Origin of the sequence: Sphingomonas swuensis (assembly GCF_039538045.1) — a bacterium.
GTDB classification, from domain to species: Bacteria; Pseudomonadota; Alphaproteobacteria; order Sphingomonadales; family Sphingomonadaceae; genus Sphingomicrobium; species Sphingomicrobium swuense.
This window is the reverse complement of record NZ_BAABBQ010000001.1, coordinates 661,180-715,833: the sequence shown is the minus strand read 5'-3', so window position 1 is coordinate 715,833 and position 54,654 is coordinate 661,180. Positions and strand designations below refer to the sequence as shown.

Genomic DNA, 54,654 nt, shown 5'->3' with positions numbered 1-54,654 from the left:
CCTTGCGGGTTGCGGCCTCACCCGTGTCCGGGTTCACCGTCGGCACCTCGATCGCCCACTGGTTGGCGATCGCCTTCACCTCGGCCTCGGAATAGCCGAGATCCGACAGCTGGTAGAAGCTGACGTACTTCAGGCTGTGGCAGGCCGCGCAGACCTCCTTGTAGACCTGGAAGCCGCGCTGCAGCTGCGCCCGGTCGAACTTGCCGAGCGGGCCGTCCGACGCGAGCTTCATCGGCTCGGGCTTGAGGTGGAACTGCTCCTCGGCCGTTTCGACCGAGGGGTTCTGAATGGCGTTCTTGGCGTCGGTGAAGAACGCCACCAGCAGCATGGTGACGAAGCCGAGCCCGACGAAGAAACCGATAATCCGGACCATGTCCCTGTGATTCCCTTATTCGGCCGGCTGAGCAGCGACCGTGGTCGGACCGGTGGAGGCAAGACCAAATGGTGCGCTTTCCTGGCGCTCGCCGTGCAGCACGCTTTCCGAGATGGAATTGGGCAGCGGCAGCGGCTTCTCGAACTTCGAGACGAGCGGCAGGATGATGAGGAAGTGCGCGAAGTAATAGGCCGCGGCGAGCTGCCCGAGCGCGATGTTCACCGGAGTGAGGTGCGCCTGGCCGACATAGCCGAGGATGACGATGTCGGCGACCAGGATCCAGAAGAAGATCTTGTAGATCGGCCGGTAGCTGGTCGAGCGGATCGGCGAGCGATCAAGCCAGGTCAGGAAGAACAGCAGCAGGATCGAGCCGAACATCGCCAGCACGCCGAGCAGCTTGGCCGGGGCCAGCACGATCCCGGTGAACGGAATGGCGAGGTCGGCGGTGAAGGCGCGCAGGATCGCGTAGAACGGCCAGAAATACCATTCGGGGACGATGTGCGCCGGAGTCACCAGCGGGTTCGCCTCGATGTAGTTGTCCGGGTGGCCAAGGCTGTACGGCAGGAAGAAGATGAAGATCGAGAAGATCAGCAGGGCGACGCCGATGCCGAAGCCGTCCTTGGCGGTGTAGAAGGGGTGGAAGGGCAAGGTGTCCTTCTCGTCCTTCACGTCGACGCCGGTCGGGTTCGACGAGCCCGGGATGTGGAGCGCCCAGATCTTGAGGATGGTGACGCCCGCGATCACGAACGGCAGCAGATAGTGGAGCGAGAAGAAGCGGGTCAGCGCGGCCTGGTCGGGCGCATAGCCGCCAAGCAGGAAGATCCGCAGCGGCTCGCCGACGACCGGGATGGCCGAGAAGAAGCCGGTGATGACCTGCGCGCCCCAGTAGCTCATCTGGCCCCAGGGGAGGACGTAGCCCATGAAGGCGGTCGCCATCATCAGCAGATAGATGACGAGGCCGAGCATCCAGACCATTTCGCGCGGCGCCTTGTAGGAGCCGTAATAGAGGCCGCGGAAGATGTGGATGTAGACGATCGCGAAGAAGAAGCTGGCGCCGTTCTGGTGGGTGTAACGAAGCACCCAGCCGGCGTTGACGTCGCGCATGATCCGCTCGACGCTGTCGAACGCTCCGCCGGCGTAGCTGTAATAGTGCATCGCCAGCACGATGCCGGTGATGATCTGGATCACCAGCGCAAGGCCGGCGAGAACCCCGAAGTTCCAGAAGTAGTTGAGGTTGCGCGGCACCGGATAACCGCCGCCGATCGCGCCATAGACGAGGCGCGGAAGCGGCAGGCGCTGGTCGACCCACCGCGTGAAGGGCGACTTGGGTTCGTAGGGCTTGGCCCAGGCAAAGCTCATCGTGACAGCTTCCTCAACCGATCCGGACAACGGTGTCCGAGGCGAATTCATACTCGGGAACGTGAAGGTTGAGCGGCGCCGGACCCTTCCGGATGCGCGCCGCCGTGTCGTAGTGCGAGCCGTGGCAGGGGCAGAAATAGCCCTTGTAGTCGCCCTTGTTCTCGCCATCGCCGATGCCCAGCGGCACGCAGCCGAGGTGGGTGCAGACGCCCAGCGTGATCAGCCAGTTGGTCTTGCCGGGCTTGGTCCGGTCGGCGAGCGTCTGGGGATCGCGAAGCTCTGCCAGCGAGACCTTGTTGGCCTCGGCGATTTCCTCGGGACGCAGGTTGCGGATGAACACCGGCTGCTTGCGCCAAACAGTCTTGATCCCCTGCCCGGGCTGGATCTTGGAGATGTCGACCTCGACCGACGACAGCGCCTCGACGTCCTTCGACGGCGCGAACTGCACCACCAGCGGAGCGACCGCGGCGACGGCACCGACGCCGGCGAAGCTCACCGCGGCGATGTTGATGAAGTCACGGCGGCGAACCCCGGGCTCGCCGGCTTCCGCACTGCTCGGCTCTCCGGGCATCGTCGGGGTCTGTTCCAAGGTGGCCATCAGGGTCCTTCGATCGCTTCTCGTGACGCCCCTGCAGGAAAGAGGGACGGGCCTATGACAAAAGCCGCGGCCGATGAGGACCGCGGGAGTTCGCGGGCCTGATAGCGAGCCGTTCATCGCTCCTCAAGGCTGAAACGATTGCGCGCGCGACACGGTTGGACAGAATGTCTCATGGCGCCGCCGCCTCCGAGCCGGTAACGGTCCCGCCCCATGCAAGCACTGGACGAGCAACAGACACGCGCCCGCAGCTGGTTTGAGGCGCTTCGCGACCGGATCTGCGCCGAGTTCGAGGCGATCGAGCGCGAGGCGGGATCGGACGCGCGCTTCGACTTCCTCCCGTGGGACCGCGAGGATCCCAGCGGCGAGCCGGGCGGCGGCGGCGTTCGCGGGCAGATGGCCGGCAAGGTGTTCGAGAAGGTCGGGGTCAACGTCTCGACCGTCGGCGGGACCTTCGCTCCCGAATTCGCCAAGACCATCCCGGGCGCCGAGGAAAGCGGCAACCGCTTCTTCGCCACCGGGATCAGCCTCGTCGCGCACATGGCCAACCCGCACGTCCCCGCCGTGCACATGAACACCCGCTTCCTGTGCACCGCGAAGCGCTGGTTCGGCGGCGGCGCGGACCTAAATCCGGCGCTTCCCGACGAAAAGGACCGCGACTTCTTCCACGCGACCCTGAAGGAGGCGTGCGATGCCCACGGCGCAGACTATTACGAGCGCTTCTCCAAGTGGTGCGACGACTATTTCTACCTGCCCCACCGCGGAGTGCACCGCGGGGTCGGCGGCATCTTCTACGACCGGCTGGATGGCGGCTTCGAGGAGGATTTCGCCTTCACCCGCGCCGTCGGCGAGGCGTTCCTTGCGGCCTTCCCGCCGATCGTCCGGCGGCGGATGGGACTGTCGTGGAGCGAGGCGGAGATGGAGAAGCTGCTCGAGTTTCGCGGGCGATACGTCGAATTCAACCTGCTCTACGACCGGGGCACGTTGTTCGGGCTGAAGACCGGCGGCAACGTCGATGCGATCCTGATGAGCCTTCCGCCGCTCGCGCGATGGAAGTGAGTCGCGCCTAGCGGTGCCCGGCGTCGGGGACGCTGGCGTCCACCGCACCGACTTTCGCGATCTGCACGTAGCAACGCGCCAGCACGATCGCGAGAAGCACGAGGACCACTGCGCTCAGCAGCTGCTGAGACAAAGCGATGATCAGCAGGCTGACGCTCATCGCTTCGGGCTGGCCGAGTAGAAGGATGACGACCGAGGCGATCGCACTTCCGAGCCCGATGACGACGACGAATAGCAGGATGGCGGCGATCACCACGAGGCCGAACAGCTTGAACCAGTGACCGCGGGTGAGTTGCCAGCTGCGCTTGATGATCGCGAGCGGCCCGAGGCGCGTGTCGGCGGCAAGTGCCGAGCCGAAGCTCATCCGCACCGAGACGACAAACAGCACGACGAGCAGGGCCATGACGAACAGCGATATGGCCAGGTTCGGCTCGGGCGTGCTGGCGGCCGGGTTCTGCGGATCGAATCCGGCGCCGACCATCGCCACCCCCATCAGGATGACGATCGGCATCAGCCAGAGAAGTAGCGAGACGAAGAAGGCCGGGAGACGTCCAAAGCCGGTGGCGATTGCCTCGCGCACCGTCAGCGAGGGGCCGACGGCGATGCGGCAGATGGCGATCTGACCGGCAAAGCCGATCAGGCCGGCAATCAGCGAGAGCAATCCGAGGGCCGAGCCAGGCTCGCTTCCGCCGGTCGCCGGTGGTTCGACCAGCGCGGCGAGCACGCCCGGGACGACCATCAGCGCAAGCGCCACGGTCGTGATCAGGCCGCCGTCGCGGGTAAGCACGCCACGGGTCTCGCTGAATGCCTGTCCGATCGAAAGCCGCATGCCTTGCCCACTCCACTTCGCTTGAGGTGACGCTTAGACGCCCCCTTGCCCCTTTGCCAATCGGCAGGCCAAGGAAGAGCGATGAAGACGATCGAAGGCGTCGAGTGGCGGGTGGACGAGGGATTGGTACCCTACGCCCCCGCGCTGGCCGACATGGACACGCGCGCCGCCGCGGTGCAGCAGGGCGAGGCTGCCGAGCGTGTCTGGCTGCTCGAGCATCCGCCGCTCTTCACCGCCGGGACCAGCGCCGACCCGGCCGAACTGTTCAATCCCAATACTTTCCCGGTTTTCGATGCCGGCCGCGGCGGGCGCTACACCTATCATGGCCCGGGACAAAGGGTCGGCTATCTGACGCTCGACCTCGCGAAGCGCGGCAAGGACATCCGCTGCTTCGTCCACGCGCTCGAAGGCTGGGTCATCGCCGCCCTCGGCGAGCTTGGCGTCGAATCGCACCGCGCCGAGGGCCGGATCGGCATCTGGACCGGCGAGGGTGCGGCCGAGGCCAAGATCGGTGCGATCGGGGTACGGGTGAAGCGCTGGGTCACGCTTCACGGCTTCTCGGTCAACGTCGCGCCCGACTTGTCGCACTTCGGTGGAATCGTCCCGTGCGGAATCGCCACCCACGGCGTGACGAGCCTCGAAGCGCTTGGGAAAAGCGCGAACATGGCCGACCTCGACCAGGCGCTCGAGCGCAACTTCCCGTTATTCCTGGAAAAATTGGGCTAAAGGCCGCCCCTCTTGGCGGCGGCCCCCTCTCCCACTATGGTCCGCCTCGATTTGTGACGTGGAGTACCACGCCAGATCGACTTTTCTTTAGGGAGTCCTGAAATGCGTGCTCTGATCCTGGTCGCCGGTGCGGCCCTCGCTCTCACCGCTTGCAGCAGCAACGAAGCGGCGAACAACACTGCCGTCGAAGACAACATGGCCACCGAGAACCTCATGACCAACGAGGCGACCTCGGTTGACGCCGCGTCGAACATGGACGCCAACATGGCGATGGACGCCAATGCGACCATGAACGCCGGCGACATGAACATGTCGAACAGCGACATGAACTCGTCGATGAACGGCTCGATGAACACCACCAACGCGATGTAATTATCGCGTTCGGACAGTTCGTCTGAACCAAGGGAAGGCCGCTCCGGGAGACCGGGGCGGCCTTTCTCGTTTTGGTTTCAGGCGAGCCCGACGATCTTGTGCGCCTGGAGGGTAAGCCGCCAGCGAGGTCGCTCCATCGCCAGCGCGATCGCCGCGGCGACGCTGCCTTCGGGACCGTCCATCGGCTGGACGAGATGGTGTGCGAAGTTCCAGTCCTCGAGCTCGGCGGGGTCGATCCCAGCCTGCGGCCAGACCAGCTTCAGTTCGTCACCCGAGCGCTGGACCACTTGCGTCCCGGCCTTGGGGCTGATGCACAGCCAGTCGATTCCGTCCGGCGCGGGGAGCGTGCCGTTGCTTTCGACCGCGATCCGAAAGCCGCGGGCATGCAGTGCATCGATCAGCGCAGGATCGAGCTGGAGCATCGGCTCGCCGCCGGTGATCACCACCAGCCGCCGTTCCGGGCCGCCATCCCAAACCTGCTCGACCAAGGCCGCGAGTTCGTCGGGACTGCGGAACTTGCCGCCGTTAACCCCGTCGGTGCCGACGAAGTCGGTGTCGCAGAAGCGGCACAGGGCGGTGGCGCGATCCTGCTCCCGGCCGCTCCACAGGTTGCAGCCGGCAAAACGGAGGAACACCGCCCGCGACCCTGCCTGAACCCCTTCGCCCTGGAGTGTCAGGAAGCATTCCTTGACCGCATAGCTCATGCGTAGCGGGTCGGGTCGGACAGGCCCGCATCCTCGAAGCCCTTGGCGCGCAGTCGGCAGGCGTCGCACGCCCCGCAGGCGCCGCCATCGGGGGCGGGATCGTAGCAGCTGTGGCTCTGTCCGGCGTCTAACCCGAGCCGCGCCGCCTCGCGGGCGATGTCGGCCTTGGTCATGTCCTGGAGCGGGGCATGGATGGTGAAGCCCGCGCCTTCGACCCCGGCCTTGGTGGCAAGGTTGGCGAGCGCCTCGAACGCCGCGACAAAGGCCGGTCGGCAATCGGGATAGCCAGAATAGTCGAGCGCGTTGACGCCCACATACAGGTCGCGCGCGCCGCTCGCCTCGGCGAGGCCGAGCGCGAGGCTGAGGAAGATGGTGTTGCGGGCGGGGACGTACGTTACCGGGATGCCCTCCCCCACCCCGTCCTTGGGCACGGCGACGTCGGCGGTCAGGGCCGAGCCGCCGAAGGCGCGCAGGTCGAGCGGAAGGATGACGTGGCGGTCGGCAAGGTCGGCGGCGATGCGCTTGGCGGCCTCGAGTTCGACCCGGTGGCGCTGGCCATAGTCGACCGTCAGTGCGACGACCTCGAAGCCGGCCTCGCGGGCCAGCGCGGCGCAGACCATGGAATCGAGACCGCCCGAGAGCAGGACGACGGCTTGCTTCACAGTTTCACTCCGAGGCGCGCGGCGATCCAGAAGGTCGCGGCATAGAGGCACAGGGTAGCGGCGACGCACAGGGCCAGCGCCGCCCAGAAATTCCAGCCCGTGCGCAGCAGCAGCGCAAGACAGAGGAAAAGCGGAAGGCTGGGTAGGATGAACCAAAGGACACCGGTCGACAGGTCGGCGACCTGCCGGGCGTCACCCGTGTCATGGTAGAGGATGACGAAGGCCATCAACGACGTCAGCGGCAGCGAAGCCAGCAGCCCTCCCCAACCGGGATTGCGGCGGGCGATTTCGGCGATGGCAGCCGCCAGCAATCCGGCGATCCCGGCCTTTGCGAAGAATGCGAGCATGGCGCCTTTTACCGACCTCGAGGCGCAAAAAGAAGGGCCGCCCCGAAGGGCGGCCCAGGTTCGGGCCCGAGCCCGTAGGGAGGAAAGCGTGCTTGGGAGACCCAGGCACAGGATTCTCCTAGGGCATCGTGGTTAAACAAGGCCTTAACACATCCGTCAAAACGGACGGCAAGGTCCGACGCGGCGCGCGTAAAGCGTCATGTCGAACGGCTCCCCGCCGTGAATTCCCTGGCTTTCGAGCTTGAGCGAGCGAGGTGTCGTGACACTGATCCGCGATCTGGCGAACTCCCCGCCGACGCACTGCAGGTCGACCACCAGCTCGCCCGGCCGGTCGCCAAGGATCGTCCGCTGGCAGCGCTCGCGAGGGTGGGCGAAGCTGGCAAGGGAGGCGACGTCGCGAAGGCAGATGCGGCGTGCTCCCTGACCAGTCGCGGAGCGACTGACTTCCCACAGGCCCGGCTGCACCCCGGCAAGCGCGCGCGCGCCCGGCGGCGCCGACGCACCGAGCAGCGGCAAGGCAAGAAGTGCGACAATGATCGGAGCGAGTCGGCGCATTCCCTTACGGTACCACAACGACCCTTAATCGAAGGAGAGCGGGAAGGATGTAGAGCAGAATTCGCAATCCACGCGGATCACGCCGTCATCGCCCTTCATCGCCTCACGCTCGTCCTCGGGGAAGCGGGCGATCACCGACCGGACATAATCGGGATCGCAGCGGCAGCCGCGCGTCAGCGGTGTGCCGGGCAACACGCGCACTTCCTCTTCCTCGTGGAAAAGGCGCCAGATCAGGCTCTCGAGGGCAAGGTCGGGATCGGTCAGTTCGTCGGGACGGACCGAGCCGGCAAGCACCGCCACATGGTCCCAGTCGGGATGGTCGAGCCGCGTGTGGAGCCGCTCGCGACCTTCTTCGCCCTCGGGCAGGTGCTGAAAGAGGATTCCACCGGCGACCCAGCCGCTGTCCTTCTTCTCGACCGCCAAGCGGACGATCGAAGGGATTTGCTCGGACTGGGTGAAGTAGCTCTGGGCGGCGGCGGCAAGGCTCTCGCCCTCGAGGGGGACGATTCCCTGATAGCGCTCGTCGGTCGCGGGCTGGTCGAAGGTGATCGCGAGATAGCCCTCGCCGAACAGCGTCTTGAGGCTGGGCGCATGCGCCGCATCGGCGAGCATGACGGGATCGTGGCGGACGTAGCCGCGCAGTTCGCCGCCCTTGTAGTCGCAGACCAGCAGGTCGACGATCCCGCCCTGCGTCTGTGCCTGCAGGGTGAGCTGGCCGCCGGGATCCTTGAGCAGCGAGCCGAGCAGCGCGGTCAGGACCAGCGCCTCGGCGAGGATGCGCTCGATCGGCGCGGGATAGTTGTGGGCGGAGAGGACCGCGTCGAGCGCGGGCCCGAGCCGGGCAGCGCGGCCACGGGCGTGGCGAGCAGGCACGGTGACGCCAAGCGCGGCGTCGAGGTTCGTGATGTCGGGGGTCATGGAAGGGAGATAGTTATGCTCCCCTCCGACCTCAAGTTCAGCCCTCGCGGGCGGCGCGGCTGGCCTCGTTGGCCTCGCGGTGGGCGTTGGTGCGGACCATGCGCTCAGCCATCGCTTCCCAGGCGCTTGCGGCTTCGAGATTGCGGTTGCGAACGTTGTCGAGGGTCGCCGCCTCGGCGTCCTTGCGGCACTCGGCGGCGCGCTCTGCGTAGAACTGGAGCGTGGACATGGGGGCTGGTCCTTTCCTGATCGGTTGACGAGGGTGGAAGGCCCGAACCGGCAAGCCGGAGCGGGCCTTCCGATCGGTCAGGCCGACTGCAGATTGACCGCGCTGGCGCGGCCATCACGGCCGTTCTGAATCTCGTACGAGACCTTCTGGTCGCGATCGAGCGTCCGCATGCCGGCCGCTTCGACGGCCGAGATGTGGACGAAGGCGTCGGTTCCGCCGCCGTCGGGCGAGATGAAGCCATAGCCCTTGTCGGCGTTGAAAAATTTTACGGTTCCGGTGATCATAATAGTGTCCTTCTCGTGAGCCGGCCGAACGCCGGACGACTCGCTAGGAGAAGCGAGATGAGAAGGAGTAAGGAGCCGCAAAGCACCGAAGACCGTCAAACTTGCGACTGATAGCCCCTCCCATGTGGGCCCGAAGTGCCAAAATAGCAAGGAAGGTCCGGTTCGCACGCCGCCGGCAAGCACCGGACCTAGCCGTGCGCGGCGCCAATCGAAGCGAACGGGGAACCCGGGCCGGCTGGATCGTTGAGGGCTTGCACCCTCCCCGGGACAGAAGGAACGCGGCATGAAATACCGACGGCTTGGTCATAGCGACCTCGAGGTCTCCGAAATCTCGCTCGGATCGTGGCTGACCTATGGTGTCGGCGTTCAAGCCGACGCGTCGCGCCGCTGTCTCGATGCCGCATTCGATGCCGGGATCAACTTCATCGACACCGCCAACGTCTACGGCCGGGGCGCGGCGGAAAGCTTCCTCGGCGAAGCGCTCAGCGGCCGGCCGCGCGACAGCTACATCCTCGGCACCAAGCTGTTCTTCCCGATGTCGGACGAAGACAGCGGCCTGTCGGCTAGCCAGGTCCACAAGCAGATCGACGAATCGCTGCGGCGGCTTCGGACCGACTATGTCGATCTTTACCAGTGCCACCGCTATGACGAAGGCACGCCGCTCGAGGAGACGATGGAGGCGCTGAGCGAGATCGTCCGCTCGGGCAAGGTCCGCTATCTGGGCTTCTCCGAATGGCCAGCCGAGAAGATCCAGACGGCGCTCGACTTTCCCGGGGTCGAGCGGTTCGTGTCGAGCCAGCCGCAATATTCGCTCCTCCACCGCCAACCCGAGGAGCGGGTCATCCCCTTGAGCGCCGCCAACGGCATTTCGCAGATCGTCTGGTCGCCGCTCGCGCAGGGCGTGCTGACCGGCAAGTACCGGCCCGACCAGGCCCCGCCCGAAGGCAGCCGCGCGACCAGCGACGAAATGGGCGGGTTCATCTCGGGCTTCATGCGGCCCGAAGTGCTTACCGCGGTGCAGGAGCTGACACCCCTCGCCGAGCAGGCCGGGCTGACCATGACCCAGTTCGCGCTCGCCTGGGTTCTGCGCGAACCAAATGTCGCATCGGCGATCATCGGCGCATCGCGGCCCGAGCAGGTGCACGAGAATGCCGCCGCGTCGGGACAGAATGTCGACCCGTCGCTGTTCGAAGAAGCGGAGCGAATCCTGGCGGAGGTCGCCCGCTGAGCCGCCGGCCTAGCGGATGAAGTAGGCGTTGACCTTCCAGCGCCCGCCTTCGCTGACGAGCAGCAGGGTCTCGCCGGCACCGGCCTTGGCGGCAAAATCGGTGCGGTACTCGACGACGCGATAGTCGCCCTCGGGCAGGCCCGGTAGCGATTTGGTCGTGGTGACCTTCTCGAGCTTGCGGGAGGAAACCGCGCCGAGCGGGGTGCGGACCGGCTGGATGGCCTTGGTCCACTGGTCGCTGGTTACCTGTCCCTGGAACAGGGCACCGGCCGCTGTCCAGCTATCCGCCCACTTGGCGCCATCGACCAGCGCGACCCACTCGCCGGCCGCGGCTTCGGGTGCGACGGTGGCGGGGGCTTGGACGGCAGCGGCGACGGCGAGAACAGGCGAAAGGAACACGGGCGCAATCTCCTTGTCGCGGCAACGGCCGCAGGGGAGATGGTGCCCGGCCCGGCTTCGCCGCGCAAGCGCCGATCAGGCAGCCTGCGCGGGCACCTCATAGTCCGCCGCCGCGGCGCTGAGGCCATCGACGAACTCGCGGATATTGGCGTCGTCGATCACCAGCGGCGGGAGCACGCGCACGACATTGTCGCCGGCGGCGACGGTCAGGATGCCACGGGTGCGGAGATAGCCGACGAAGGCGCGGCTGTCGGTCTTCATCTTGATCCCGAGCATGAGGCCGAGGCCGCGGACGCTTTCGAACAGATGGTCGTGGTTGGGAAGCATCTGCTCCAGCGCGGCGCGGAGACGCTGGCCGGTCTCGCGAACATGGGCGAGGAACTCCGGGGTCGCGACGACGTCGAGCACGGCATTGCCCGCGGCCATGGCGAGCGGGTTGCCGCCATAGGTCGAGCCATGAGTGCCGATGACCATCCCGCTCGCTGCTTTCTCGGTGGCGAGGCAGGCTCCGAGCGGGAAGCCGCCACCGATACCCTTGGCGCTGGCGACGATGTCGGGCGTGATGCCATACTGCTCGTAGGCGTAGAGGGTACCGGTCCGGGCGACGCCGCACTGGACCTCGTCGAGCACGAGCATCAGGTCATGCTCGTCGCAGGCCTTGCGCAAGCCCTGCATGAACTCGAGGCTGGCCGGGCGAATTCCGCCCTCGCCCTGCACCGGCTCGACGAGGAAGCCGGCGGTATTCTCGTCGATCGCGGCGAGCGCGGCGTCGAGATCGTCGAACGCGACGACCTCGAAGCCCTCGAGCAGCGGCGCGAAGCCGTCGCGAAGTTTCGCCTGATCGGTCGCCGAAATGGTCGCCATGGTGCGGCCGTGGAAGGCGTTCGAGAAGGTGATGAGCTTGTGCTTGTGCGGGTTGCCCGCGGCATGGTGATAGCGACGCGCGGTCTTGATCGCGCACTCGACCGCCTCGGCACCCGAGTTGGTGAAGAAGACGGTGTCGGCGAAGGTCAGTTCGGTCAGGCGGCGGGCAAGCGCCTCGCCCTGGGGGCTGCCGTAGAGATTGGAGACGTGCATCAGCGTCTCGGTCTGCTTCTGGATCGCGCCGATCAGGTGCGGATGGCTATGGCCGAGCAGGTTGACGGCGATTCCGCTGGCGAAATCGAGATAGCGTTCGCCGCCCTCGCCGATCAGGTAGACGCCCTCGCCCTTCACCGGTCGCACCTCGCATCGCGGATAGACGGGCATGAGCGGCGTGATGGCCATGAGTGACGGCTCCTGGAGTGCAGATACGAAAAGGGCGCGGTCCCCGTCCTGGGAACCGCGCCCTCTATAGCCGAGCGGACGGGGATTTTAACCCCTCGTCCGCCCGTTCGCCTTAGCGGCGGTAGGGTCGACCCTCGCGGCGATCGTCGATGCCGTTGCGGTTGGCGTCGACATAGCCGTCGCGGTTGTCGCGGACGCCGTCCCGGTCGCGGTCACGACCGCCGCCGACACCCTGGCCCCAGCCGTTGCCGTAGCGGTTATTGCCGTCACGGACTTCAAGCCGGGCGCGCTGCTGGAGCTGGTAGAAGCGGTTGTCGAGGTCACGACGCTCGCTGCTGCTCAGGCCGTTGCGGGCATAGGCACGAGTCCGGTTCTGGAGATCGACCGCGAGGTTGCGAAGGACGCGGGCCTCACGCTCGCTGATCCGGTCGCGGCCATCCAGGCGCTCGATGCGCTGGCGAAGCTGGTCGGCGCGCATGATGTAGGACTGGACGAGGCCCTGCTGGTTGTAGCCGTTGTAGCCATACTGCTGGTTGTAGCCGTAAGGCGCCGGCTGATTGTAACCGTACGGCGCGGGCTGGTTGTAACCGTAGGGCGCCGGCTGGCTCGGATAATATTGCGCGGCGGCCGGGGCGGCGGCAGCAACGGCCGAGAGACCGGCGGCGGCGATCAGAAACTTCTTCATGACTTTACTCCCTCATCGAGGCTTGATGGGAAGGTTCTAGCCGAGGCTTGAAGTCGGCAGCCTGAACATGGTCGTTATTCGCCGTTCACCAAGCGAAACGACCCAAGTTGCTGAGAAGACTAGTTCTTGATCTTCCAGCCGCTCTTCAGCAGCCCGTAACAGAGGGCAAACAGCCCGAGGTTGAGCGCGAGCAGCAGCATGGCTCCGAACAGGATCGGCGAATCGGCCTCGCGAAGGAAGCCGTAGCGGAAGCCCGAGATGATGTAGAAGAAGGGGTTGGCGTGGCTGATCGCGCGGAACAGCGGTGCCAGCTGCTCGACCGAGTAGAAGGTGCCCGAAAGCAGCGACAGCGGCGCGACGACGAAGTTGGTGACCGCCGCCGCATGGTCGAACTTCTCCGCCCAGATCGAGGTGATCAGGCCAAGGAAGCTCAGCAGCAGCGCGCCCATCAGCCCGAACCAGAAGGCGGCGAGAGGATGCTGGATGCTTGCGTCGACCCCCGGCCATAGCGCCATCGCCAGCCACACCGCACCGCCGACCAGGAAGGCGCGCGTGACCGAGGCGCCGATCAGGCCGGCGATCAGCTCTCCGGTCGAAAGCGGCGGCATCAGATAGTCGACGATCGTTCCCTGGATCTTGCCGACCAGCAGCGAGAAGGAAGAGTTGGCGAAGGCGTTCTGGATCATCGCCATGACGATCAGGCCCGGCGCGATGAATTGCGGGAATGGTACCCCCATCACCCGCCGATCGGCGCCGCCCAGCGCGACGCTGAAGATGACCAGGAACAGGAGGGTGGTGACGGCCGGCGCCCAGATCGTCTGGGTCTGCACCTTGAAGAAGCGCCGCACCTCCTTCACATAGAGGGTCCTGAGCCCAAACCAGTTTACCCCGCTCAGCCGAGGCTGTCCGGGGGCGGTCCGCGCCCATGCGCGATCGGGAGAGGGCTGGCTGTTCACGGCAGGTTCGCCTATCGGGCTCTCGCTGCCGCGGCAACCGTTTCACGAGAAAGACGACGAATGAGCTGGACCGACGAGAGGATCGATCGCCTGAAGGCGATGTGGAGCGAAGGCAAGACTGCTTCGCAGATCGCCGACGAACTGGGCGGCGTGAGCCGCAACGCGGTGATCGGGAAGGCTCATCGCCTTGGTCTCGACTCGCGACCATCGCCGGTCAAGCCGGGTGACGAGAAGGGCGCCGCGCCGGCCCCGGCCGCCGCTCCCCCCGCCGCCGAGCCCCGCCCTGCCCCGTCCAAGGTCAAGGAGCGGCCGGCCATCGCCGCCATCCTCGAGGCCGCCGCACCGATGCCGGAGGACGAGCCGCGCCCGGCCCCCGCAGCGCCCGCGCCCGCTGCCGCGGCCCCCGGCAAGCCCGAGACCAACCTCGTCTATCGCTCGATCGGTCCGGGCGGCTTCATCCGCCAGGGTCCCGGCGAGCAGCAGGCGCCGATCCCGCCCGCGCCGCCGCGTCGCCTGGTTCCGGCCAAGCCGTCGCCCGAGATCGCCGACAAGACCAGCCTGCTCGAGCTGAACGACCGGATCTGCAAGTGGCCGATCGGCCATCCGGGCGAGCCTGACTTCCATTTCTGCGGACAGCAGGCGAACCCCGGCTATCCCTACTGCGTCCAGCATTGCGGGGTCGCCTATCAGGCGCAGCTTCCGCGCCGCGACCGCCGGCCACCCCCGCCGCTGCCTTACGGCGGGCCGCGGGTCCGCTGATCGCAAGAATGACAAGGGGCTCCGGACGATCATCCGGAGCCCCCTTTCTTTTCACACAATCAGGCCGGCTCGGTCTGCCGCTGCTCCCGGGCCTCGATCCGGTCGTGCCGCGGCACGGTGCCGCCGATCTCGATCCGGCGCGGCTTCATCGCTTCGGGGACCTCACGCACCAGGTCGATCGTGAGCAGTCCGTCGTGTAGGTCGGCTCCGGTGACCTGGATATGGTCGGCAAGCGCGAAGCGGCGCTCGAAGCTGCGCAACGCGATTCCGCGGTGGATGTAGTCGCGGCCCGGCTCCTCCGCTTTCCTGCCGCTGATCAGCAGCACGTTCTGGTGACTGGTGACCTCGATCTCGTCCCGGCGAAAACCGGCGACCACAAGCTCCACGCGGTATCGATCGTCTCCGGCCTTGATGAGGTCGAACGGCGGGTAGTTCTCGCCAACACCGGCCGACGCGCTGCTTTCCAGCATGTCGAACAAGCGGTCGAAGCCCACGGCCGAACGCCGGAAGGGCGAGAAATCGAATGACTGACGCATCTCCTGTCCTCCTTTTGCCTGAGCTGAGGCGGATCGCGGGAGCTTTCGGGATGTCCCCGCGACCCGTCACCGGGCCCGAGTGGCGCCCGGCGGACGCGGATGTGGGTAGCCCGTGAACACCGTCAAGAGGGCGTGGCAACCGCTTTCCCCTCCTGCTAGAAGCATCCCCACATGACGGACCTGTTTGGCGCTCCACCCTCCTCCCCGACGTCTGCCAGCGACGCCTATGACGCGTCCGCAATCGAAGTCCTCGAGGGGCTCGAGCCGGTCCGCCGGCGGCCAGGCATGTACATCGGCGGGACCGACGAGCGGGCGCTCCACCACCTCGCCGCCGAGGTCATCGACAATGCGATGGACGAGGCGGTCGCGGGCCATGCCAATCGGATCGAGATCACGCTCGGGGCCGGAAACCGGCTGACCGTCGTCGACAACGGCCGCGGCATCCCGGTCGACCCACACCCCAAATATCCGGGCAAGTCGGCGCTCGAGGTGATCCTCTGCACGCTCCACTCCGGCGGCAAGTTCGAGGGCAAGGCCTATTCGACCAGCGGCGGCCTTCACGGCGTCGGAGTCAGCGTCGTCAACGCGTTGTCGACCGAAACGGTGATCGAGGTCGCTCGCGACAAGAAGCTCTATCGCCAGCGCTTCTCCAGAGGACTTCCGCTCGGACCGCTCGAGGAAGTCGGGGCGGCGCCGAACCGTCGCGGCACCAGCGTCAGCTTCGCGCCCGACGCGGAGATCTTCGGAGCGGGCAACGACTTCATCCCCGAGCGCCTGTTCCGGCTTGCGCGGTCGAAGGCCTATCTGTTCGCCGGGGTCGAGATCCGCTGGCGCTGCGATCCCTCGCTGACTTCGGATCAGGTGCCCGAGGCCGCGACCTTCCAGTTCGAGAACGGCCTTGGCGACGCGCTCGCCGAACAGCTTGGCGAGCGGCCCTGCTTCACCAACGTGCCCTTCGCCGGCGCGCAGGACTTCCCCGACGGCCAGGGCCGGGCCGAATGGGCGGTGGCCTGGCCGACCTGGTCGGAGGGCTTCACCTCTTATTATTGTAATACCATCCCCACGCCCGACGGCGGGACCCACGAGGCGGGGCTGCGCGCCGCGCTGACCAAGGGCATCCGCGCCTTCGGCGAACTCGTCGGTAACAAGCGCGCCAAGGACATCACCGCCGACGACGTGATGAATGGCTGCGAATGCTACCTGTCGGTGTTCATCCGCAATCCGCACTTCCAGAGCCAGACCAAGGACCGGCTCACCAGCCTCGAGGCGGCGCGCTTCGTCGAAGGGGCGATGCGCGACCATGTCGACCATTATCTCGCCGACAACATGGACCGCGGGCGGGCGCTGCTCGGGGCGATCGTCGAGCGGATGGAGGAGCGGCTCAAGCGCCGTGCCGAACGCGAGGTCAAGCGCAAGACCGCGACCTCGGCACGCAAGCTCCGCCTGCCTGGCAAGCTGACCGACTGCGCCTCCGACGCTCCTGAGGGCACCGAGCTGTTCATCGTCGAGGGCGACAGCGCGGGCGGCTCTGCCAAGCAGGCCCGCAACCGCAAGACCCAGGCCATCCTTCCGATCCGCGGCAAGATCCTCAACGTCGCGTCGGCGACCGCCGACAAGATCCGCGCCAATCAGGAGGTCGCCGACCTCCAGCTCGCGCTGGGCTGCGGGATCCGCGACAAGTTCGAGGAAACCTCGCTCCGCTACGAGAAGGTCATCATCATGACGGACGCCGACGTCGACGGCGCCCACATCGCGACCCTCCTGATGACCTTCTTCTTCCAGGAGATGCCCGAACTCGTCCGCCGCGGGCACCTGTTCCTGGCCCAGCCGCCCCTCTACCGGCTGACCGCGGGCGCCAAGACCCTCTACGCTCGCGACGACGCGCATCGTGCCGAGCTCGAGGCCAAGGAATTCAAGGGCAAGAAGGTCGAGGTCAGCCGCTTCAAGGGGCTTGGGGAGATGAACCCCAATCAGCTCAAGGAAACCACGATGGACCCGACCTCGAGGTCGCTGCTCCGGGTGACCTTGCCCAGCCAGTATGAAGACCGCCAGCCGGTCAAGGATCTGGTCGAGCGGCTGATGGGCAAGAATCCCGAGCATCGCTTCGCCTTCATCCAGAGCCGCGCGGCGGCGGTCAGCGAAGACGAACTCGACGCCTGAGGCGCAGCCGATGTTGCTGCGCCTTGCCAGCAAGATTTGGTGGTTAAGCGGTCATTGACCGCGAAGCTTCAACTCGCGCTTACCGCTGTGGTGCGAGAAATGCGGCGGGAATCACTGATGGACCTGCCTCAATCTCGAGCGCGGCTCGGCCGCACCCCGGTCGACCTTGGCGCGACTATGTCGGGATGTGCCTGCGACCCTAAGGCGACGGCATGAGCAGGCTGGGCATGCAGCAGCCCGCGACGACGGACGGCAGGCCCCGCGAGGAGCGCCGGCCGACCCGGCTGTCGGGCTGGTTCGTTCGCCTGAGGGACTCGGCCACCTTCGAGTTCGACCTCGTCAACCTGTCATACGGAGGCTGTCGCATCCGGAGCGAGGCGGCGCTCAGCCGGGGCGAGGCCATCCGCCTGTCGTTCGGAACGCGGGGCAACATCGACGCCACGGTGCGCTGGCGCTCGGGTCAGAATGTCGGCCTCGCCTTTGACGGAGCGGACGAGCGTCCCCACTGGCCGCGCAAGGCGGTCCGCCACGCCGCCGCCATGTCGGTCCTGGTCCGCCGCCAGGGCCGCCGCAGCCAGTGGATCGACGCTACCGACGTCAGCGAGGCAGGCTGCTGCCTGTCCTTCGTCGACGCACCGCGGGTCGGTGATCTCCTGTGGGTTCAGCTGCCCGGGCTCGAGGCGATCGAGACCGAGGTGCGCTGGGTCGAAGGGCATCGCGCGGGCACGGTGTTCCGCCGCGAGATCCACCCTGCGGTCTTCGAGCTTCTGCTCGCCCGCTGGAAGAGCGCGGTCGGCTGACCGCGGTTACGGCCGGCGCAGCGAGTCGCGGATTTCGCGCAGCAGGAGGATCTCCTCGGCTGGCGCGGCTTCCTCCTCGGGGCGGCGTCCCATCGCCCGATTGGCGGCCTTGATCAGCAGGAAGATGATGAAGGCGAGGATGACGAACTTGATCACCGCGGTGACGAACGCGCCGTAGCCGAGCAGCGGCACCCCGGCCTTCTTGAGCGCGGCATAGTCGGTCGGGCTGCCCGTGTAGCCCGCCGGTATCTCGCCCAGGCGGACGAAGTAGCTGGAAAAGTCGAGCCCGCCGAGCAACTGGCCGAGCACCGGCATGATGAGGTCGTCGGTCAACGAGCTGACGATGGCCGCAAAGGCGGTCCCGATGATGACCGCGACCGCAAGGTCGAGGACGTTGCCGCGGACGATGAAGGCTCGGAATTCGCGTAGCATCGACATTTCCCCCAGTCAGAGCTTCTCGGGCAAGTGTGACGTTCATCGCGCCGACAGGCAACCGCCCGCCGCTCAGGCTCGTTACGCCGCCGTGCTCAAGGTGTCCGATCTTCCTCCTCTCACCCGCCGGTCGCAAACGTCGGCGTGGCGCAAGCTCGGCCTTCGGGCCGGGCTGGCCTTGGCGTTGCTTGCCACCGCCTTCGCCTTGCTGTGGTTCGATCGCGCCGGTCTCAAGGACAATCTCGACGGCGCCATCTCCTTTGCCGACACGCTCTACTTCACGATGATCACGGTGACGACGGTCGGTTACGGCGACATTGTCCCGGTGACTGAGCGGGCGCGGCTGATCGACGCCTTCCTGCTGACCCCGATCCGCCTGTTCATCTGGCTGATCTTCCTCGGCACGGCCTTCGAGCTCCTGTTCAAACGCGTTTGGGAAAGGTGGCGCATGACTCAGATCCAGCGCGAACTTGGCGGCCACGTGGTGATCGCCGGCTTCGGCAAGAATGGCAGCAGCACCGCCGAGCACCTGCTCGCCGAGGGACTCGACCCGGCGGCACTGGTCGTGATCGACTGCTCGGCCGAAGCCTGCGAGAAGGCGACCGCGCTCGGCGCTGCGGTCATCCAGGGCGATGCGAGCCGCGACGAACTGCTCGAGGCCGTACGGATCGAGAGCGCATCGCGGCTGATCGTCTCCGCCGGGCGTGACGATACCGGCATCCTGATCGTGCTCTCGGCGCGCAAGCTGTCGCCGCGACTCGATATCGCGATCGCCATCCGCAACCACGACAATGAGGACATCGCCGAAAATGCGGGCGCGAGCCGGGTGGTCAATCCGGTGACGGTCACCGCCCAATTGCTGTCCGCATCGTAAGCGCGGGTTCAGCGCAGGCGACCTAGGCCCAAGGCATGCAGCGCCGCCCGCTCGCGACCCCGGCCGACCGTGCCCGTTCCGCCGTCATCGTCGCGGCGGTGCACGTGGCGCTCGGCTACGCGCTGCTCACCGGGCTCGGAGTGACTCCGGTGCCGACGCTTCCAGAGCCGCCGCTGCCGCTGTTCGACCTTGCGCCCGAACCCGAGCCCGAGCCACCGGCGATCCCGATGGTGCCGGAGAAGGCGCCGACCCCGACCGAGCGACCCAAGGACCCGGAGGGCGCCGCGGCCCCGCCCGCACTCAAGAACACGCCGACCGAGGTCGTCGCCCCGCCCCCCAAGGTCGAGCTCCCGGTTCCGCCGCCTCTGCCCGCATCGCCCATCGCCGGGACCGGCTCGGCGGCAAGTCCGGGAGCGGCCGAGGTGCCGGGACCCGGGACCGGGCGTGGCGGGGTCGGCGACGGTCTCGGCTCGGGCCGGTCAGGCACCGGGACGGGTGGTGGCGGCGGCGGCGGACTCCCGGCGAGCGGCCCCTTCTACCGAAGCGGTGAGATCGAGATCCGCGATGCGCCGCCGAGGCTGGTTCTCGACCGCTCGCGGCGGGTCGGCTTCCGCTTGCTGGTCGGGCGCGATGGCCGAACCCTCGATTGCCAGATCACCGCGTCGAGCGGCATCGGCGAGCTTGACGATGCGACCTGCGCCGCCGCCCGGCGTCGGCTGCGCTGGCGGCCGGCGATCGACAGTGCCGGCCGCGTGGTCGAGGCGTGGGCGCCGGGCAATTTCGTGTGGCACCCCGCTCCGCTAGCCGAGGAATATCGCGACTAGAAGTTCACCGGCGACTGGACGTAGCCGTACCAGCTGACCACCGGCCTGCCATCATCGTCGGTTGCCGGGCGGAAGCGGACGCGCTCCTCGACCAGCCGGCAGGTCCACTGGTCGATCACCGCGTTGCCGCTCGAACGGTCCACCCGGCAGTTGGTGGCGCGGCCATCGACCTGGACCCGGATCGCGACGAACACCCGCGCACGCGAAGGCCAGGCGCGGAGCACCGCGCGCGGATAGTCGCGGCCCCGAAGCGTGGTTCCGGCAATGACCGAGGGTCCGCTCGCCTTGCCGCCGCTGCCACCGCCTCCCGTGCCCGTGCCGCCACTTCCGCTGCCGGTCCCGTTGCCCTGCCCGCCGGCGCCAGTGCCGGGCCCGTCGACCGGTGCCGCTCCAGGCGCCGGGGCAGCGCCGGTCCCGGGAGTTTCGGCAGCGACGACCGGCGGCGCGACGGGCAGCTCGACCCTGGGCTCGGGACGCTGGATGGGCGTCGCCTGGGCCTTGCGTGCGGGCGGGGCGGCGGCACCCTCCTCCTCAGGCGCCTTCTGCTCGACCGCGGGCGGCGGCGGCGGAGGCATGGGAGGCGGCTCCACGGGCACGTCGAACACCTGCAGCGGATCGAGGTCGGCGAGCACCTTGGCCGGGCCGCCGCCGAGCGTCAGCAGCCCGGCGAGCACCACCGCGTGGACCAGCAGCACCGCAGCGATGGACACGGCGCGATCGCGATTGCTGACCCAGGATCGTTGCATGTCCGGACCAACGCTCCTGTCCGCAGACGGGCTCCCTAGCCGAAGATCCAGTCGAGGCTCATCATCACCGCAAGGCCGATCATCAGCGCGAAGGTGGCATTGCCTTCCTGATGGTCGCGGTGGGTCTCGGGGATGATCTCGCTCGACACCACCCAGATCATCGCGCCGCCGGCAAAGCCCAACCCCCAGGGCAGAAGCTCACTCGACAAGGCAATGGCGGAGATGCCCAGAAAGCCGCCGACCGGCTCGATGAGACCCGTCAGCACCGCGATCACGAACGAGAACAATCGCCCATAGCCAACCGCCGCGAGGCTCAGCGCCACGGCCAGGCCTTCGGGGATGTTCTGCAAGCCGATGCCGAAGGCGGTGGCATAGCCGGCGGTCTGGTCCGGACTTCCGAAGCTTACCCCGACCGCCAGACCCTCGGGAAAATTGTGCAGCGAAATGGCGATGACGAACAGCCAGATCCGCGCCAGCTTGCTCTTCTCCGCGCCGCTCATCGGCCCCGAGATGAAATGCTCGTGCGGCGCAAGCCGGTTCAGGACGTGCAGCGTGGTTGCGCCGAGCAGGATCGCGGCCCCGACGATCAGCGCGGCGGCCGTCTTACTGCCGTTATGAAGCTCGCCCGCGGCGTTGAGCGCAGGGATGATCAAAGAGAAGAAGCTCGCCGCCAGCATGATCCCGGCGGCAAAGCCGAGAAAGGCATTCTCGGTGCGCTTGCTGATCGAGCGCATGAAGAAGACCGGCAACGCGCCGAGGGTGGTGGCCTGGCCGGCAAGGAAGCTGCCGAGCGTTCCGGTGGCAATGAGGCTGAGGCTCATCCGCGCGGACCAACGAGGTCCAGCCGCATGTCGAGACGCATGTCCTCGCCGGGCTCGAGCACGCGCATGCCAAGCTCGGTCCAGCGTTCCTCCGGCTCGTTCAGCGCGGCATTGGCGTGAGTGACGGGCTCGGCGACGACGATGCCGCCAGCCTCGGGAGAATAGAGCTGGAAGAAGGCGGCGTTCGGGCTCGAGAGCCGAAGCGGGGCCGGCCAGGCAGGATCGCTTAACAGCGCCTCCCCGCCCCAGCCGCCGAAGCCGTGATCGAGCCCGAGGCCGCAGACCGGCCGGTCGGCAAGGTCGAAGCGGCCGGTCGCCGGCACCTCGTCGGTCGGGAGGACATGTTCGTCGATCTCGAACGCGGTGGCCACCGCCGTCTCGATCCGGGTCTCGGGCCCGCAGGGGAAATAGGGGTGCTGGCCAAGGCCGCAAGGCATCGGCGTGTCGCTCGTGTTGCGGCACTGGAGGCGGATCGACAGTCCGGTCTTGTCGAGGCAGACGATCTGCAGCGCCTCATAGGCCCACGGCCATTCGCCCGGCGCATGGACGAAGCGCAGCTCGGCATCCTGGTTGCCATGGCTTTCGACCGACCAGGCTCCAAGCCAGCCCTGCCCGTGGAGCGGGGAAAGATCACCGCTCATGTTCGGTGCCATCACGACCTCCCGGCCGCGGAAGGTGAAGCGGCCGCCACGGACGCGATTGACGAACGGCACCAGCGGGAAGCTCGCCATCCCGAGGACGGTTTCGCATTCGCTGTGGCTTTCCCGCAAGAGCGGTACGGGCCCATTTCCGCCATTCCAGCTCAGATTGCGAATTGCCCCGCCAATGGAAGGACTTAGCACCAACTCGAGGTTGCCGGCGAACAGGGTGATGTCGGGATGGTGTTGGCTCATGATGAACACGTTCTTGGCGGGATGTTCACTCGGCGGCAACTCATCTGGGGATAAGTCTCGCAAATCCTGTTGCGTCGGGATTCCGACGGAGCGATGTAAAGCCCCCATGTCCGGGGAGGGATGTGAACCATGCGTACGCGTGTGAAGGACTATGTCGAAGTCAGCGACTACACCTCGCTCGACCGCCTTATCACCACCTTGATCGCGATCCGCGACAGCCTGCCCGAATCGGCCGAGCCGTCGATGAAGATGCGCGGCGACGACGTGTTCGGCCGCCGCCTGTCGATCAGCTACTGGCGCGAACTGACCGCGGAAGAGCAGGCCGCGGACCTCAAGTACAGCGCCGACCGTCGCGCCGGCGAGGAGATTGCGGCGCTCGCCGCCAAGCTCGACGGCGTGCCCTACGAACAGGACCGGCCGACGGGAAAGCGTAAGGCGGCCTGACGGTCGCCGAACCTCCCTGTCGCGCAGCGATGGGGAGGTGGCAGCGCGAAGCGCTGACGGAGGGGCGAGCCAATCTTCGCAGGCTCCTTCACCACCGCCTTCGGCGGCGGTCCTCCTCCCCACCGCTGCGCGGCAGGGAGGATCCTAACTCACCACTCGGCGAAGCTGCCGTCCTTGTGGCGCCAGATGGGATTGCGCCAGCGGTGGCCTTCCTTGGCGACTTCGCGCACGGCGACCTCGTCAATCTCGATTCCCAGTCCCGGCCCCTCGGGAATGGCGAGGAAGCCGTCGACCGGGGTCAGGACCTCAGGGTCGGTGATGAAGTTCAACAGGTCGTGCCCGACATTGTAATGGATGCCGAGGCTCATCTCCTGGATGGCGACATTGGGCGCGGTCGCGGCGAGCTGGAGGCAGGCGGCGAGCGCCAGCGGGCCCAGCGGACAGTGCGGCGCGACCGCGACGTCATAGGCCTCGGCCATCGCCGCGATCCGGCGGCATTCGCTGATCCCGCCGGCATGGCTGAGGTCGGGCTGGATGATGTCGACCGCGCCGCGCTCGAAGAAGGGTTTGAAGTCCCACCGCGAATAGAGCCGCTCGCCAAGCGCGATAGGGGTCGAGACCAGCGCCGCGATGTCGGCGAGCCCTTCCGGATTCTCGCTCAGCAGCGGCTCCTCGATGAACAAAAGCCCGAGCGGCTCGAGCACCTTGGCGAGTTGCTTGGCCATCGTTCGGTGGACCCGGCCATGGAAATCGAGGCCGACGTCCATGCCCGCAGCCTGCGCCGCCTCGACCCGGTGGATGACGTCGTCGAACAATCTGGGCGTGCCGATCCAGTCGAGTTCGGCAGTGGCGTTCATCTTGACCGCGGAGAAGCCCTGATCCTTGCGGGCGCGGGCCGCATCGGCGATCTCGTGCGGGCGATCGCCGCCGATCCAGGCGTAGGCGCGGATCCGGTCCCGGACCCGGCCGCCCATCAGCTCCCATGCGGGAAGCCCGGCGGCGCGGCCCTTGAGGTCCCACAAGGCCTGGTCGAGCCCAGACAGCGCGCTCATCAGCACGGCGCCGCCGCGGTAGAAGCCGCCGCGATAGGCGATCTGCCAGATGTCCTCGATGCGCCGCGCGTCGTGGCCGAGAAAGCGGTCGCGGATTGCTTCGAAGGCGCCGTTGACCGCCTCGGCATGCCCCTCGAGGCTCGCTTCCCCCCAGCCGTGCGCGCCGTCGACCGTCTCGACCCTGACGAACAGCCAGCGCGGGGGAACGAGGAAGGTCTCGATCTTGCCGATCTTGAGCTCGGGCAGGCCCATCACGCGGCCTCCGTGCTGTGCTGTCCGCCATCGCTGATCGCCAGCCCCTTGATCTCGGCCTGGTTCGGAACGCTGTTGCCGATCGGCGGCCAGCAATCCTGGCCGATCGGCTTGACTGGCACCGCAAGGCACACCGAAGACGCGGGAAGGACGTCGCGCCAGTCCTTGATCAGCTGCTTGTAGGCGCGGCCGACGTTGCGGATGTTGCGGTCGAGGTCATAGAGGCCGAGCGGATTGACGTTGCCGTTCTGCTCGCGAAGCGCGGTGTCCCAGTCGACCTGATCGGTGAGCGAATACCAGGTGAAGCCGACGGTCGGGATTCCGACGTTGCGCAGGCGCAGGACGTTGGCCCATTCCTTCCACAGCCATTGCACCGCTTCCTGACCGGTGGGGCCCTCGCGCATGTTGGTCTCGGTGTGCATGATCGGCAGCCCGTAGCGGCTGTGATACTGGCGAGTGATCTCCGAATAGCCGAACACCTCGCCAGCCGCCTCGGTTCGCCCGTCGGCGTGCACCCGATGCTCGTTGGTCCGGTAATAGTCGTTGCCGAGGATACAGTGCTGCTTCAGCCGATTGTGGAGGAAGAAGTGATACTCCTCCTTCGTCATCCCGTTATCGAGCAGATATTCGTACATCTCGCTGTCGACCCGGCGACCGTAATTGAGGTCGAGCGTCAGGAAGCGGCGGCTGTTGAGCACCTCGGCCGGACCGATGGCGGCCGGGCTGTCGGCATGGAAATATTCTGACGATTCCGACTGGATGAAGATGGCGTCGGGGCGGCGCTTCAGGATCTCGATCATCGCCAGCACATTCGCCTTCACGATGTGCTTAATCGCGGTGACGAAGCCCTGGTCGGTGCGCAGCTGCTCGTTCCACCAGCCGTACTTTGCGCTGAAGGCGGCGCAGATGAACATCTCGTTCACCGGGGTGTAAAGCTGCACCCAGGGGTAGCGCTCGGCAAAGTCGGCGGCGTAGTTGGCGAATTGCTGGCTGAAGTCGGGGTTCTGGAAGTTGCCGATCCAGTCGGGGACCCCGAAATGGCAGAGGTCGACGATCGGGGTGATCTCGCGCCGCTTGAGCTCGTTCAGCGTAAGGTCGGCGAATTCCCAGTCGTACTTGCCCGGCCCGAGGAAGGTCTTGTGCAGCGGCGGGCCGTAGCGGAGATATTCGATGCCGATGTCCTCGACGCAGTCGAAATCCTCCTTCCACCGATTGTAGAAGTTGGAAGCCTCCATCTGATCGACCCGGGTTCGACCGCCGTTGATGGTGGGAATGCTGTTCTCGATTCCCGTGGCGAACATGAAATTGGCGATAATGGCCTCCTTGGGCGGCGTACTCTGGAAAGCGGGCCGGTCAGCCGGCAAACGGCCGATCGGCGATGCCGGCGACACCGGGCGTGAGGACAAAGAGTCCACCGGCATTTGGTTGCGTGGCGAGCGCCTCTTCTTCGAGCCCGATGCGGGCCGAGGTCACGAACAGGCGGTCGAGCGAGGGGCCGCCAAAGGTGCAGCTGGTCGGGCGCTGAACCGGCAGCCGGAGTTCGGACAGCCGCTCGCCCTCGGGCGACAGGCGACGCAGGCACCAGCCATCCCAGAAGGCGATCCACAGGCAGCCCTCGGCATCGACGGTCATTCCGTCGGGATAGCCCTCGCCTTCCTCGTAGCGGGCGAGGACCCGGCGGTTGACCGGGGTCCCGTCGGGCGCGAGGTCGTAGCGGAAGGTGGTCTGTAGCGCGCTGTCATTGGCGTACATGACCTTGTTGTCGGGGCTGAACGCCGGGCCGTTGGTGACCCTGTAGCCATCCTCGACCCGGGTGCAGGTAAGCGAGCGCTCGATCCGGTAGAAGGCGCCGCTGGCAGCTTTCTCCTCGTCGTCCATCGTCCCCGCGAACAACCGGCCGAAGCGATCGACCTTGGCGTCGTTGAAGCGGTTGGTCTCGCGATCTTCTTCGGGGTCGAACAGCAATTCGAACCGGCCATGGTCGAGATTCACATGCACCAGGCCGCGGTCCGTGCCGGCGATGTAGCCGCCCGATGCACGCGGGATCAGGCTGCCGAGGCGGAAGGGTGTCGCGAATTCCTCCAGCCCCGCATCCTCACGCCAGCGAAAGGCTCGGCGTCCCTTGATGTCGACGAAAGTCAGCGACTGGGCATCGGCGTCCCAGGTCGGCCCTTCGCCAAGCACGGCCTTCACGTCGGCAAGGCAGATGATGTCCATGGGTCGCGCAAAATAACGAGCCAGGCGCACATGGGTAGGACCCTTGTCGCGCTTCGTCGCTTTTCTTGGCATGAGCGGGCCGATGTGGACACAAGGGTATATCGCGGTCGACTGGGGCACGACCAACCGGCGCGCTTGGCGGGTCACTGGCGGCACGGTCGAGGATGAGTTCGCCGACGACCTCGGCTTCACCAGCGTTCCCGCCGGCGGCTTTCCAGCGGCGGTCGCCACGATCCGCGAACGGCTCGGCGACCTTCCCTTGCTGATGGCCGGCATGGTCGGGGCGCGCGGCGGCTGGGTTCCCGCCCCATATCTCCCCTGCCCGCTCGACCTCGACACGCTGGCAAGGTCGCTGGTCGAGGTGCCGGGAGAGCGCGCCTTCGTCGTTCCCGGCGCCTCCTTCGTCGACGGCCTGCGCGGCGACGTCATCCGCGGCGAAGAGACGCAATTCTTCGGCGCGGTCCACGCCGGCCTGTGCCCGCCCGACGCACTCGTCTGCCATCCCGGCACGCACAACAAGTGGGCGCTGATGGAAGGCGGCCGGCTGACCCGCTTCCGCACGGTGATGACCGGCGAGATGTTCTCGATTCTGAGGCAGCAGAGCCTGCTCAAGGCCTGGCTCGACCACGAGGCGAGCCCGGGCGAGGTCTTTGCCGAAGGGGTTGCGCGCGGCATGGAGGGTCGGGCGCTCACCGCCGATCTGTTCACCGTCCGCGCCCGGGTGCTGCTCGGCAGCCTTGCCGAGGAGGAAGTATCGAGTTTCGTCAGCGGACTGCTGATCGGTGCCGACATCCGCACCGGGCTCAAGGGCATGCCCGGTGAGGGCGAGGTGACGGTGATGGGTCGCGGGGCCCTCACCCGCCTGTTCTCCGCCGCGCTGACCCAGGTCGGGCGGCCCAATCACGAGGTGGACGGCGAAGCCGCCTTCCTCGCCGGCGCGCAAGCCATCGTGGAGCGACTGTCATGACCGCGGAACAGGAGTTCACCACCTACCTTGCCGAATGCCCGCTGGTCGCAATCATCCGCGGAGTGACCCCGGACGAGGTCGTCGCGGTCGGTCAGGCGATCCTCGCGGCGGGCATCCGGATCATCGAGGTGCCGCTCAACAGCCCCGATCCGTTCAACTCGATCCGGGCACTGGCCGATGCAATCGGCGATCGCGCGCTGGTTGGCGGAGGAACGGTGCTCGACCCGCTGAGCGTCGCGAGGGTGATGGATTCGGGCGGGCGGCTGATCGTCGCGCCCAACACCGACGCCAAGGTCATCGCCGCCGCGGTCGATGCCGGACTGGTCGCGGCACCCGGCTATTTCACCCCGTCCGAAGCCTTCGTCGCGCTCGAGGCGGGCGCGCAGGCGCTGAAGCTGTTCCCGGCAGAGGGGGCGTCGCCCGCGTTCCTCAAGGCGCAGCGGGCGGTCCTGCCCAAGGCAGTGCCGATCCTCGCTGTCGGCGGCATTCAGCCCGACAACATGCGTCCGTGGCTCGAAGCGGGAGCGAATGGCTTCGGGCTCGGCTCGGGTCTCTACGCGCCGGGACGAAGCGCCGACGAAGTGCATGCGCGGGCCCAGGCCTATGTCGCGGGCGTCGCCAAGTGAAGCCGATCCGCACCGCCATCATCGGCTTCGGAAAGATCGCCGAGGACCAGCATGTCCCGGCAATCGAGGGAAGCGGTCGGTTCGAGGTCGCCGCGAGCGTCAGCCGCCAGGGCAAGGGTCCGGCGCCGAACTTCACCGACACCGCCGAGCTGCTCGCCTCTAATATCGCGCTCGACGCGGCAGCGATCACCACCCCGCCCGGGCCGCGCTTCGAGATCGCTCGCGACTGCATCGCGCGCGGGCTTCACCTCCTGCTCGAGAAGCCACCCTGCGCGACGCTCGGCGAGGTCGAGGAACTGCGCCGCCTGGCCGACGCCAAGGGCACGACGCTATTCACCACCTGGCACGCGCAGCACAATGCGGGCGTCGCCTCCGCGAGAAAGCTGCTGGCGGGACAGCGAATTCGCTCCATGCGGATCACCTGGCACGAGGATGTGCACAAGTGGCACCCCGGCCAGCAGTGGGTCTTCGAACCGGGCGGCTTCGGCGTATTCGACCCGGGCATCAACGCCTTCTCGGTTGCCACTGCGATCCTGCCTGCACCCTTGTTCGTGCAGAGCGCGACGCTCTTCTTCCCCGCCAACGCGCACACGCCGATCGCCGCCGACCTCGCCTTCACCAGCCCGGCAGGCGATGGGCCGCTCACCGCCAGCCTCGACTGGCGCAAGACCGACGGGGAGGAGTGGACGGTCGAGATCGAGACCGGCGACGGCGCGACTTTGAAGCTCCTCGACGGCGGCGCGCGGCTCCTGCTCAATGGAGACGAGGTTCCCGGCACCAGTGTCGGAGAATATCCCGACCTCTATGCGACGTTCGCACGGCTGATCGACGAACGACAGAGCCTGGTCGATGTCGAGCCGCTCCGTCTCGTCGCCGACGCGATGCTGGTCGCCCGGCGCGAGACGGTGGAGGCGATTACCGTCTGATCGTGGGACCGGGCTGCGGACCGCTGCCCGGGCTCTTGCCGGCAATCTCCGGCCATCCGTCGCGCCAGACGATCCGGTCCATCAGCATGACGCGGCGCGTGTTGACGTCGTCTGTCGGCTTCGAACGCGGCCGGCGCGCGTCCACCCCATGATAGAGGATCCAGTCGGCGCCCGCGTCGTCGGTGACGATGCTGTTGTGCCCCGGCGCGATCCATTGCGCGTTGCCCTCGAGAACGAGGTAAAGCGGGCGCGGGCGCACCTCGAACGGCCCCGTCGCCGAGCGGCTGCGCGCGACCATCACCGCATAATGCGCCTTGGGGCCGCAGCAATTGTCGCCCGAGAAGAAGAGGTAGTAGGTGCCATTCCGCAGGATCACCCAGGCGCCCTCGACCAGCCGCCGGTACTCGGCCGTGTTCTCGGTCCTGACGACATCGACCAGATCGGTGGGCTTTGATCCAGGCGCGAAGGACAAGCGGTCCGAGGCCAGCTCCTGCACCTTGATCGGGCCGAATCCCGAACCCCAGTAAAGGTAGGTCTTGCCGGTCGCCGGATCGTCGAAGGCGTGCGGATCGATGTTGACGAAGCTCTCCCCGCACTGGAGTGGCGACCCCTTGTCGGTGAAGGGACCCTGCGGACTGCTGGCGGTCGCCACCGCAAGGCAGAGGCCGCGCTTGTCGTCGCTCAGCGCAGCATCGGGCTTGGCCGAATAATAGAGATAGTAGGTCTGCCCACGACGATAGATGTCGGGCGCCCAGAAGTCCTGCGTGCGGCTCGCCCAGGATGGCTTCACCGGAAGCGCGTCGCCGGTATCTTCCCAGGTCACCAGGTCGCGCGAGCGGGCAATCTGGATGTTGCGAATGGGATCGCCGCCCTGGGTGGCATAGACATAGAAGTGCCCATCCGCCGCGCGGATCGCCGCCGGGTCGGGGAAGTCGCGGTCGATGACCGGATTCTGGAAGCGAGCAGGTTGCGGCAGGGTCGCGCAGGCGGTGAGCGCCAAAGCGGCGGCGAGAGAAAAGAAGCGCATCATCAGCAGCCTAGGCGTCGCTTCCGGGCAAAGAAAGCTTGGCTCGACCGCTTGTTATGCCAGCACCCTGCCCTACCTTCCCTCGCCATGACCGATGCACCCCCAATGACGTTCGCCGTCGAGCCACGTGAGAAGGGCGAAGGCTTCGAACTCCTGGTCACGCCAAGCGACGGAAGCGGAGTGCGGTCCTACCGGATCGAGGGCCCCGAACCCGAGGCGTTCGCGGCATTCTATGACGCCCTCCACGCCGATTTCGGTACTCGCCGACCGCATCATGTCGAAGGCGCGATCGAGGATTATCCCGAACCGCCGTGGAAGCCGCTCATCACAGGCAACCTCAACGAGCGGATCCTGTCGGGCTATGGCGACCCGGCGGTATTGAAGGCCGACGACGGCTGGTGGCTCGTCGCCACCAGCAACGATGCGCCCGACGCCTTCCCCATCCTTCATTCGCGCGACCTCGAGACTTGGGATCCCAAGGGCTTCGTGTTCGAGGAAGGCGGGACCCCGGGCTGGACCGCCGCCGGCTTCAAGGTGGGCGACTTCTGGGCACCCGAGATCGCGCGCGTCGGCGAGGAATATTGGCTGAGCTACACCGCCCGCGCTGCCGACCGGACGCTCAGCATCGGCCTCGCCCGCGCACCGCACCCCGCCGGTCCATGGACCGACAATGGCGCGCCGCTGCTGACCGGCTCGGTGATCGACAGCCATGTCCATGTGGATGCGGAGGGCGAGCCGTGGCTGCTGTGGAAGAAGGACAGCAACAGCCTCTGGCCGCGGCCATTGGCGGGTCTCCTGCGCGAGCGGCCAGAACTCATCACACGCCTGTTCGACAGCGAGCAGGATCGCCGGACCGCCGCCTTCTGCGCCGCCGTCCAGCCCTTCGCCAATAGCCGCCGCCCGATGGAGCGCTTCTTCCTCATGCAGCCGTTGATCCGGGCGGCGCTCGACAGCTGGCGCAAGGTGAAGTCGGCGCTCGAGGCGAGCGGGGTCGCGGCCGAGATCGTCGAGAACATGTCGACGCCCATCTATGCCCAAAGGCTCGGAAGCGATGGCCGCAGCCTGGAGGGCGAGCGCCACCTGCTGCTTGCCAATGACCTCGATTGGGAAGGTCACTTGATTGAGGGCCCGTACCTGACCCGGCAGGATGGCCGCTACTTCATGTTCTACGCCGGCAATGACTTCACCAGTTCGAGCTACGGCATCGGCTATGCGGTCGCCGAGACTATTAGCGGCCCGTGGCGCAAGGCCGCCGAGCCACTGCTCAAGTCGCACCCCAACTGGTCGGCGCCGGGGCACGCCTCGGTTTCGGTCGGCACCAAGGGCGAGCCGCGGCTGTTCTTCCACGCCTATCATCCCGGCACCGGAGGCTATAACGTCTTCCGGGCGTTGCTGACCGTTGGACTGTCGTTCGACGGCGACGAGGCGAAGCTGGTGCCCTGACGGGCGAGACGAAGGAGCAAAAGCGTGCGGCGAGTGGCGTTGGTGGCTGTGCTCTTGGCGACGAGTGTCGCGCTTCCCTCCCTGGCTTTGGCCAAGGATCCCCTGTTCGAGCCGGTCCTGCGCGAGAATTTTCCCGACGCCTTCGTGATGCAGGAGGCACCCGGCCGCTACATCGCCTATGCGACCAACAGCGGCGAGAATCTGCCGATGGCGGTCAGCAGCGACCTCGTCTCCTGGCAGCCGGTCAAGGACGCCGCGGGCAAGCGCGTCGACGGCATGCCGACTCTGGCACCATGGGTGAAGCGCGGTTTTACCTGGGCGCCCGAAGTGATGAAGGTCGGCGCCAACTACCTTCTCTATTACACCGCCAACCACGCCAAGGAGGACAAGCAGTGCCTTGGCGTCGCGGTCAGCCAGAGCGCGCGTGGGCCATTCGTCGACCGTTCCGCCGCTCCCCTGGTCTGCCAGCTCGAGCTTGGCGGATCGATCGACGCGAACCCGTTCCGCGACAAGGACGGCAAGCTCTACCTTTACTGGAAGGCCGACGGAAACCGCATCGGCAAGCGCAGCCGGCTGTGGGGCGCGGCGCTGTCACCCGACGGCACGAAGCTTGCCGGCGAGCCTAGGGATCTCGGTATGACCGACGAGGACCCCTGGGAAGAAAAGGTGATCGAGGCGCCGACCATGATCCGCGTGCCCGAGGGTTATGCCATGCTCTACTCGGGCGGCTATTATGGCTGGAACGACAATCAGCGGCTGTCGCCCTATGCGATGAACTGGGCGCGCTGCAGCGGGCCGCTCGGCCCCTGCACCGACGCTGGCCCCAAGCCGATTCTTCAAAGCTACAGCGATGCCGGCGGGGTCGGATGCCTGTCCGGGCCCGGTCACCAGTCGATCTTCCGTGCCAATGGCGGGACCTTCATCAGCTTCCACGGCTGGGCGACCACCCGCGGCTGCCGCAAGTCGCAGGATAGCCGCTTCCTCTACATCGCCCCGTTCGGCTGGGAGAATGGCGCGCCGGCCATCGCCCCGGGGCTCAAGCCCGGCGGCGAGCGCGGCTGACACGAAGAGGCCGCCCCCACACTGGCGGGAGCGGCCGCTTCAGTGCCTGCTTCCTGATCAGTAGCGGAAGCGGATGCCGAGCGAGTAGACACGCTCCAGATACTTGGTCTGGAAGTCGAAGGTCTGCTGCGCGAACGGGCTGTAGCGCTCGGTCCGGATCGGCTGGCTTCCGGCAAGCAGGTTGAGCGCGTCGAACGCCACCGTCACGTTGCGGAACGGCGTGTAGCTGGCCGAGAAGTCGAGCTGGCCGAGGCTCTTCTGGATGACCGGCGCCTGGCCCTGGAAGTTGTCGGTATATTCGCGAACGAACTTCGAACGCCAGTTGTAGGCAAGCCGCGCCGAGAGCGGGCCCTGCTCGTAGAGACCGATCAGGTTGGCGGCATGCTTGGACACGCCCGGGAAGCGCTGCTGGCCCGGGAAGTTGTTCGAATACTGCGGCGCCAGTTCGGTCGAAGCGTCGATGTAGGTGTAGTTCGCCTGGACGCCGAAGCCGCGCGCGAAGCGAGGCAGGAAGTCGTAGTCGAAGAAGGTCGTCGCGGCGAGTTCGAGGCCGTTGATCTTGCCCTTCCCGCCGTTCACCGGGCTCGAGTAGCGGATGAAGTTGACCGTGGTCCCCTCGGGAATGTCGGTCACGCCGCCGAAGATGAAGTTGCGGATCTCGCGGCGGAAGATCGCCGCGCTCAGCTGACCCTGGCGGCCGAAATAATATTCGATCGTCGCGTCATAGTTGCGGCTGTTGATCGGCTGCAGGTCGGGGTTTCCGCCGCCGCCGGTGCGGAAGCACTGGCTGCTGGTCGGGCCGCTGATCGCACAGGCGCCGGTCGGCGCGTCGAGCGTCGAGCCAGGGTTGAGGTCGGCGAAATTCGCCCGGGTGCGGGTCTCGGTATAAGCCAGACGCGCCTGCAGGTTGCGCCGGAATTGCAGACGCATGCTCGCGTTGGGCAGGAAGTCGGTATATTTGTTCGAGACCGAGATGGGGGTGCGCGTGTCGCCCGGGAAAGTCCGGCGGACGCCGTTCACCGTCGAGTCCGTGTGCACCGCGCGAAGGCCGATCAGGCCGTCGATCGGGAAGCCCGCGTCGAACTCGTAGCGGACCTGGCCGTAGACCGCCGCGCTCTTCTCCTTGGCGTCGTAGGCGCGCAGCGGATCATAGGCGATGTCGTCGGTCGCGAAGCCGGCGAAGCGGGCAAGCGCAAGGCTGTTGCCGAAGACGTTGCCATATTTGGGCCCGAGGAAGCAGGTCTCGGCCTGGTAATTCTCATAGTCGAAGCCGCACGGCCGCTCGGCGAGCTCCACCGGGACGTCGTCGAACGAGCGGAAGGGCGAGCCGCGATAATCGCTGCCGCCCTGGAAGTCGGCCTTACGGTTGGAGAAGCGGACTCCGAACTGCGCCTTGGGAAGGTTGGCGAAGCCGGTATCCCATTCGAGGTCGGAGCGGACCTGCAGGTCCTTGCCGCTACGCTCCTCATTGTTGAGGAAGAGGCCGCGATAGCGATAGTTGTTGGGATCGAGCGTGTCGAAGTTGAGGAAGTCGAACGCCGGTCCGCCCGGCCCGCCGACCTGGAAGTCGACGTTGCGCGTCGGGCTGCTCGCGAGCGCATAGTCGACGTTGATCTGGCGCCGCTTCACCTTGCTGTCGGTGGTTGCGATGTCGGTCGTCCACAGCACCGCGCCGAGGTCGGCGCTGAAGCCGCCGCCGAACTGGTAGGTGTTGGTGTTGAGCTTGACGAACTCGTAATAGCCGTCGGGATTGTTGCCGCCGGTGCCGGTCACGGAATCCACCCGGCCGTCAGAGCCGACGACGACGTTGCTGATCGCGGTGTCGCCGAACAGCGGAACGAGCAGCCACTGGTTGCTGTCACGCCCGCGATAGCCCTGCCACAGGCCGTCGACATACATGCGGAAGTCGGGGTTGAGGCGGAACTCGGCCGCGAAGTTGGCCGAGGGGCGATATCGGTTGCCGCTTCCGTAGAAGAGACCGTTGATGTCCGGGATGAAGCGGCCGCCGCCGAGATCGCGGAAGATCTGGGTCGATTCTCGCGTGCTGTCGAGGAAGTCGATGTTGGTCATGGCCGCGTTGACCAGCAGCCCGAATTCGCTTCCGTCGCCCATCTTCCAGCGGTTGCTGACGAGGATGTTGCCGTTCCAGTCCTTGTCGTCCTTCTGGGTGAAGTCGACGACATTGAACGAGCCGGACAGTTCGAAACCCTGGAAGTCGAACGGCTTGCGCGAGCGGACGTTGACCTGCCCGCCGAGACCGCCCTCGACGAGGTTGGCGGTCGACGACTTGAACACCTCGAGTGCGCCGACGCTGCCGGCCGGGAAGTCCTGGATCGCGACAAAACGGTCGTTGGCGGTGAAGATTTCGCGGCCGTTGTAGGTGGTGCTGATGTCGGGCAGGCCGCGCACCTGCACGTCGGACGCTTCGGCGGCGGCGCGGTTGACCTGCACGCCGGTGATCCGCGCCAGCGCCGCGGAAGCGGTCACGTCGGGCAGCTTGCCGATATCCTCGGCGACGATGGCGTCGACGATCTGGTCGCTGTTGCGCTTGATGTTCTGCGCCGACTGGAGCGAGCGGCGAAGGCCGGTGACGACGATCGCCTCGCCTTCCTCCTGGTTGGCGACCGCATCGTCGGTCTGGGGTGCGCCGTCGTTCGGATCTGCCGGATTGGTCTGCGCCTCGACGGTCGGGTCGACCGGCTGCTGGGCCTGCGCGAAGGCGGGCGTGGCGATCGCCAGCGCCGCCAGTCCGACGGTGCCGAGCGCAATGGTCTTGATGTTCATGGTCTCTCCCCAGGCCTCTCCGGCGCCAGGAAGTCCCGCACGCCCCTGTTAAACAAGAGGCTACTCGCTAGTGACTTAGGGGAGCAAGACGCCGTGTCGGCTAGGCGCCAGAATGAAGGGCCCATGTTGCAGCGGGGTGACTACTGGACCTCGGCGAGGAACTCGTTGACCCGGCGATCGGCGTCGCTGAGTGCGCGCTCGACCGGCTTCTGCCCGGTAATCGCCGCCGCCATTTCCTCGCCGACCAGCCCCTCGACCGCATTCTGGCGCATGACCCCGTCGGGCAGGGCCCGACCGATCCGCGCGACGGGAGCGATGTCGCGGCGGTGCGGCATCGACAGGAAGGCCGGGCTGTCCACTGCCGACTGCAGCGCCGGCAGATGCCCGGTGCGCGCCCAGTTGGACCCTTGCGCGGTCATGAAGCGGAAGAAGTCGACGATCGCCTGCTTCTCGGCCGGGGTGCGCTCGCGCTTCGGCACCACCCAGGCATGGCCGGACACGAACATCACCGGGGCCCCGTAGAGCGCGGGATAAGGGAAGACGCCGTAGCTCTTGTAGAGCGGCCGGCCGACAGTCTTCTCCTCGGTTTCGAACTGGCCGATCATCCATGTCCCGGTCGGATAGACCCCACCCTCGCCGTTCATGAAGGCGGCAATGGCGGCAGGCGTGTCCATGTTGCTGGTGCCGATCCCTTCGGCGGTGACCTGGCGGAACAGTTCGGCGACGCGGCGGCCTTCGGGCGTGTCGAGCTGGATCCGTCGCGGGCTCGGAAAGATCGGCGCTCCCTGCGCCATCATGTAGGTGTAGAGGGTCCGTGCCGCGCCCGCCGGATCGCCGACCAAGCTCTGGATGAGGTAGGGCTTGCCGGTCCGCTCTCGAAACTGGCGGCCTTGGCTGAGCAATTCCTCGGGGCTGGTTGGAAGGATCGGCTTGCCGTCCTTCATCAGCCCGGCCTTGGCGAACAGCCTGGTGTTGACGTGCCACAGCCCGCCGTGAGTGTCCCACGGAAGCCCGTACATCCGGCCCTTCCACGTCACCCCCTGGCGGGAGGCCGGGGTGAAGGCGGCTGGAGCGATCCCGGCCGCCGCAAGATAGGGCTCGACCGACTCGAGCAGGCCCTTGCCGGCATAGTCGGGAATGACCCCGCTGTGCATGGTGACGAGGTCGGGCGGCTGGCGCGCCGCGAGCTGCGCGGTGAGCTGGCTGTAGCCTGGCCAGGCGACCACATTCTGGCTGACCCGAGCCTCGGGGTGGGCGGCGCGGAAAGCGTTGATCATCGTCGTGATGATCCCGCACTCGCCTTCGGCCTTGGCGATGTCGGTCGCGGTCCCGTAATCGCTGGTGCACTCACCGAAGAAGCGCTGGATGTAGAGCCCCTGCCCGCGCTCCGTGCCCGAGCAGCTGCCGAGCGCGACCAGCAGGAAGAGCGCGAGCAAGCGCCTCACTTGATCGCCGTTCCCGCCATCGCCTGGATGATCTGCTTCTGGAAGATGAGGTAGACGACGAAGATCGGCAGCGAGGCGAAGATCGCCTGCGCCATCAGGTAGCCGAGCCCCGACGTCTGCGCATAGTTCATCTGTGCCGCGGCGAGGCCGACCGTCAGCGTGTACATGTCGGCCCGGGTCACCGAGATCAGCGGCCACCAATAGTCGTTCCACGAGCCGAGGAAGGTGAAGACCGCCAGCGTCGACTGCGCGGGTACCGTCAGTGGGAGGATGATGCGGGTGAAGATGCGCCAATGGCTTGCGCCGTCGAGCAGCGCCGCCTCGTCCAGCTCGCGCGGGATCGCGCGCATATATTGGGTCATGAAGAAGACCCCGAAGCTGGTCGTCAGGCCGGGCAGGATCAGCCCGGGATAGCTGTTGTGGAGGTTGGTCCACGCGAACAATTGGTGCTGCGACAGGATCACCGCCTGTCCGGGAATGGCGAGGCCGACGAGCACGAAGAGAAACAGCCAGCGTCGTCCGGGAAAGTCGAGCCGGGCGAAACCGTAGCCGGCGAGGCTGCACAGGATCAGCACGCCGATCGTCGTCCCGATGGAGACGATCGTGCTGTTGATCAGCCAGCGGAGCGTCTGCCCGTTGCCGAAGATCGCCGCATAGTTGGCGAGCGTCCACGGCGGAGTCAGCGCCGCGCCGCTGTTGCCGACCAGCGCCGAATTGGCCTTGAAGCTCAACGCCAGCGTCCACAGCAGGGGCGTCAGCATCACCGCGGCGCCAAGCAGCACGCCGATCCAGGCGGCGAGCGGAAGCCGGGTTCGGGCGGAGACGGCGTCAGCGGCCATGATCGCCCTCCCCGGCCCGGCCGGTCAGCCAATATTGGGTCAGCGTCACGCCAAGGATGATCAGGAACAGCATCTCGGCCGCGGCCTGCGCATAGCCCAGTTCCCAGCGGCCGAAGGCGACCTCGTTCATGAACAGGACCACCGTCCGCGACGCGCCGCTCGGGCCGCCCGCGGTTAGAAGCTGCGATTGGCCGAACAACTGAAGCTGCGCTGCGGTCTGGAGCATGACGACGAGGATCGTCGTGCGCCTCAGCGCAGGCAGCGTAATCTGGGTAAAGGTCCGCCAGCGGCTCGCCTTGTCGAGCGCGGCGGCTTCGTAGAGGTCAGCGGGGACCTGCTGAAGCCCGGCGAGGAACAGCAGCATCGGAAGGCCGATCGACCACCAGATGGTGGTGATCGCAAGTGCCCACAGCGCGAGGCCGGGCGACGAGAGGAAGGGCAGTGGCTCCCACCCGGCAGACTGCCAGACCTCGCCGAGGAGCCCGGCGTCGGGAGCCAGGATGAAGCGCCAGATGAGGGTGACGATCGTCACCGACAGGACGGCGGACGAGAAGAAGATGCCACGCAGGATCGCTGCGCCCCGTGTCGCCCGGTTGAGCGCGAGCGCAAGGCCGAGCGCGATCACCGTAAGCAGCGGCACGATCATCAGCGTGACGATGAATGTGTTGACGAGGCTCTGCCCGAACACCGGGTCGGCGAACAGCCGTGAATAGTTGGCAAGCCCGGCGAAGCGCCCGTCGCCCCAGATGTCGATCACGTGCAGCGACAGCCAGATGCCGTGCAGCATCGGCAGGATCAGCACCAGGCAGTAGACGAGAAGGAAGGGCCCGACGAAGGCGAGCCCGGGATCGCGGCGGCGCGCCGCCTGGCTCATGCGCCGGCCCGGTGGAAGCCGGTGCCGTCGGGACCGAAGAGGTGCGCCGAAGCGCCGTCGATGGCGAGGCCGACGCGCTCGCCCGCCTTGAGCACGCTGGTGCCCTTGTCCTCGGCGGTGACCTCGCCCCCGTCGGCGAGGCGCGCGTAGACGAGGCTGCGATCGCCGAGGCGTTCGACTAGCACCACCTCCGCCTCCAGTGCTGCGGTGCCGTCGGAAGCAACCCGGACATGTTCGGAGCGCAGCCCGATCTCGAGCGGACCGCCGGCCGGAAGGCTTGCCCGGGGGACCATTGTTTCGATGCGTGCGCCGTTGCCGAGCGCCACCGCGGCATGCTCTCCGCCATCGACGAGCTTGACGGGCAGGATGGTCATGGCCGGCGATCCGACGAACTGCGCGACGAACTTGTTGGCGGGGCGAAGATATATCTCCATCGGCGCCGCGACCTGCTGGATCTGGCGGTCATGGAAGACGACGATGCGGTCGGCCAGCGTCATCGCCTCGGCCTGATCGTGGGTGACCATAATCACCCCCGCCTCGACCCGCTGGCGAAGCTGGGCAAGCTCGACCCGGGTCCGCAGGCGAAGCGCCGCGTCGAGGTTGGAGAGCGGCTCGTCGAGCAGGAACAGGCGCGGCTTCTTGACGATCGCGCGACCGATCGCGACCCGTTGCCGCTGCCCGCCCGAAAGCTGCGCCGGCTTGCGCTCGAGCAAGGGCTCGATCTCGAGCACCCGGGCGGCATCGGCGATCAGGCGCTCGATCTCGTTGGGTGCGACCTTCGCGTTGCGGAGGCCGAACGCCATGTTCTCGCGCACCGACATGTGCGGGTAGAGCGCGTAGGACTGGAACACCATGGCGACGTCGCGCTCGCCCGGACCGAGGACGTCGATCCGCCGGTCGTCAAGGACCACTTCGCCGCTGTCCGCCGTTTCCAGCCCGGCGATGATCCGCAGCAGCGTCGTCTTGCCGCTTCCCGACGGGCCGAGAAATGCGATGAACTCGCGGCTGCCGACGTCGAGATCCACCGCGTCTAGCACCGCGGTACCCTTGAACGCTTTGGACACGCCACGAAGCTGAAGACCCGGCACGGGCGGCAGCTTAGCGGCAAAGGCGACCGCGGCAACTAGCCGTTCAACAAAGATACCGCCTCGTCGAACAAAGCCTGCGTCGACGCGGCGACGATCGCGCCGCCGGCGAAGTCCGTTCCCCCGCGCCAGTCGCCGACCACTCCGCCCGCGCCACGCACCACCGGCACCAGCGCGGCCCAGTCGTGCGGCTTGAGGCCGCTTTCGACGACGAGATCGAGGTGACCGGCGGCAAGCCGCGCATAGGCGAGCGCGTCGAGGCCGTAGCGGGCGAGGCGTACGCCGCTCCGCACCCGCTCGAACGCTTCGGATTCGCGCCCGGCGAAAAGATAGGGATCGGTGGTCGACAGCCGCGCCTCGGCGAGGCTGGTGCACGAAGAGACGCGCACTGGACGACCGTTCAGCAGCGCCCCCTCGGGAGTTCCGGTCATCAGTTCGTCGAGCGCCGGGCTGTCGATGAAGCCGTGGGTCGGCTCGCCATCCTCGACCAGCGCGACAAGCGTGGTCCAGCTTGGCAGTCCGCAGATGAGCGCGCGGGTGCCGTCGACGGGGTCAAGCAGCCAGCGGCGCCGGGCCTCGCCGCGGATGAGTCCATATTCCTCGCCCTCGATCCCGTCCTCGGGAAAGGCCGCTTCGATCTCGCCGCGCAGGACGCGCTCGGCCACGCGGTCGATCTCGGTGACGGGGTCGAAGGCGCCCTCACCAGCCTTGTTGTCTGCGCTCGGAACGGGTGCGCCGAGGGTCACGCCGCGGGCGGTGGTGGAAAGCCGGTGAAGGAAGGGAAGGATCATGGCGAGGGCCATAACCCAGTCCATCATCGCGGCGAAGACCGGGATCTCGGACAGGATGCCGACCTCGCCGGGACGACATCAAGGATCGTCGCTCTCTTCCTCGAGCCGTTCGAGCACCGCCTCGGGCGCGACGTTGCGCTTGAGCTCCTCGAGTTCGGGACTGCGTGCCTCCTCGACCCCAAGCTTCTCGGCGATGGCCGTGAGCAGACGGATGAGGTGGGTCACCTCGTGCTCGGACAGGAGGCTGATCTGGAGATCGAGGTCGGCACGCCGATCGGCCGCCTCCGCGGCGCGGTTCTGCGCGATGAGGATGAAGGTGGAGATGAAAATGGCCTCGACCGACGCGACCGTGGCGAGGATCACGAACGTCTCGTCGAACGGCGCAAATCCGGTCCAGCCAAGATTGATCGCGACCCACGCCAGCACCACTGCGGCATGCAGGTAGACGAACCACATCGACCCGGCAAAGCGGGTGATGGTTCGCGCAATCCGCTGGTCGGCGGTCGCCCGCTCGTCCTCGAGCCTGCGCCGCTCGGCCAGCGCCGCGATGTTGCGGGTCAGCGCCGAGGCCAGCCCGTCAGCGAGCTGGACCGTCGGAGTGTTGCTAGTGGACTCGTGACTTGGGAGCTGGCTCACCGAGAATGAACGCTTCGGTGGCGATGTGAGCCTCGTCGTCGGTCATCTGCTGCGGCGGATGCTTGCAGAAGAAAGCCGCCGGCGCCTCCACCGGCCCGCCCTCGCCGCGATCGAGCGCGAGCTTGGCGCAGCGGATCATGTCGATCGCCACCCCGGCGCTGTTGGGCGAATCCTCGACCGAGAGTCGAAGCTCGAGGTTCAAGGGCACGTCGCCGAACATCCGCCCTTCCATCCGAAGGAAGCAGACCTTGTTGTCCTTCTGCCAGGCGACATAATCTGAAGGGCCGACATGGATGTTCTCGTCCTCGAGCCGGCGCTCGGCGACCGCCTGGACGGCCTCGGTCTTCGACTCCTTCTTCTGCTTGAGGCGCGAGCGCTCGAGCATGTTGAGGAAGTCGGTGTTGCCACCGGTGTTGAGCTGGTAGGTCCGGTCGAGCCGGACGCCGCGCTTGGCGAAGAGGTCCGTCAGCACGCGGTGGACGATGGTCGCCCCGAGCTGCGCCTTGATGTCGTCTCCGATGATCGGGACGCCCTTGTCGCGGAAGCGCTTCGCCCAAGTCTCGTCGGACGCGATAAACACCGGGATGCAGTTGACGAAGGCAACCCCCGCCTCGAGCGCGCATTCGGCATAGAATTCGGTGGCTTGCTGGCTGCCCACGGGAAGATAGTTCATCAGCACGTGCGCGTTGGTCTCGCGCAGCACCCGGACGACCTCCTCCTGGCTCGGCTCCCGCTGTCCGTCTGCGAGCATGAAGCTGCGCTCGGCGGGATAGTCGGCCATGTGCGGCGCAACCCCGTCGAGGCGCTTGCCCATCCGGACGACCGCGCCGGTCGGCGGGACATGGTCGCAGAACACCTGGGTGTTGTTCGGTTGCGCGAAGATCGCCTCGTTGACGTCGCGCCCGACCTTGCGCGCATCGACGTCCCATGCCGCGACCACCTGCAGGTGCCGCGGACGGTAGCCGCCGAGATCCCAGTGCATGAGGCCGATCTGCTCGTTCGAACCGCCATTCTGATAGTAAGCGATGCCCTGCACCAAGCTGCTGGCGCAGTTGCCGATCCCGGCAATGGCGATGTTGATCTGCGGCTCCATCATCTCTGTTCCTGTTATTCTGCGGCGGCCAGCGCGGGCCTGGCGTCGTTGGTGGCCACCGGCGCGTAACGTTCGATCATCTGCGCGCAGAAGTCGGCGAACTGCTGCGGATCGCGAGGCGGACTGGTGTGGTGCGGCTCGATCCCTAGATGCTCGGGGGTGAAGCAGAAGGTGACGGTGACGTCGAAGTCCTCGAGCGCTTCCATCTGCCGGTCGAACCAGCCGAGCGCGTCCGGGCGGAAGCTGTCCGCCCAGCTGAGGCCGGTGCGGAGATGCTTCACTCCGAGGCGCTTGAGCCAGGCCACGGCATCGTCGAGGCGCGGGTCCTGATAGTGGAACCACTGCATCAGCCCGAGGTCGCCAGCATAGGGCTCGAACGCCTTGAGGCCGAGCTTGGGCGTACCGTCTTCCTTGATCAGGCCCATGTAGAAATGACGGTAGTAAGAAGAGCCCTCGGCCTCCTTGTGCCGGGTGGTCGCGCCCCACGCCTGCGGGAGGTCGTAGAGCGAATACCAGAAGACCCTCGGCACCTTGCCGATCAGCAGCTCGGCCGTCCGCTTGACCCCGAACTCCTGCACTTCCTCGGCGCCGAAACTCCCGACGCCCACCTCGGTCACCCACAGCTCATGATCGGGCACCACCGCGCGGATCTCGTCAAGCCGCTGGGGCCATTCGTTGATGTTCCACAGGTTCCAGTCGAGCGGGAAGCCGTGGACCGCGATCACGTCGAGTTCCTCGATCAGGCCGTGCCCCGCGAGCCGCTGGATATATTGCGGATCGATCGGCGAGATCCCGCCGAGCACCCGTTTGACCTGCGGGTTGACGTCGTGGATCGCGCGCGCCGCAAGCTTGCCCATCTCGGCGAACTTCGACCAGTCAGGGTCGATCTGCGGATCCCAATGCGACTTGTTGTTGGGCTCGTTCCAGATCATCGCGGCTTCGATCAAGCGAGGCTTCCTTTCGCGGGATAGACCGCGGCACCGGCCGGAGCGGCGGCGGCACGGCAGAGAAAGACGTCGGTGTCGGGATGCTCGACGATGTCGAAGCCGGCGGCGCGCAGCATGCCCGCGCTTGCGGCCTCGTTCGGCACCCACCAGTTGGTCGGGTCGCCGGCATAGCGCTGCTCGATGAAATGCATCCGCGGCCACTCGGGTCGGTCGAATTCGCCGAGGCCATCGAAGAAATCATAGTCGGGGTCGGGGCGGTACATGCCCTTGCTCCCCGCCTGCAGCGACTGGAACAGCAGCAGGTCGTCGGCGACATGCTCTCGGATGAGGTCGAGCGCGAGCAGCGGATGGCGCAGGTGGTAGAGCACGCCCATGAACACCACGACATCAAATCGTTCGCCGAGCGCGCCGACGTCCCAGACTTCGCCACGGCGAAACTCGATGTCGGTCAGCCCGAACACGCCGGCGGCGAAGCGAGCCTGCTCGAGATAGCGCTCGTCATGGTCGATCCCGAGCACCCGCGCGGCGCCGCGCCGCTTCATCTCGAAGCTGTAGAAGCCGGCGTTGCAGCCGATGTCGAGCACGCTCTTGCCGGAGAGGTCCTCGGGAATGACGTGGCGGAAGCGCTTGTACTTGTTCTCGGGATAGCCCCACAGGAAGTGGTCGGGAGCGGTCCGCACGCCATCGAGGTCGAGATCGTGGAACCACGGCCCGAGCTCCGCAACCCTTCGCTCGATCTGTGCCTTGTCGAGGACAGGCTCGCCCGTCTTGAGCATCAGGCGGCCACCCTCGCCGTTGCGGCGAGATCGAGTGTGACGAGGGCACCGGGATCGCAGCGAACGGCGTGGATGTCGCCGAGCGACCGGCGCTCGGACCAGCAGACCAGCGAACGGACGATGTCGCAATGGGTGACCAGCAGCGGCGTCGAGCCATGGCGCGCAGAGGCCTCGAAGGTGAAGGCGAGCGCACGCGCCTGCGCCTCGCGCTGAGTTTCGCCACCGGGGCAGCGGGCCGTGTCGCGCTCGGCATTCCAAGCGAACCAGCGCGGGTCTCGATCGAGCTCGGCGAAGTCGCGGCCAGCCCATTCACCGAAGTCGATTTCGTCGAGCGCAGGGGCTTCCATGACGGCAAGGCCGAAGCGTTCGGCGACGATCGCGGCGGTTTCGCGCGTGCGGCGGCGCGGGCTGGCGTAGATGGCGGACGGCGGCGAGCGGTCGAGCCGGGCGGCGGCGTCAAGTGCCTGCCCCCGTCCCGCCTCGGTCAGGCCGCGATCAGGCAAACGGCCCGTCAGCCGCTTCCCGACATCGTCATGCGCCCCATGGCGTAGCAGGTGGACCGAAGGCACGCCGTCTCCCCGTGTTTCGCCTGCCCAACAGCAAGGGAAAAGCTTTGTTCCTCCGGCAACAAAGAATCGTTGCAGGTACCGGAACGACTAGTTGAAGATGGCGCAAGTCAGCGATCGATGAGGTCTAAATCGTTGCACCACCGCGACAAAGAAGCCGCCATGACGGGGAACAAACAAGAAGAAGCTTCATTCAGAAGCCGGGACTTCGGCTAAACCGGCATAAGGCCTTGCGGGGAGAATGGAAGCGTGGGCGAGACAGTCTTGGTCACCGGCGGTGCCGGCTTCATCGGTCGCTCCGTCTGCCGCGAACTCCTCGAGCGCGGCCACCGCGTTCGTGTCCTCGACGCCCTGATCGAGCAGGTTCACGGCGAGGTGGACGGCTCCAAGATGCTTCCCTCGGACGTCGAACTGATCGTTGGTGACGTCCGCAACGGCGACGTCGTGACCAAGGCGCTCCAGGGCACCGACAGCGTCATCAACCTCGCCGCCGAGGTCGGTGTCGGCCAGTCGATGTATGCGGTCGAGCGCTACACCAGCGTCAACGACGTCGGCACCGCGGTACTTATGGAGAAATTGATCGATCGTCCGGTCCGCCGTGTGGTCACCGCCTCGTCGATGAGCATCTACGGCGAGGGCCTCTACCGCGATGCCGACGGCACCCTCGTGCAGGACGCGGTTCGTAGCGCCGGTGCCGGCGACGGCCAGAGCTGGGAACCGGTCGATGCCGAGGGGCGGCCGCTCCAGCCCGTTCCCACTCCCGAATGGAAGCGGCCCGACCTCGCCTCCATCTACGCGCTCGGCAAATATGTGCAGGAGCGCACCACGCTCATCATGACCGGCGCCTACGGCATGGAGGGCGTGTGCCTCCGCCTGTTCAACGTCTACGGCCCCGGCCAGGCGCTCTCCAATCCCTACACCGGCGTCCTCGCCATCTTCTCCTCGCGCCTGCTCAACGACCAGAAGCCGGTAATCTTCGAGGACGGCGAGCAGCGCCGCGACTTCGTCCATGTCGGGGACGTCGCCCGGGCCTTCGCCGACGCGCTCGAACTGCCGCAGGCCGCGGGCGGGGTCTTCAACATCGGATCGGGCCAGGATCGCTCGGTGCGCGAGGTCGCCCAGAGCCTTGCCCGCGCGATGGGCAAGAAGGGTCTCGACCCAGAGATTGCCGGCAAGGGCCGGATCGGCGACATCCGCCACTGCTTCTGCGACACCTCGCTCGCCGCCGACCAGCTTGGCTTCGAGGCGACCAAGGACTTCGAGGAGGGTCTTGCGGAACTCGCCCAGTGGGTCGCCAGCCAGACCGCGGTCGACCGGGTCGACGCCGCCCGGGCGGAACTCGAGGCGCGGGGGCTGGTCGCGTGAGCGGCCCTGCGCTGCTTCGATCGAAGCCGGTCCTCGTCACCGGCGGCGCGGGCTTCATCGGCAGCAATATCGCCGACCGCCTCGCCTCCAAGGGCCATGAGGTCCACCTGTTCGACGCCCTGTCGCGTCCGGGGGTCGAGCGCAATCTCGCCTGGCTCCAGCAGCGCCACGGTGACAGGATCAGCTTCACCCGCGGCGATATCCGCGACGAGGACAGCCTCGCCGCCGCCGCGCGCGAGGCCGAAGCCGTCTTCCACATGGCGGCGCAGGTCGCGGTCACGACCAGCCTCGTCGATCCTCGCGAGGATTTCGACATCAACGTCCGCGGGACGCTGCATCTGCTCGATGCGCTGCGCACCGCCGGTCGCCGAACGCCGCTGATCTTCGCCTCGACCAATAAGGTCTACGGCGATCTCGCCGACCTCGAGTTCCGGCTCGAGGGCGAGCGCTACGAGCCGGTCGATCCCGACGTTCGCTGCCACGGCATCGGCGAAGCGCGTCCGCTCGACTTCCACACGCCCTACGGCTGCTCGAAGGGCGCCGCCGACCAATATGTGCTCGACTATGCGCGCAGCTTCGACCTGCCCGCCGCGGTCATCCGGATGAGCTGCATCTATGGCCAGCGGCAGATGGGGACCGAGGACCAGGGCTGGGTCGCCCACTTCCTGATCCGCGCGCTCGAGGGCGAGACCATCACCCTTTATGGCGACGGCGCGCAGGTCCGCGACATCCTCGACGTCGGCGACGCGGTCGACGCCTACATGGCCGCGTGGAAGCAGATCGACCGGATTGCCGGGCGCGCCTTCAACCTTGGTGGTGGCCCCGCCAATGCGGTCAGCCTCCGCCAGCTGATGCGCCATATCGAGGCGCTCACCGGCCGCACGCCCGACGTCCGCTATTCCGACTGGCGCGCGGGCGACCAGCGCTACTTCGTTGCCGATACCCGCCGGATTGCGAGCGAGCTCGGGCTCGCGCCCGCCCGCGGGTGGAAGGATGGAGTCGCCACCCTTGCCCACTGGCTTGCCGCCGAGCGCGGGCTCCCGCTCGAGGGCGAGACGGTCCGCCTCAGGGTTCCGGCATGAGGCAGCGACTGCTGCTGACCACCGACGCGGTCGGCGGCGTCTGGACCTATTCGCTCGACCTTGCCCGGGCACTCGCCGGGGCCGAGGACATGGTGGTCCTGCTCGCGGTGCTCGGTCCTCCGCCTTCGAACGAGCAGATGTCGGACGCCGCCGCGGTGCCGGGCTTGCAGCTTGTCGGGACAAGCCTCCCGCTGGACTGGACCGCGGGCAGCGACGAGGAGGTGCTCGCCGCGGCCACCGCGCTCGCCGCCCTGGCCCGCGAGGCCGGAGCGGACCTCGTCCAGCTCCACAGTCCGGCGCTCGCGCTCGCCGATTACCCTGCCCCGGTCGTCAGCGTCGTCCACAGTTGCGTCGGCACCTGGTGGGACGCGGTCAAGAGTGGCCCCCTGCCCGACGATCTCGCCTGGCGCTCGGCGATGGTCGCGCGCGGCCTTGCTGCGAGCGCGCTGGTGGTCGCACCTACCCGCGCCTTCGCCGCGGCGGTGCAGGAGACTTACGCGTTGCCGTCGCTGCCGCAGGCCGTGCACAACGGCCGCCACCAACTCGCCGGTCCAGCGGCGATCCCCGTCGACTATGCGCTGACCGCCGGTCGGCTATGGGATTCGGGCAAGAATGTCGCCGCCTTCGACCGGGCCGCGGCGCTGAGCAGGATCCCCTTCCGCGCCGCCGGACCGCTCCACGGTCCTACCGACAGCGCGGTTCGCCTCTCTTATGCCGAGGCGCTTGGCCCGCTGTCGTCGGAGCAGCTTGCCAGCCTCCTCGCCGAGCGGCCGGTGTTCGTCTCGGCCGCGCTCTATGAGCCGTTCGGCCTTGCCGTCCTCGAAGCCGCGCAATGTGGCTGCGCGCTGGTGCTCGCCGACCGACCGGGTTTCCGCGAGCTGTGGGACGGTGCGGCGCTGTTCGTCGACCCTCTCGACGAACATGCCATCGCCGCCGCGGTCGAGCGGCTGGTCGCCCGGCCCGAGCTTCGCGGCGAATTGGGCGACGCGGCGCGGGCGCGCGCCGCGCATTTCTCCCCGCATGCCATGGGAAGCGCGATGCTCGATCTCTACGACGGGCTCGTCGAGCGGCAGAAGGTCGCCGCGTGAGGATCGCCTATTTCACGCATTCGCTCCGCAGCTGCTGGAATCACGGCAACGCGCACTTCCTGCGCGGCATCCTGCGCGAGCTGAAGGCCCGCGGCCACCATGTCCGCGCGCTCGAGCCGGGGCGCAATTGGAGCCTCGACAACCTCCGCCAGGACGGCGGCGAGCAGGGTCTCGACGCCTGGCGCGCCGCCTACCCCGACCTTCAGGACGTGATCGAGACCTTCGCTCCGGATGCCGCCCCCGACGCGCTCGTCGGCGATTCCGACCTAGTCATCGTCCATGAGTGGAACGAGCCCGCGCTGGTCGCCGCGATCGGAGCGCTGCGCAAGGCTGGCGCCCGCTTCACCCTCCTCTTCCACGACACGCACCACCGCGCGGTCAGCGATCCGCAGGCGATCCGCGCCTTCGACCTGTCGGGCTATGACGGGGTGCTGGCGTTCGGCGAGACGCTGAGCGAGGTCTACCGTCGCTGGGGCTGGGAAGGCCGGGTCTGGACCTGGCACGAGGCCGCCGACACGCGCCTGTTCCATCCGCCGGTTCGCGAACAGCAGCGCGAGGGACTGGTCTGGATCGGCAACTGGGGCGACGGCGAGCGCTCGGCCGAGCTCGAGGAATATCTCTTCCGCGCCGCCGCGCAGGCCGGTCTTCCGCTCACCATCCATGGCGTCCGCTACCCACCCGAGGCGCTCGCGACGCTGGCCCGCTACGGCATCAGATTCGCTGGATGGCTCCCCAACGCCGCCGCGCCGGAGGTGTTCGCGAGGGCGCTCACCACGGTCCACGTCCCCCGCCGCTTCTATCGCGAGGTGCTCCCCGGCATCCCGACCATCCGCGTGTTCGAGGCGCTCGCCTGCGGGATCCCCTTGGTCAGCGCGCCTTGGGACGACAGCGAGGGCCTGTTCACTCCCGGCGAGGACTATCTTGTCGCGCGCGACGGTGCCGAGATGACCCGCCACCTCACCGCCCTGCGCGACGATCCCGCCCTTCGCGAGCGCCTCGCCGCCAAGGGTCTCGCCACCATCCGCGCCCGCCACAGCTGCGCCCACCGGGTCGACGAGCTGCTCGGCATCGTCGCCACCCTCACCGACAAGGTCGACGCATGAACATCGCCTTCTACGGCTCCTCCCTTCTCAGCGCCTACTGGAACGGCGCGGCGACCTACTATCGCGGCATTCTCAAGGAGCTTGCGGGTCACGGCCACGCCATCACCTTCTACGAGCCAGACGCCTTCGAGCGGCAGCAGCACAGGGACATCGACCCGCCCGCCTATGCCCGCTCGGTGGTCTATGACGCGACTCCCGATGCCTGCCGGCGAGTGCTCGACGAGGCCGCCGCCGCCGACATCGCGGTCAAGGCGAGTGGCGTCGGAGTGTTCGACGACGAGCTGACCGAAGGCGTGCTCGACCGGGCAGCCCCGAACGCGCTCAAGGTCTATTGGGACGTCGATGCCGCGGCGACGCTCGAGGAATTGGCCGGGGCGCCCGACCATCCGCTGCGCCGCCGCCTGCCGGAGTTCGACCTCGTGCTGACCTATGGCGGCGGTCCGCCGGTCATCTCCGCTTACGAGGGCTTCGGCGCGAGGAAGTGCGTGCCCATCTACAATGCCCTCGATCCCGCCACCCACCATCCGGTGCCGCGCGAGGATCGCTTCGCCGCCGATCTCGGATTTCTCGCCAACCGTCTTCCCGATCGTGAGGCCCGGGTCGAGGAGTTCTTCCTCCGCGCAGCAGAAGTCAGCCCGGACAAGAGGTTCCTGCTCGGCGGCAACGGCTGGGCGGGCAAGGGCATGCCGGCCAATGTCCACGCCGTCGGTCATGTCGGGACCGCCGACCACAACGCCTTCAACTGCTCGCCCGCAGCGGTCCTCAACGTCGCTCGCGACAGCATGGCCAACGTCGGCTTCTCGCCCGCCACCCGCGTCTTCGAGGCCGCCGGCGCCGCCGCCTGCCTGATCACCGACGCGTGGGAAGGCATCGAGCAGTTCCTCGAGCCCGAGAAGGAAGTGCTGGTCGCGCGCGACGGACAGGATGTCGCCGATCACCTTGCCCGCCTCACGCCCGAGCGCGCCCGAGCGATCGGCGACGCCGCGCTCGCCCGGGTGCTGGCCGAGCACACCTATGCGCATCGCGGGGTCGAGGCCGACCGGGTGCTCCGCGCCGAGCTTGCCGCCAAGCGCGAGCTGGTGGCGGCATGAAGCTCGTCGTCCTCGGCCTGTCGCTGAGCTCCTCCTGGGGCAACGGCCACGCGACCACCTTCCGCGGTCTGCTCGGCGAGTTCGCCACGCGCGGGCACGACATCCTGTTCCTCGAGCGCGACGTGCCCTGGTACGCCAGCCAGCGCGACCTTGCCGATCCCGACTATTGCCGGCTCTCATTCTATTCGGATCTCAAGGACCTCGAACGCTGGCAAGGCGAGATCGCGCGCGCCGACGCGGTCATGGTCGGCTCCTACGTGCCGCAAGGGGTGGACGTCGGTCGTTTCGTGCAGCAGACCGCGCGCGGAGTGACGGCCTTCTACGACATCGACACGCCGGTGACGCTGGCCAAGTTCGCTCGCGGCGACTTCGAATATCTCAGCCCCGAACTGATCCCCGGCTTCGACGTCTATCTGAGCTTCACCGGAGGCCCCACGCTGCGCTTCATCGAGCGCGAGCTGGGTTCGCCCGGCGCCCGCGCGCTCTACTGCCAGGCCGATCCCGCCATCTACCGGCCGCTCGACGTGCCGAGCCGCTGGGATTTGTCCTATCTCGGCACCTGGTCGGAGGATCGCCAGCCGACGGTCGAGAAGCTTCTTTGCGCCGCCGCGCGCGCGCTTCCCGAACGGCGCTTCTGCGTCGCCGGCCCGCTCTACCCCGGCGACATCGAATGGCCCGCCAACGTCGAGCGGATCGAGCATGTCCCGCCGGCCGAGCACCCCGACTTCTATGCCGCCAGCCGCTTCACGCTCAACGTCACCCGTGCCGACATGATCGCGGCCGGATGGAGCCCGAGCGTCCGACTGTTCGAAGCGGCGATGTGCGGCTGCCCGGTCATTTCCGATGTCTGGGACGGGCTCGACCAGCTGTTCGAGCCGGGCCGCGAGATATTGCTTGCACGCACGACCGAGGACGTGGTTGCCGCGCTCGAAGGCATCGCTCCCGCCCAGGCACGCGCGATCGGCGAGGCGGCACGCGTTAGGGCGCTGGCGGAGCACACGTCGGCGGTCCGGGCCGGCGAACTCGAACGCCATCTTGAGGAAGCCATGGTTGGCAAACATACGGCGGCCCTTGCCGGAGAAGGATGGACGGAAGCGTGACGGTGCCTAAGGGAATGACGGAGCGGGTACTGCTCGCCGGAGGCGCGGGCTTCATTGGCTCCAACATGGCCGACCGCCTGCTCGAGCGCGGCGCCGAAGTGGTCGTGCTCGACAATCTCCAGACAGGGCGCGAGGAAAACATCGATCATCTGCGGTCGCACGGCAACTTCGACTTCGTCGCCCACGACGTGATCGAGCCGCTACCCGCGGCGGTGCTGAAGGGCCGCTTCACCCACGTCTACAACCTCGCCTGCGCTGCCTCGCCGCCCGCCTACCAGGCCGATCCCGAGCACACGATGCTCACCAACGTGCTCGGCACCCGCAACCTCCTCCGACTGGCCGAGGCGCAGGGCGCGCGCTTCCTGCTGACGTCGACCAGCGAGGTCTATGGCGATCCCGAGGCGCATCCACAGCGCGAGGAGTATCGCGGCAACGTCAGCTGCACCGGTCCGCGCGCCTGCTACGACGAGGGCAAGCGCGCGGCGGAGACGCTGGCATTCGATTTCGACCGTCTTGGCCGGGCGGAGGTGCGCGTGGTTCGGATCTTCAATACCTACGGCCCGCGGATGGACCCCGACGACGGGCGCGTCGTCAGCAACGTCATCTGCCAGGCGCTGTCGGGCGCACCGATCACGGTCTACGGCGACGGCAGCCAGACCCGCAGCTTCTGCTACGTCGACGATCTGGTCGAAGGCATCCTGCGGCTGATGGCGCACGACGGGCCGCAGCCGGGGCCCGTCAACATCGGCAACCCGCACGAACTGACCGTGTCCGACCTCGTCGAGCGCGTGCTGCGCCTGACCGACTCCGACAGCCGGATCGTCGAGCAGCCGTTGCCCGAGGACGATCCGCGCCGGCGCAAGCCCGACATCGGCCACGCCAAGGCGCTGCTCGGCTGGTCCCCCAAGGTCAGCCTCGAAGACGGATTGAAGGCGACCATCCCCTATTTCGCGGCGCAGTTGCGTCGCGACGAGCCCGTCATGCGGTTCGCCGCGGCGGGCGGCGAAAGGACCTCTCTCGCCGCCGCCGAATAGGCTCATGCTGGTCTACGGCGACCATGAGCAGGAGGTCGTCCCCGCCCGGTGCCTGCAGGAGCTCGCCTCGGACGAGGGCCGGTGGCTTGACCATGACCGCCTGCGCGCCCGCTTCATCACCCTCGCCGGACTCGCCCAGGCCGTCGCCGACCGCGACTTCCGGGCGGCCGGGATCGATCGGCGTCGTGCCGCGGAGGACGCGCTCCTCAACGCCCTGATGGATCAAGCCGGCGCGCTGATGCACTCGTGGGACTTGGGCTGTCCCGGCGCTCTTGCCCCGCCAATCCCGCCGATCCCCGTTCTCCCCGACAATGTCCTAGTCCGGCTGCCCGAAGGCTATGCCTTCTACGCCCTCTACCCCGAGGCCTATGGCCTGGCGGCACGGATGCTTGCGCTCGAGGCGCGGCCACGGCTGATCGGCCTGCGCAGCATTGGCGCGGGGCTCGCCGCCATTGCCGCGGCGGCGCTGGGGGCGCCTCGACCCGTGACGCTGCGCCCGACCGGCGATCCCTTCCGCCGCGAACTTCGCCTCGACGAGGGGCTGGCCGCCGAACTGCTCGAGGGGCCGGCGCATTATGTCATCGTCGACGAGGGGCCCGGCCTGTCCGGAAGCAGCTTCGGCTGCGTCGCCGACTGGCTCGAGGCCCGCGGCGTGCCCCGCGACCGCATCGCCTTCCTCCCCGGCCACGACGGCGATCTCGGCCCAGAGGCCGACGCCGCCCACTGCGCGCGCTGGGCCAAAGCGCAGCGCCCGGTCGCCCGCATCGACGGCCTGCGTTCGTGGGTCGAGCAGCTTACCGGGCCGATCGACCGCTGGGATGACCTCTTTGCCGGCGCCTGGCGCCCGCGGTGGAGCGCCGACGAGCGGTCCTGGCCGCCGGTCACGCCTGCTTGGGAGCGCGCCAAGTTCCTCGTTCGCGCCGACGGTGTCGAGTGGCTGGTCCGCTTTGCGGGACTAGGGTCAATCGGTGAGGGCAAACTCGCCCTTGCCCGCTTGCTCCACCGCACCGGCTTCGGACCCGAGGTCGCCGGCCTGACGCACGGCTGGCTGGTCCAGCGCTGGCATGCCGAGGCGAGCCCGACGCAGCCGACGCTCGATGAGCTCGCGTCTTATCTCGCACTCCGCGCCACCCTTCCCGCGGGCCCCGGCGCGTCGCTTGCCGAGCTGGTCACGATGGTTCGGCGCAACGTGCCCGCTCTGTCCCGCTGGAATCCGCCCGCAGACGTGCTGCAAGCCAGGGTTCGGCCGGTGACGATCGACGGGAGGCTCGCTGCGCACGAGTGGCTCCGTCTGCCGTCCGGTCAACTCCTTAAGGCCGATGCGCTCGACCATCACCAGGCGCACGACCTCGTTGGCTGTCAGGACCTCGCCTGGGACGTGGCGGCGGCCGCGATCGAGCTCGACCTCGCCCGGTCCGAGGTCACCGCCCTCGAGAAGCTGCTCGGCTGCGATCCCGAACTCCTCGCCTTCTACCGGATCGCCTACGCCGCCTTCCGGTTGGGTGCGCACCGGATGAGCGAAGCGATGGTCGGCTCCGACGAGGCCGCGCGTCACCGCGCCGCCGCGCACCGCTTCGAGCTAGCGCTGGTAGATGGCGTCGAGGACCCGTGCGACCTCGACCAGCCGCTCTGCCTCGGGGTCGAACGCCGAGCCTGAGGCGAGCCGCCTGGCCCAGTCCGCCGCCGCCCGGCCACCCCAGTCGCTATCGGGCTCGGCCGCATGCCAGCGCTCGGTGCCGGCGGTTCGGAACGCCTCGAAGTCGGTGTAGCTGCCGCCGACATTGCGGAACAGGCCGCCGCCGCCGGTGCCGTAGAAGTCCGCGGCGATCTCGCACATCTTGCCCGCCGGCAGCTTCCACGAGCAGGCCAGCCGGACCACCGCGCCATTGCCGAGCGTGAGCGTCGCGACCGCATAATCCTCGCAGGTCGTGGCCGCATCGGCCAGCGGCTTGCCGCCGCTCATCAGATGGCTCTCGACCTTCACCACCTCGGGCCACTCCATCGCCCACAAGGCGAGGTCGACGAGGTGCACGCCAAGGTCGATGACACAGCCGCCGCCAGACTGCGCGGGGTCGAAGAACCAGTCCTTCCCCGGGCCATAGGCGTTGTGGAAGACGAGGTCGGCCGCGAACGGCTGGCCGAGGTCACCCGACGCGATCGCCCGGCGGATGGCCCGCATCCCGTTTGTGAAGCGGTAGCTGAGATCGACGCCGAGCAGCTTGTCGGCCGCCCTTGCCGCATCGACCACAGCCCTGGCCTCCGCCGCGGTCCGCCCGAGCGGCTTCTGGCAGAAGACGGCGAGTCCCGCCTCGAGCGCGCGGATCGACTGCTCGGCATGCTGCGCCGAGGGGGTTGCGACGACCAGTCCGTCGAGATCCTGCGTCAGCAGCTCGTCGAGCGTTTCGGCAACCACCGCGTCCGGCACCAGCGCCGCCGCTTCCTCGCGCATTTCGTGGCTAGGGTCGGCGATCGCGGCGACTTCGACGAGGCCGGTGCCGAGCATCGCTTCCATCCGGTTGCGACCGATCCAGCCGATTCCGAGGAAGCC

The 54,654-nt window shown here is 67.4% G+C and carries 59 protein-coding genes (2 of these 59 cut by a window edge); 23 read left to right on the top strand and 36 right to left on the bottom strand.

The features are described 5' to 3' along the window. The 3 genes in view from ABD727_RS03550 to petA are tightly spaced (at most 15 nt apart) and all read right to left on the bottom strand, a layout consistent with a single transcriptional unit that may run on beyond the window. Positions 1–373: the 5' portion of a cytochrome c1 gene (locus tag ABD727_RS03550; RefSeq protein ID WP_344706008.1), read on the bottom strand. 563 nt of this gene lie to the left of the window's left edge; the window shows 373 of its 936 coding nt (coding positions 1–373); the start codon lies at positions 371–373; its stop codon lies off the left edge, out of view. Positions 374–388: 15 nt separating this feature from the next. Beyond that, positions 389–1,732, bottom strand: coding sequence for a cytochrome b (locus ABD727_RS03545; RefSeq protein WP_344706007.1), 1,344 nt, complete (start codon positions 1,730–1,732; stop codon positions 389–391). 13 nt (positions 1,733–1,745) lie between these two features. Next, positions 1,746–2,330, bottom strand: coding sequence for a ubiquinol-cytochrome c reductase iron-sulfur subunit (gene petA / locus ABD727_RS03540; protein WP_425566753.1), 585 nt, complete (start codon positions 2,328–2,330; stop codon positions 1,746–1,748). Between the two features lie 210 nt (positions 2,331–2,540). Here petA and hemF point away from each other — a divergent pair, with 210 nt between their 5' ends. Next, on the top strand, positions 2,541–3,386 hold the full coding sequence (gene hemF / locus ABD727_RS03535; protein ID WP_344706006.1) for an oxygen-dependent coproporphyrinogen oxidase: 846 nt from the start codon (positions 2,541–2,543) through the stop codon (positions 3,384–3,386). A 7-nt stretch (positions 3,387–3,393) separates the two neighbouring features. Here the strand turns inward: hemF and ABD727_RS03530 are convergent, their stop codons facing one another. Beyond that, positions 3,394–4,215, bottom strand: coding sequence for a DUF7847 domain-containing protein (locus tag ABD727_RS03530; RefSeq protein ID WP_344706005.1), 822 nt, complete (start codon positions 4,213–4,215; stop codon positions 3,394–3,396). Between the two features lie 81 nt (positions 4,216–4,296). On the opposite strand from ABD727_RS03530, the gene lipB reads away from it, so the two are divergent. Continuing rightward, a complete protein-coding gene (gene lipB / locus ABD727_RS03525) occupies positions 4,297–4,941 on the top strand; it encodes a lipoyl(octanoyl) transferase LipB (protein ID WP_344706004.1) in 645 nt (214 codons plus the stop codon). Between the two features lie 102 nt (positions 4,942–5,043). Beyond that, positions 5,044–5,313, top strand: a complete 270-nt coding sequence (locus ABD727_RS03520) for a hypothetical protein (protein WP_344706003.1) — start codon at positions 5,044–5,046, stop codon at positions 5,311–5,313. Between the two features lie 77 nt (positions 5,314–5,390). Here the strand turns inward: ABD727_RS03520 and queE are convergent, their stop codons facing one another. From queE to ABD727_RS03485, 7 genes are all read right to left on the bottom strand, one after another. Then, positions 5,391–6,017: a 7-carboxy-7-deazaguanine synthase gene (gene queE / locus ABD727_RS03515; protein ID WP_344706002.1), complete on the bottom strand. Its 627-nt coding sequence runs from the start codon at positions 6,015–6,017 to the stop codon at positions 5,391–5,393. Further along, entirely contained in the window at positions 6,014–6,679 is a 666-nt protein-coding gene (gene queC, locus ABD727_RS03510; RefSeq protein WP_344706001.1) for a 7-cyano-7-deazaguanine synthase QueC, read from the bottom strand. The genes queE and queC overlap by 4 nt, the downstream gene beginning before the upstream one ends. After that, entirely contained in the window at positions 6,676–7,026 is a 351-nt protein-coding gene (locus tag ABD727_RS03505) for a hypothetical protein (protein WP_344706000.1), read from the bottom strand. The genes queC and ABD727_RS03505 overlap by 4 nt, the downstream gene beginning before the upstream one ends. 156 nt (positions 7,027–7,182) lie before the next feature. Next, complete coding sequence (locus ABD727_RS03500; protein WP_344705999.1) at positions 7,183–7,581, bottom strand: DUF3617 domain-containing protein; 399 nt, start codon at positions 7,579–7,581, stop codon at positions 7,183–7,185. A gap of 24 nt (positions 7,582–7,605) precedes the next feature. Continuing rightward, entirely contained in the window at positions 7,606–8,499 is an 894-nt protein-coding gene (gene hslO, locus ABD727_RS03495) for an Hsp33 family molecular chaperone HslO (protein WP_344705998.1), read from the bottom strand. Between the two features lie 37 nt (positions 8,500–8,536). Continuing rightward, positions 8,537–8,728: a hypothetical protein gene (locus ABD727_RS03490; protein WP_344705997.1), complete on the bottom strand. Its 192-nt coding sequence runs from the start codon at positions 8,726–8,728 to the stop codon at positions 8,537–8,539. A gap of 77 nt (positions 8,729–8,805) precedes the next feature. Next, complete coding sequence (locus ABD727_RS03485; RefSeq protein WP_344705996.1) at positions 8,806–9,012, bottom strand: cold-shock protein; 207 nt, start codon at positions 9,010–9,012, stop codon at positions 8,806–8,808. Positions 9,013–9,295: 283 nt separating this feature from the next. Here ABD727_RS03485 and ABD727_RS03480 point away from each other — a divergent pair, with 283 nt between their 5' ends. Further along, positions 9,296–10,240, top strand: coding sequence for an aldo/keto reductase family protein (locus tag ABD727_RS03480; RefSeq protein WP_344705995.1), 945 nt, complete (start codon positions 9,296–9,298; stop codon positions 10,238–10,240). A gap of 9 nt (positions 10,241–10,249) precedes the next feature. Here ABD727_RS03480 and ABD727_RS03475 read toward each other — a convergent pair whose 3' ends face one another. The 4 genes from ABD727_RS03475 to ABD727_RS03460 form a co-directional block, all read right to left on the bottom strand. Then, positions 10,250–10,639: a DUF4019 domain-containing protein gene (locus tag ABD727_RS03475; protein WP_344705994.1), complete on the bottom strand. Its 390-nt coding sequence runs from the start codon at positions 10,637–10,639 to the stop codon at positions 10,250–10,252. Between the two features lie 75 nt (positions 10,640–10,714). Then, entirely contained in the window at positions 10,715–11,905 is a 1,191-nt protein-coding gene (locus ABD727_RS03470) for an aspartate aminotransferase family protein (protein ID WP_344705993.1), read from the bottom strand. A gap of 112 nt (positions 11,906–12,017) precedes the next feature. Further along, complete coding sequence (locus ABD727_RS03465; protein WP_344705992.1) at positions 12,018–12,590, bottom strand: coiled-coil domain-containing protein; 573 nt, start codon at positions 12,588–12,590, stop codon at positions 12,018–12,020. Positions 12,591–12,709: 119 nt separating this feature from the next. Beyond that, positions 12,710–13,486 carry an ABC transporter permease gene (locus tag ABD727_RS03460; protein WP_344708014.1) on the bottom strand — a complete coding sequence of 259 codons (777 nt, stop codon included), beginning with the start codon at positions 13,484–13,486 and terminating at the stop codon, positions 12,710–12,712. A 120-nt stretch (positions 13,487–13,606) separates the two neighbouring features. On the opposite strand from ABD727_RS03460, the gene ABD727_RS03455 reads away from it, so the two are divergent. Beyond that, entirely contained in the window at positions 13,607–14,305 is a 699-nt protein-coding gene (locus ABD727_RS03455; protein WP_344705991.1) for a GcrA family cell cycle regulator, read from the top strand. Between the two features lie 59 nt (positions 14,306–14,364). On the opposite strand, the gene ABD727_RS03450 is transcribed toward ABD727_RS03455, so the two are convergent. Next, on the bottom strand, positions 14,365–14,841 hold the full coding sequence (locus ABD727_RS03450) for an Hsp20 family protein (RefSeq protein ID WP_344705990.1): 477 nt from the start codon (positions 14,839–14,841) through the stop codon (positions 14,365–14,367). A 171-nt stretch (positions 14,842–15,012) separates the two neighbouring features. Between ABD727_RS03450 and parE the strand changes: the two genes are divergently transcribed. Then, a complete protein-coding gene (parE, locus tag ABD727_RS03445) occupies positions 15,013–17,001 on the top strand; it encodes a DNA topoisomerase IV subunit B (RefSeq protein ID WP_344705989.1) in 1,989 nt (662 codons plus the stop codon). Positions 17,002–17,213: 212 nt separating this feature from the next. Continuing rightward, positions 17,214–17,801 (top strand): PilZ domain-containing protein, encoded by a 588-nt coding sequence (locus ABD727_RS03440; RefSeq protein WP_344705988.1) that lies wholly within the window; start codon positions 17,214–17,216, stop codon positions 17,799–17,801. 6 nt (positions 17,802–17,807) lie between these two features. Here ABD727_RS03440 and mscL read toward each other — a convergent pair whose 3' ends face one another. Beyond that, positions 17,808–18,233 carry a large conductance mechanosensitive channel protein MscL gene (gene mscL, locus ABD727_RS03435; RefSeq protein ID WP_344708013.1) on the bottom strand — a complete coding sequence of 142 codons (426 nt, stop codon included), beginning with the start codon at positions 18,231–18,233 and terminating at the stop codon, positions 17,808–17,810. A 91-nt stretch (positions 18,234–18,324) separates the two neighbouring features. Here mscL and ABD727_RS03430 point away from each other — a divergent pair, with 91 nt between their 5' ends. Continuing rightward, positions 18,325–19,107, top strand: a complete 783-nt coding sequence (locus ABD727_RS03430; RefSeq protein WP_344705987.1) for a potassium channel family protein — start codon at positions 18,325–18,327, stop codon at positions 19,105–19,107. Positions 19,108–19,142: 35 nt separating this feature from the next. Further along, complete coding sequence (locus ABD727_RS03425; RefSeq protein WP_344705986.1) at positions 19,143–19,931, top strand: energy transducer TonB; 789 nt, start codon at positions 19,143–19,145, stop codon at positions 19,929–19,931. Here ABD727_RS03425 and ABD727_RS03420 read toward each other — a convergent pair. The 3 genes from ABD727_RS03420 to ABD727_RS03410 are packed head-to-tail and all read right to left on the bottom strand — an operon-like array spanning position 19,928 to position 22,391. After that, positions 19,928–20,677 (bottom strand): energy transducer TonB, encoded by a 750-nt coding sequence (locus tag ABD727_RS03420; RefSeq protein WP_344705985.1) that lies wholly within the window; start codon positions 20,675–20,677, stop codon positions 19,928–19,930. The two genes, ABD727_RS03425 and ABD727_RS03420, sit on opposite strands and share 4 nt — an antisense overlap. Before the next feature lie 35 nt (positions 20,678–20,712). After that, a complete protein-coding gene (locus ABD727_RS03415; RefSeq protein ID WP_344705984.1) occupies positions 20,713–21,498 on the bottom strand; it encodes a ZIP family metal transporter in 786 nt (261 codons plus the stop codon). Next, positions 21,495–22,391: an aldose 1-epimerase gene (locus ABD727_RS03410; protein ID WP_344705983.1), complete on the bottom strand. Its 897-nt coding sequence runs from the start codon at positions 22,389–22,391 to the stop codon at positions 21,495–21,497. The genes ABD727_RS03415 and ABD727_RS03410 overlap by 4 nt, the downstream gene beginning before the upstream one ends. 129 nt (positions 22,392–22,520) lie before the next feature. On the opposite strand from ABD727_RS03410, the gene ABD727_RS03405 reads away from it, so the two are divergent. Further along, entirely contained in the window at positions 22,521–22,835 is a 315-nt protein-coding gene (locus ABD727_RS03405; RefSeq protein WP_344705982.1) for a hypothetical protein, read from the top strand. A 149-nt stretch (positions 22,836–22,984) separates the two neighbouring features. On the opposite strand, the gene dgoD is transcribed toward ABD727_RS03405, so the two are convergent. Genes dgoD through ABD727_RS03390 form a run of 3 tightly spaced genes read right to left on the bottom strand, consistent with a single transcriptional unit; the run spans position 22,985 to position 26,356 of the window. Next, positions 22,985–24,139: a galactonate dehydratase gene (dgoD, locus tag ABD727_RS03400; RefSeq protein ID WP_344708012.1), complete on the bottom strand. Its 1,155-nt coding sequence runs from the start codon at positions 24,137–24,139 to the stop codon at positions 22,985–22,987. Further along, on the bottom strand, positions 24,139–25,440 hold the full coding sequence (locus ABD727_RS03395; RefSeq protein ID WP_344705981.1) for a family 1 glycosylhydrolase: 1,302 nt from the start codon (positions 25,438–25,440) through the stop codon (positions 24,139–24,141). Before ABD727_RS03395 ends, dgoD begins: the two co-directional genes overlap by 1 nt. Positions 25,441–25,492: 52 nt before the next feature. Further along, positions 25,493–26,356 (bottom strand): SMP-30/gluconolactonase/LRE family protein, encoded by an 864-nt coding sequence (locus ABD727_RS03390; RefSeq protein ID WP_344705980.1) that lies wholly within the window; start codon positions 26,354–26,356, stop codon positions 25,493–25,495. Positions 26,357–26,438: 82 nt separating this feature from the next. Here ABD727_RS03390 and ABD727_RS03385 point away from each other — a divergent pair, with 82 nt between their 5' ends. The 3 genes from ABD727_RS03385 to ABD727_RS03375 are packed head-to-tail and all read left to right on the top strand — an operon-like array spanning position 26,439 to position 28,875. Beyond that, positions 26,439–27,323: a 2-dehydro-3-deoxygalactonokinase gene (locus tag ABD727_RS03385; RefSeq protein WP_344705979.1), complete on the top strand. Its 885-nt coding sequence runs from the start codon at positions 26,439–26,441 to the stop codon at positions 27,321–27,323. Beyond that, on the top strand, positions 27,320–27,949 hold the full coding sequence (locus ABD727_RS03380; protein ID WP_344705978.1) for a 2-dehydro-3-deoxy-6-phosphogalactonate aldolase: 630 nt from the start codon (positions 27,320–27,322) through the stop codon (positions 27,947–27,949). Before ABD727_RS03385 ends, ABD727_RS03380 begins: the two co-directional genes overlap by 4 nt. After that, positions 27,946–28,875, top strand: a complete 930-nt coding sequence (locus tag ABD727_RS03375) for a Gfo/Idh/MocA family protein (protein WP_344705977.1) — start codon at positions 27,946–27,948, stop codon at positions 28,873–28,875. Before ABD727_RS03380 ends, ABD727_RS03375 begins: the two co-directional genes overlap by 4 nt. Here ABD727_RS03375 and ABD727_RS03370 read toward each other — a convergent pair. After that, positions 28,865–29,902: a glycoside hydrolase family 43 protein gene (locus tag ABD727_RS03370; protein WP_344705976.1), complete on the bottom strand. Its 1,038-nt coding sequence runs from the start codon at positions 29,900–29,902 to the stop codon at positions 28,865–28,867. The two genes, ABD727_RS03375 and ABD727_RS03370, sit on opposite strands and share 11 nt — an antisense overlap. An 87-nt stretch (positions 29,903–29,989) precedes the next feature. On the opposite strand from ABD727_RS03370, the gene ABD727_RS03365 reads away from it, so the two are divergent. Further along, positions 29,990–31,345 carry a glycoside hydrolase family 43 protein gene (locus tag ABD727_RS03365; RefSeq protein WP_344705975.1) on the top strand — a complete coding sequence of 452 codons (1,356 nt, stop codon included), beginning with the start codon at positions 29,990–29,992 and terminating at the stop codon, positions 31,343–31,345. Between the two features lie 87 nt (positions 31,346–31,432). Continuing rightward, complete coding sequence (locus tag ABD727_RS03360) at positions 31,433–32,407, top strand: glycoside hydrolase family 43 protein (RefSeq protein ID WP_344705974.1); 975 nt, start codon at positions 31,433–31,435, stop codon at positions 32,405–32,407. A 57-nt stretch (positions 32,408–32,464) separates the two neighbouring features. Here ABD727_RS03360 and ABD727_RS03355 read toward each other — a convergent pair whose 3' ends face one another. From ABD727_RS03355 to ABD727_RS03305, 11 genes are all read right to left on the bottom strand, one after another. Then, on the bottom strand, positions 32,465–35,191 hold the full coding sequence (locus ABD727_RS03355; protein WP_344705973.1) for a TonB-dependent receptor: 2,727 nt from the start codon (positions 35,189–35,191) through the stop codon (positions 32,465–32,467). Positions 35,192–35,331: 140 nt separating this feature from the next. Further along, positions 35,332–36,636, bottom strand: coding sequence for an extracellular solute-binding protein (locus ABD727_RS03350; RefSeq protein WP_344705972.1), 1,305 nt, complete (start codon positions 36,634–36,636; stop codon positions 35,332–35,334). Continuing rightward, positions 36,633–37,475, bottom strand: a complete 843-nt coding sequence (locus tag ABD727_RS03345; protein ID WP_344705971.1) for a carbohydrate ABC transporter permease — start codon at positions 37,473–37,475, stop codon at positions 36,633–36,635. The genes ABD727_RS03350 and ABD727_RS03345 overlap by 4 nt, the downstream gene beginning before the upstream one ends. Beyond that, a complete protein-coding gene (locus tag ABD727_RS03340) occupies positions 37,465–38,349 on the bottom strand; it encodes a carbohydrate ABC transporter permease (RefSeq protein ID WP_344705970.1) in 885 nt (294 codons plus the stop codon). The genes ABD727_RS03345 and ABD727_RS03340 overlap by 11 nt, the downstream gene beginning before the upstream one ends. Further along, on the bottom strand, positions 38,346–39,437 hold the full coding sequence (locus ABD727_RS03335; RefSeq protein WP_344705969.1) for an ABC transporter ATP-binding protein: 1,092 nt from the start codon (positions 39,435–39,437) through the stop codon (positions 38,346–38,348). Before ABD727_RS03335 ends, ABD727_RS03340 begins: the two co-directional genes overlap by 4 nt. Before the next feature lie 35 nt (positions 39,438–39,472). Continuing rightward, positions 39,473–40,225 (bottom strand): inositol monophosphatase family protein, encoded by a 753-nt coding sequence (locus ABD727_RS03330; protein ID WP_344705968.1) that lies wholly within the window; start codon positions 40,223–40,225, stop codon positions 39,473–39,475. Between the two features lie 78 nt (positions 40,226–40,303). Next, positions 40,304–40,861 (bottom strand): DUF1003 domain-containing protein, encoded by a 558-nt coding sequence (locus ABD727_RS03325; RefSeq protein ID WP_344705967.1) that lies wholly within the window; start codon positions 40,859–40,861, stop codon positions 40,304–40,306. Then, positions 40,830–41,954 carry an inositol-3-phosphate synthase gene (locus tag ABD727_RS03320; protein ID WP_425566798.1) on the bottom strand — a complete coding sequence of 375 codons (1,125 nt, stop codon included), beginning with the start codon at positions 41,952–41,954 and terminating at the stop codon, positions 40,830–40,832. Before ABD727_RS03320 ends, ABD727_RS03325 begins: the two co-directional genes overlap by 32 nt. A gap of 14 nt (positions 41,955–41,968) precedes the next feature. Then, positions 41,969–42,901 carry a beta-xylosidase gene (locus ABD727_RS03315; RefSeq protein ID WP_344705965.1) on the bottom strand — a complete coding sequence of 311 codons (933 nt, stop codon included), beginning with the start codon at positions 42,899–42,901 and terminating at the stop codon, positions 41,969–41,971. Next, positions 42,898–43,677: a TIGR04290 family methyltransferase gene (locus tag ABD727_RS03310; protein ID WP_344705964.1), complete on the bottom strand. Its 780-nt coding sequence runs from the start codon at positions 43,675–43,677 to the stop codon at positions 42,898–42,900. Before ABD727_RS03310 ends, ABD727_RS03315 begins: the two co-directional genes overlap by 4 nt. Beyond that, a complete protein-coding gene (locus ABD727_RS03305) occupies positions 43,677–44,246 on the bottom strand; it encodes a histidine phosphatase family protein (RefSeq protein ID WP_344705963.1) in 570 nt (189 codons plus the stop codon). The genes ABD727_RS03310 and ABD727_RS03305 overlap by 1 nt, the downstream gene beginning before the upstream one ends. 246 nt (positions 44,247–44,492) lie before the next feature. Here ABD727_RS03305 and ABD727_RS03300 point away from each other — a divergent pair, with 246 nt between their 5' ends. Genes ABD727_RS03300 through ABD727_RS03265 form a run of 8 tightly spaced genes read left to right on the top strand, consistent with a single transcriptional unit; the run spans position 44,493 to position 53,763 of the window. Next, positions 44,493–45,608: an NAD-dependent epimerase/dehydratase family protein gene (locus tag ABD727_RS03300; RefSeq protein ID WP_344705962.1), complete on the top strand. Its 1,116-nt coding sequence runs from the start codon at positions 44,493–44,495 to the stop codon at positions 45,606–45,608. Then, on the top strand, positions 45,605–46,690 hold the full coding sequence (locus tag ABD727_RS03295) for an SDR family NAD(P)-dependent oxidoreductase (RefSeq protein WP_344705961.1): 1,086 nt from the start codon (positions 45,605–45,607) through the stop codon (positions 46,688–46,690). The genes ABD727_RS03300 and ABD727_RS03295 overlap by 4 nt, the downstream gene beginning before the upstream one ends. Further along, positions 46,687–47,778, top strand: coding sequence for a glycosyltransferase (locus ABD727_RS03290; protein WP_344705960.1), 1,092 nt, complete (start codon positions 46,687–46,689; stop codon positions 47,776–47,778). Before ABD727_RS03295 ends, ABD727_RS03290 begins: the two co-directional genes overlap by 4 nt. Further along, the gene (locus ABD727_RS03285) at positions 47,775–48,881 is read left to right on the top strand and encodes a CgeB family protein (RefSeq protein ID WP_344705959.1); all 1,107 of its coding nucleotides are present in this window, start codon (positions 47,775–47,777) and stop codon (positions 48,879–48,881) included. The genes ABD727_RS03290 and ABD727_RS03285 overlap by 4 nt, the downstream gene beginning before the upstream one ends. Further along, positions 48,878–49,972 carry a CgeB family protein gene (locus ABD727_RS03280; protein ID WP_344705958.1) on the top strand — a complete coding sequence of 365 codons (1,095 nt, stop codon included), beginning with the start codon at positions 48,878–48,880 and terminating at the stop codon, positions 49,970–49,972. Before ABD727_RS03285 ends, ABD727_RS03280 begins: the two co-directional genes overlap by 4 nt. Further along, a complete protein-coding gene (locus ABD727_RS03275; RefSeq protein ID WP_344705957.1) occupies positions 49,969–51,072 on the top strand; it encodes a CgeB family protein in 1,104 nt (367 codons plus the stop codon). The genes ABD727_RS03280 and ABD727_RS03275 overlap by 4 nt, the downstream gene beginning before the upstream one ends. After that, positions 51,069–52,106 (top strand): UDP-glucuronic acid decarboxylase family protein, encoded by a 1,038-nt coding sequence (locus ABD727_RS03270; RefSeq protein WP_425566751.1) that lies wholly within the window; start codon positions 51,069–51,071, stop codon positions 52,104–52,106. The genes ABD727_RS03275 and ABD727_RS03270 overlap by 4 nt, the downstream gene beginning before the upstream one ends. A gap of 4 nt (positions 52,107–52,110) precedes the next feature. Then, the gene (locus ABD727_RS03265; RefSeq protein ID WP_344705956.1) at positions 52,111–53,763 is read left to right on the top strand and encodes a hypothetical protein; all 1,653 of its coding nucleotides are present in this window, start codon (positions 52,111–52,113) and stop codon (positions 53,761–53,763) included. Here ABD727_RS03265 and ABD727_RS03260 read toward each other — a convergent pair. Next, on the bottom strand, positions 53,686–54,654 hold the 3' portion of the coding sequence (locus ABD727_RS03260) for a Gfo/Idh/MocA family protein (protein WP_344705955.1). Its footprint extends 21 nt past the window's final position; 969 of the gene's 990 nt are visible here — the last part of the coding sequence; its start codon lies off the right edge, out of view — the gene reads right to left on this strand; the stop codon is at positions 53,686–53,688. The genes ABD727_RS03265 and ABD727_RS03260 overlap by 78 nt on opposite strands.

Excerpts from the sequence above, each read along its gene's own strand:
- ABD727_RS03545 (WP_344706007.1), bottom strand. The coding sequence starts at position 1,732 with ATGAGCTTTGCCTGGGCCAAGCCCTACGAACCCAAGTCGCCCTTCACG.
- petA (WP_425566753.1), bottom strand. The coding sequence starts at position 2,330 with ATGGCCACCTTGGAACAGACCCCGACGATGCCCGGAGAGCCGAGCAGT.
- hemF (WP_344706006.1), top strand. The coding sequence starts at position 2,541 with ATGCAAGCACTGGACGAGCAACAGACACGCGCCCGCAGCTGGTTTGAG.
- ABD727_RS03530 (WP_344706005.1), bottom strand. The coding sequence starts at position 4,215 with ATGCGGCTTTCGATCGGACAGGCATTCAGCGAGACCCGTGGCGTGCTT.
- lipB (WP_344706004.1), top strand. The coding sequence starts at position 4,297 with ATGAAGACGATCGAAGGCGTCGAGTGGCGGGTGGACGAGGGATTGGTA.
- ABD727_RS03520 (WP_344706003.1), top strand. The coding sequence starts at position 5,044 with ATGCGTGCTCTGATCCTGGTCGCCGGTGCGGCCCTCGCTCTCACCGCT.
- queE (WP_344706002.1), bottom strand. The coding sequence starts at position 6,017 with ATGAGCTATGCGGTCAAGGAATGCTTCCTGACACTCCAGGGCGAAGGG.
- ABD727_RS03505 (WP_344706000.1), bottom strand. The coding sequence starts at position 7,026 with ATGCTCGCATTCTTCGCAAAGGCCGGGATCGCCGGATTGCTGGCGGCT.
- ABD727_RS03500 (WP_344705999.1), bottom strand. The coding sequence starts at position 7,581 with ATGCGCCGACTCGCTCCGATCATTGTCGCACTTCTTGCCTTGCCGCTG.
- hslO (WP_344705998.1), bottom strand. The coding sequence starts at position 8,499 with ATGACCCCCGACATCACGAACCTCGACGCCGCGCTTGGCGTCACCGTG.
- ABD727_RS03490 (WP_344705997.1), bottom strand. The coding sequence starts at position 8,728 with ATGTCCACGCTCCAGTTCTACGCAGAGCGCGCCGCCGAGTGCCGCAAG.
- ABD727_RS03485 (WP_344705996.1), bottom strand. The coding sequence starts at position 9,012 with ATGATCACCGGAACCGTAAAATTTTTCAACGCCGACAAGGGCTATGGC.
- ABD727_RS03480 (WP_344705995.1), top strand. The coding sequence starts at position 9,296 with ATGAAATACCGACGGCTTGGTCATAGCGACCTCGAGGTCTCCGAAATC.
- ABD727_RS03470 (WP_344705993.1), bottom strand. The coding sequence starts at position 11,905 with ATGGCCATCACGCCGCTCATGCCCGTCTATCCGCGATGCGAGGTGCGA.
- ABD727_RS03465 (WP_344705992.1), bottom strand. The coding sequence starts at position 12,590 with ATGAAGAAGTTTCTGATCGCCGCCGCCGGTCTCTCGGCCGTTGCTGCC.
- ABD727_RS03455 (WP_344705991.1), top strand. The coding sequence starts at position 13,607 with ATGAGCTGGACCGACGAGAGGATCGATCGCCTGAAGGCGATGTGGAGC.
- ABD727_RS03450 (WP_344705990.1), bottom strand. The coding sequence starts at position 14,841 with ATGCGTCAGTCATTCGATTTCTCGCCCTTCCGGCGTTCGGCCGTGGGC.
- parE (WP_344705989.1), top strand. The coding sequence starts at position 15,013 with ATGACGGACCTGTTTGGCGCTCCACCCTCCTCCCCGACGTCTGCCAGC.
- ABD727_RS03440 (WP_344705988.1), top strand. The coding sequence starts at position 17,214 with ATGAGCAGGCTGGGCATGCAGCAGCCCGCGACGACGGACGGCAGGCCC.
- mscL (WP_344708013.1), bottom strand. The coding sequence starts at position 18,233 with ATGCTACGCGAATTCCGAGCCTTCATCGTCCGCGGCAACGTCCTCGAC.
- ABD727_RS03425 (WP_344705986.1), top strand. The coding sequence starts at position 19,143 with ATGCAGCGCCGCCCGCTCGCGACCCCGGCCGACCGTGCCCGTTCCGCC.
- ABD727_RS03420 (WP_344705985.1), bottom strand. The coding sequence starts at position 20,677 with ATGCAACGATCCTGGGTCAGCAATCGCGATCGCGCCGTGTCCATCGCT.
- ABD727_RS03415 (WP_344705984.1), bottom strand. The coding sequence starts at position 21,498 with ATGAGCCTCAGCCTCATTGCCACCGGAACGCTCGGCAGCTTCCTTGCC.
- ABD727_RS03410 (WP_344705983.1), bottom strand. The coding sequence starts at position 22,391 with ATGAGCCAACACCATCCCGACATCACCCTGTTCGCCGGCAACCTCGAG.
- ABD727_RS03405 (WP_344705982.1), top strand. The coding sequence starts at position 22,521 with ATGCGTACGCGTGTGAAGGACTATGTCGAAGTCAGCGACTACACCTCG.
- dgoD (WP_344708012.1), bottom strand. The coding sequence starts at position 24,139 with ATGGGCCTGCCCGAGCTCAAGATCGGCAAGATCGAGACCTTCCTCGTT.
- ABD727_RS03395 (WP_344705981.1), bottom strand. The coding sequence starts at position 25,440 with ATGTTCGCCACGGGAATCGAGAACAGCATTCCCACCATCAACGGCGGT.
- ABD727_RS03390 (WP_344705980.1), bottom strand. The coding sequence starts at position 26,356 with ATGGACATCATCTGCCTTGCCGACGTGAAGGCCGTGCTTGGCGAAGGG.
- ABD727_RS03385 (WP_344705979.1), top strand. The coding sequence starts at position 26,439 with ATGTGGACACAAGGGTATATCGCGGTCGACTGGGGCACGACCAACCGG.
- ABD727_RS03380 (WP_344705978.1), top strand. The coding sequence starts at position 27,320 with ATGACCGCGGAACAGGAGTTCACCACCTACCTTGCCGAATGCCCGCTG.
- ABD727_RS03370 (WP_344705976.1), bottom strand. The coding sequence starts at position 29,902 with ATGCGCTTCTTTTCTCTCGCCGCCGCTTTGGCGCTCACCGCCTGCGCG.
- ABD727_RS03365 (WP_344705975.1), top strand. The coding sequence starts at position 29,990 with ATGACCGATGCACCCCCAATGACGTTCGCCGTCGAGCCACGTGAGAAG.
- ABD727_RS03355 (WP_344705973.1), bottom strand. The coding sequence starts at position 35,191 with ATGAACATCAAGACCATTGCGCTCGGCACCGTCGGACTGGCGGCGCTG.
- ABD727_RS03345 (WP_344705971.1), bottom strand. The coding sequence starts at position 37,475 with ATGGCCGCTGACGCCGTCTCCGCCCGAACCCGGCTTCCGCTCGCCGCC.
- ABD727_RS03340 (WP_344705970.1), bottom strand. The coding sequence starts at position 38,349 with ATGAGCCAGGCGGCGCGCCGCCGCGATCCCGGGCTCGCCTTCGTCGGG.
- ABD727_RS03330 (WP_344705968.1), bottom strand. The coding sequence starts at position 40,225 with ATGATCCTTCCCTTCCTTCACCGGCTTTCCACCACCGCCCGCGGCGTG.
- ABD727_RS03320 (WP_425566798.1), bottom strand. The coding sequence starts at position 41,954 with ATGGAGCCGCAGATCAACATCGCCATTGCCGGGATCGGCAACTGCGCC.
- ABD727_RS03310 (WP_344705964.1), bottom strand. The coding sequence starts at position 43,677 with ATGCTCAAGACGGGCGAGCCTGTCCTCGACAAGGCACAGATCGAGCGA.
- ABD727_RS03290 (WP_344705960.1), top strand. The coding sequence starts at position 46,687 with ATGAGGCAGCGACTGCTGCTGACCACCGACGCGGTCGGCGGCGTCTGG.
- ABD727_RS03280 (WP_344705958.1), top strand. The coding sequence starts at position 48,878 with ATGAACATCGCCTTCTACGGCTCCTCCCTTCTCAGCGCCTACTGGAAC.
- ABD727_RS03275 (WP_344705957.1), top strand. The coding sequence starts at position 49,969 with ATGAAGCTCGTCGTCCTCGGCCTGTCGCTGAGCTCCTCCTGGGGCAAC.
- ABD727_RS03265 (WP_344705956.1), top strand. The coding sequence starts at position 52,111 with ATGCTGGTCTACGGCGACCATGAGCAGGAGGTCGTCCCCGCCCGGTGC.